The sequence below is a fragment of the Alistipes sp. genome, from assembly GCF_020026455.1.
Classification (GTDB): domain Bacteria; phylum Bacteroidota; class Bacteroidia; order Bacteroidales; family Rikenellaceae; genus Alistipes.
The window spans coordinates 1-57671 of sequence record NZ_JAHHQJ010000010.1 but is presented as its reverse complement, the minus strand read 5'-3'; the positions used below and the strand labels follow the sequence as shown (position 1 = coordinate 57671).

Sequence of the window (57671 nt, the reverse complement as noted above, 5' to 3'; positions counted from 1 at the left end):
CCGGGCGACTACAACCAATTTACGGCCGCGGAGATCGAACAGCTGGCCCGCGGCTCCGTCTCTGGACGCATCGCGCGCTAACCGTCCGCCCGAAAGGCAACGCCCGAACCGTCCACCCGGAAGGTTGCACGTACGCAAAATGCGATCGAAGCCCGGAGAGAGCCCCCGAAGCCCCACGCCCAGCCGGTCATCAGGAAAGTCCGCCCGAACCGCCCGGCCGAAAAGCAATGCCCGGCCGCCCGCCCGAAAAGTCCGCCCGAACCGGTTCGCCCGAAAGATTGCGCGTGCACAAAATGCGGTCGGAGCCCGGAGACCCTACCCCGGAGCCCCGTGCCCGGCCGGTCATCCGGCAGGTCCGCCCGAAAGGCTGCGCGCGCACAAAACGCGATCGGAGCACCGGAGCCCCAAGCCCGAACCGGTCCACCCGAAAGGCAACGCCCGAAAAGTCCGTCCAAGCCGGTCTGCCCGGAAAGCAACGCATACGCAAAATGCGGTCAGAGCACTGAAGACCACACCCCGAAGCCCCACGCCCAGCCGGTCATCAGGAAAGTCCGCCCAAACCGCCCGGCCGAAAAGCAACGCCCGAACCGTCCACCCGGAAGGCAACGCCCGAACATCCGCCCGAACCGGTCCACCCGGAAAGCCCGAAAGCCCCGAAAGCCCCGAAAAGCCCGGATTCAGGCTGCAAGGCGTTGTCCAAACGCCGGTTAGATCCGTCCATTCACCAAACAAGCCCGGCTTTCCAGCCGGGCTTGTTTTCATAACCGCTGCCGAACGGGCGGCAGCACAACTTCCGTTCAAAAAGCGGGCGCGACGACCACCGCCGCCGAATCCCGCCCCTCAAGCGGCTATTCGATACCTTTCACCTGCTTGTAGAGGGCATTGTAGGTGTTGTACTTCTCCATGATGTCGGCCTCGTCGCGCAGACGGAAGCAGATGGATTTGAGGAACTCCAGCGTATCGCCGTCCTCGGGTTTGATCTGGTGCGCCTTCTCGAACCAGGGCACAGCCTGCTTGTAGACCTCATTGACAACCTTCAGATCGGCGTCGTAAACAGCCTGGCTGCTGTACTGCTTCTCGTTCATCTCCTTGTTGAGCTCGTCACCCTTGATCGTGTAGAACACACCCAGGTAGTAGTTACCCTCAAACAGGTCGGGCTTCAGCTCCACAACCTTCTTGAACGACTCGATGCTCTGATCGTAGTCCTTCAGGGCGTAGAATATACGGCCGCGGCCGAACCAGAGGTCCATGTTCGACGGATTCTCCTCGATAGCCTTGTCGATCAGCGAGATCAGATCGGCCGGATCGCCCACGCCTTCCTCAGCCGTATAAAGCTGCATCAGACCGTCGAGAATGCGCTCGTTCTTCGGGAACTTGCCGATACCCGTCAGCAACACGTCCTTTGCCTTCATGACATTTGCCTTGTCGAGGTCCTTCTGTCCGTAGAGGCAGTGGAAGAGGTAGTAATAGATATTACCCTCCTCGTCGGCATAGCCCATGTCGACGGCCTTGGTCAGGTACTCACTGCCATTGACAAACGACTTGGGGTTGTTCGAACCGTCGACGGTCATCATGTAACCTGCATAGTAGAGCAGCGCGGGGTCAGCCTCCCCGTAAGCCGGGCTGGACTGCGCCTCGAAAGCCGTCACATAGGCGTCCGAAGCCTCGAGGTAGTTGCCCGAGTCGATGCCGACGTTGCCCACCTGCGAGCAGAAGTCGCTGATCTGCTTCAGACCGTCCTTGATCTTGCCTGCCGCCTTGGGATCGAGCTCATAGGCCTTGTTGTAAGCCTCGATAGCCTTTCTGGGGGCATCCTTCATCACCCAATCGCTCTGCTTCCAGGTCACGACCTTGTTGTCCTTGATGTAAGCCGTGAAATAGGGATAGACCCATGCCTCGAACTCGATGTCGTTGAGCGTCTCGGTCGTCGTCGACGTAGGATCGCCCACAGCCAGTTTCAGCATCGCCGGCTCCATATTGGCGAAGAGACTCTTCGTAGGCTCCACCGCCACCTCATAGAAAGCCTTGCCGCGGGCGATCCACGTCGAGGCCTTCACCGCCTTCTTCTCGTTGGCGATGTCGGCATCGCTCTTTTCGATCTTGGAGAGAAGGGCTTCCTTGTTCACTTTCTGGGCTTTCACGGCGGGAACTGCCACGAGCAGCGCCGCAAGAGCCGTCAAAATCGTTTTCTTCATGGTAAACTGAATTTTTAAAGTTTTTGTTTTTTCTTTTTCCTATTCCTCCGCGGGAGCGTCTGCGGGCTTCTCGGCTCCGGTCTCGACATCTTCCGCGGGTTGCACTTCTTCCTCTTCCCCCGCAGCCGGCACGGCCATCACCGAAGCAATGGCGTCGCCCTCACGAAGGTTGATGATACGCACGCCCTGCGTAGCGCGACCCGCAAGCCGGATCTGCCCGACGGCAGTGCGTATGGTGAGTCCCGAACGATTGATGATCATCAGGTCGTTGTCGTCGGTCACGGCCTGGATCGATATGAGTTTGCCTGTTTTTTCCGTAATGTTGATGGTCTTCACACCCTTTCCGCCGCGGTTGGTGATGCGGTATTCGTCCAGATCGGTACGCTTGCCGTAGCCGTTCTCGCTCAATACCAGCACATCCTGCTTCGAATCGGGTTCCACGCAGATCATGCCCACCACCTCGTCGCCGTCCTCGATCGAGATGCCGCGCACTCCGGCACCCACACGCCCGATCGGACGCACCGTGGACTCGTTGAAACGAATGGCCTTGCCGTCGCGGGCGGCGATCATCACCTCGGCGTTGCCGCTGGTGAGCTTGGCCTCGATCAGCTGGTCGCCCTCGCGGATGACGATGGCGTTCACACCGTTCTGGCGCGGACGCGAGTAGGCCTCCAGACGGGTCTTCTTGATCGTGCCGTCCTTGGTGCACATGATGATGTAGTTGCTGTTCACATACTCGGCATCGGCCAGGCTCTTGACGTTGATGTAGGCGCGGACCTTGTCGTCCGGCTCGATCTGGATGACGTTCTGGATGGCGCGGCCCTTCGACGAACGCGTGCCTTCCGGAATCTCGTAGACCTTGAGCCAATAACAACGGCCCTTCTCCGTGAAGAAGAGCATCGTATTGTGCATCGAAGCCACGTAGATGTGCTCGATGAAGTCCTCGTCGCGCGTGGCGCTGCCCTTGGCCCCCACTCCGCCGCGGTTCTGCGTGCGGTATTCGGCCAGCGGCGTGCGCTTGATGTAGCCCATGTGCGAGATGGTGATCACCATGTCGTCGTCGGCGTAGAAATCCTCGGGATTGAACTCCTCCGAGGCATAGACGATCTCCGAGCGGCGTTCGTCGCCATACTTCTCCTTGATCTCCAGCAGTTCGTCCTTGATGATCTGCATCTGCAGGCCGACGTTCGCAAGCACGTCCGTCAGGTGTGCGATCAGCTTCTCCAGCTCGTCGCGTTCGGCGAGCAGCTTGCCTCGTTCGAGTCCCGTCAGGGCACGCAGGCGCATTTCGATGATGGCCGAAGCCTGGATCTCCGACAGGTCGAAACGCTCGATCATCGTCTGCTTGGCGGCGTCGGGCGTCTGCGAGGAGCGGATGATGCGCACGATCTCGTCGATGTTGTCCTGCGCGATGAGCAGCCCCTGCACGATATGCAGCCGCTCCTCGGCCTTGCGCTTGTCGAAGCGCGTGCGGCGCACGACGACATCGTGGCGGTGCTCGATGAAGTATTTGATCAGGTCGCGCATGGGCAGCATCTGCGGCCGGCCGTTGACCAACGCGATGTTGTTCACGGCAAACGACGTCTGCAGCGGCGTATTCTTGAACAGCGTGTTCAGCACCACGCTCGCAACGGCGTCGTGCTTCAGGATGATGATGATCCGCAGACCGTTGCGGTCCGACTCGTCGTTGATGTAGGAGATGCCGTCGATCTTCTTGTCGTTGATCATGTCGGCGATCTTCTTGATCATCTCGGCCTTGTTGATCATGTAGGGAATCTCCGTGATGACGATGCACTCCCGGCCGCTGGGCGTATGCTCGATGTCGGTCTTGGCGCGCATCATCACGCGGCCGCGGCCCGTCAGCATCGCCTCCTTCACACCCTCGTAGCCGTAGATGATACCGCCCGTGGGGAAGTCGGGGCCCTTGACATACTGCAGCAGCTCCTCGCCCGTGATCTCCGGATTGTCGACATAGGCGCAGCAGGCGTCCACCACCTCCGAAAGGTTGTGCGGGGCCATGTTCGTGGCCATACCCACGGCGATACCGCTGGCGCCGTTGACGATCAGCAGCGGGATTTTCGTGGGCAGGACCGTGGGTTCGGGAATCGTGTCGTCGAAGTTCAGCGTCCAGTCGACCGTCTCCTTGTCGATGTCGGCCATCACTTCGTCGGTGATTTTCTTCATGCGGGCCTCGGTGTAACGCATGGCAGCGGGAGAGTCGCCGTCCATCGAACCGAAGTTACCCTGTCCGTCGACCAGCGGGTAGCGCATCGACCAGTCCTGCGCCAGGCGGACCATCGCGTCGTAGACCGACGTGTCGCCGTGGGGGTGGAACTTACCGAGCACGTCGCCGACGATACGGGCGGACTTACGTGTGGGTTTGTCGGAGTAGAGGTTGAGCTCCGCGCTCATATCATAGAGGATGCGGCGGTGCACGGGCTTCATGCCGTCGCGCACGTCAGGCAGTGCTCGCGACACGATGACCGACATCGAGTAGTCGATGTACGCCGACTTCATCTGCTCTTCGATATTGATGGGGATGATACGCCCCACCAAACCGGCATTCTTTTCTTCTTCAGTTAGCATTATTTAGCGTTTAAATATTTGCACCGATACCACGATCCGCCGAACACTTCGGCCGCCCACGGCGGCTTTTGCACTCTGTCCGTCCCGACCACCCTCCCCCCAAAGGGAGTCGATGCCGCCTTGCGGCAAAATCGGGATTCCCGAAGCTGTGGATTAGGATATTATCATCCGATCCTCGGCTCCGTTCCTGCAGAGACAGTCCGGCCCGGTCGTCAATACCTTCAAATTTACCACTCTTTTAACGAACAAAAATACGTTTTATTTCCGATTTGAGCAACTTTAGGGAAACAAATCTGCGTCACGCGAGCGATATTTTCGGCGGATCATCCCGTTTTCGGCACTTTTCAGGCGATTTGAGCGCATCGGACGGTCTTCCCGACAGGGGGTCGGACAAAAAAAGAAGTGACGGCGACCTTCTATCGGTCGCCGTCACTTTTACCGTCGGGCAGAGGCAGCCGCCCCCACATTGCCGGACTATCTGAAATCGATGATTTCGTAGTCCCTGTACTTCTTCGCCCTGTAGGTTTTGAAACCCTCGTCGCCGGCGGCAACCCGCAGCAGACGGACACGAATGCTTTCGTCGCCCTCCGACTCGTAAAGCATCTCACGGGGGATCAGCTCCTTGTCGAGGGTCAGCGTCACCACATACCACTGCATCGAGTGGGGACCCTCCGAGGGGTGGAGTTTCACCACCGTCTCCTCCTCATTCTCCGACACCAGTTCGGGACGGTAGTCCTTGTCGACGTAGTCAAACGCACGGACGGGGTTCTCCAGCATCACATGGCTCTGCGGCATCACCACATCCACCACCACCTCGCGGCGCACGTTGTCCACCTCGCGGCGCAACTTCGTGTCGCCGTAGGCCTCCGCCGTGCCGAGGGTCATATAATAGCGGCCGTTGCTGACCACGAAGCGCCCCTTCGAGGTCTGGTCACCGATTTTAATCTCAAAGTCGGCCCCGTAGCTCTTCATGGCACGAAACTTCGCTGCAAGACGGCCGACAATCTCGTCGGCGCGCCGGTCGCCCGCCCATGCCGCAGCGGTGAGCAGCGTAAGGATGATGACAAATACCTTCCTCATAATCAGAATACTCCTAATGACTGTAACTTTGCTTTCAGCGAAAGCAGATCCTGGAACAAGACATCACGCGGCCTGGCTCCCTGCCGGCGGCCGACGATGCCGGCCCTTACGGGCGTCACTCCGCTTCGGGCAGGGCGATCCGGAGCTGCGAATGGCGGAAATCGAAGATCACGCGGAAGCGCTCGAAGAAGCCGAGGCCCAGAAATCCGTGCCCCGGAAGCCGCATCCGGTTTTCAAGCAGCAGGACGGGGCGGCCGCGGAAAGTATAGGTATCCAGAAACGTGACGCCATCCGGCTGCAGTACCGGCAGCCGTTTGCCGGCGGGAGTTCGTCCCTCCAGCTGCGGAATGCGCGCCCGGGAGACGAACCGGCTCACCTCGGGCTTGTAGGTAAAGAGGGCCAGCAGCATGGCGTTGCCCAGATCCACGACCAGTTCCGCCTCTTCGGCGGTGCTGCGGCCGCAATCGTCGGCGAGAGCCAGCGAACCCCGGAGGCAGTACATCCCCGACCGTTCGTCGCGCGTCATGGGATGGGAAGCCCAGCCGTCGTCGGGCAGTTCCTCCTCGGCGAAGGGCTCCAGCCACCCCCGGGCGATGTCGAGCCCGAAGATGCCGGGCGCCTCAGAACGGTCGGTCGTGAAGCGGTTCAAGGGCCAGAGCAGATCGCCCTTATGGCCGCTCATATCCACCACATACGTGTCGCACAGACTCCGGGAACCGCTCACCGAAAGCCCGGGAGCCAGCTTGTAACGCGCCACATAGTTCGCCCCGGCAGCCATGCGAAAACGGACCACGGAGTCGAGTTTTTCAGGTCGGAAAAGTTCGGGATGCGACCACACGAGTGCACTGTCGATCAGCGGAAAGGCAATTCCCGATTCGAGCATGGCCCGCGCCGCTACCGAATCCTGCAGCAGGACTTCGGCATAGAGATGCCCACCGTCGCGTGTCAGCGTCAGCGGCCGATGCGCCCGGGCGGAAAACACCACCGGGAGCAGCAGCGCGCAGCATACCGCCCTGCCGAGAGCCCAACGCCCCCGGCGGCCGCGGTCAACGGAAGTCGATGAATTCATAGCCGTCATAATTTTTCGGATCGAACCGCCGGACATGCCCCGCAAAGGGCGCGACCTCCAGCACGCTCACCAGCACCTGTTCGCCGTCGTAGTCGTACGAAAGCGAGCGGGGGCGCATCGTGGCGGTGTCGACCGTCAGCGTGACATCGCCGGCCGGGGATTCGCTCCCGGCGGCGGGCTTCAGCCGCACGACGGCGCGGCCGTCGGCCTCGGAGACGAGCGACGGCACATATTCGCTGCCCAGGAAATCGAAGGCCCGGACCGGATTGTTCAGGATGTTGCGGCTCGCCGTGTCGACCTCCATAACGGTCACCTCGCGGCGACGGTTGTCGACCTCGCGGCGCACCGTTGCGTCGGCGAAAACCTCCGCGTCGCCCAGCACGAGGTAATAGCTGTCGCCTTCGACGACATAGCTCCCGCGGGCTTCGTAGTCGCCCGAGAGGACCCCGAACTTCACGCCGTAGCCCGCCATCGCACGGAATTCCGCAGCGAGTTTTTCGAGGATTTCCCTTGCACGGCCGCCATCGGCGGCTTTGCCCGGAAGCACTCCGCACAGCATCGCCGCAACGAGCAGCAAACAACGGGCAATGAATCGTTTTTCAGCCATAATTCAACTAATTATCGTCTATGCGGAGCGACCCGGCAGCACACACGCGGATCGACTCCGCCGGACGCCCCGGACGCCCCGGGATCCCCATTGCGAGCGGATCAGAACACACCCAGCTCCTGCAGCTTCGCCTCCAGCGAAGGCATGTCGTGGAAGAGGATGTCGCGCGGCTTGGCTCCCTGCTGGCGGCCGACAATGCCGGCCCTTTCGAGCTGCATCATGATGCGGCCCGCGCGGTTGAATCCCACCTCGTAATTGCGCTGGATCATCGAGGTCGAGATCTGCCCGCCTGACACGGCGTCGCGGGCGATCTCGGCAAAGAGCGAGTCGTATTTCACGGGGGCCGAGGACTCCTCGCTCCCCATCTGCCCGCCATCGCCGCCGTCGGGCGTATAGTCGGGCAGCGTGTAGGCCTCAGTGTAGCCCTGCTGTTTGGAGATGTATTCGCAGATGCGCTCGACCTCGCGGGTCTCGACCAGCGCACACTGGATGCGCGTCAGGTCGCCATCCTTCGAGAAGAGCATGTCGCCCCGGCCGATGAGCTGGTTGGCCCCCGGCTGGTCGATGATCGTGCGCGAGTCGATCATCTGCATCACGCGGAAGGCGATGCGGGCCGGGAAATTGGCCTTGATGCCGCCCGTGATGACCTTCACATCGGGGCGCTGCGTGGCGATGATCAGGTGGATGCCGATGGCGCGGGCCTTCTGCGCCAGACGCATGACCGGTCCCTCGACCTCGCGGGCCGTCATGATCAGGTCGGCGAACTCGTCGACCACCACCACGATATACGGCAGGTAGCGATGCCCGTTCATCGGATTCAGCCGCCGCGAGGTGAATTTCCCGTTGTACTCGGCGATGTTGCGCGCCCCGGCTTTCTTACACAGCTCCAGTCGGTTGTCCATCTCCGTACAGAGCGAGTTGAGCGTATAGACGGCCTTCTTGGGATCGGTGATGATCGCATCGTCCTCCGACTCCATCTTGGCCAGGAAATGGCGTTCGATCTTGGCGTAGAGCGAGAACTCGACCATCTTGGGGTCGATCATCACGAACTTCAGCTGCGCGGGATGCTTGCGGTAGAGGAGCGAGGTGATGATGGCGTTCAGTCCCACGGACTTACCCTGTCCCGTGGCTCCGGCGACCAGCAGGTGCGGCATCTTGGCCAGGTCGAAGACGTAATTCTCGTTCTGGATCGTGCGCCCGATCACCACCGGCAACTCGGCCTTCGACTCCTGGAAACGCAGCGAACGCACGGCCGAATACATCGACACCACCTGCTTGTCGCGGTTGGGAACCTCGATACCGATGGTTCCCTTGCCCGGAATCGGCGCGATGATACGGATACCCAATGCCTTGAGGCTCTGGGCAATATCGTTTTCGAGGCCCTGCACCTTCGAGATCTTGATTCCCTGCGCCTGCACGATCTCGTAGAGCGTCACCGTGGGGCCCACCGTGGCCTTGATGCGCTGGATGGGGATGCCGAAGTTCTTGAGCGTCTCCTCGATCTTGGTCTTGTTCTCGAAAATCTCCTCGTCCGAGACCTCCGAATCGGAAATATAGTCCTCCAGCAGCGTCACGGGCGGCTTGCGGTAGTTCACCAGGTCCTTCAGCGGGTCGTAACTCTCCGTGGGGATCGCCTTCTCGTCGACGAGTTTTGCCTCGTTGGCCTCGACCGTCACCACGACACCCTCCGGCCCGGCGGCGGGAGCATCGTCGAGCACGGTGATCTCGGTAAAGGGTGCATCGGGGTCAGGCTCTGCGACAGCCTCCGGCTCCGGGAGCTCCTGCGCAGTCCGCTCCGCGGGCACGACATCGCGTACCGCAGGGCGTTCCAGCTCGACCAGCCCGCTGCGGCCGATCACCACACGGCCCTCCGAACGCGAAAGGTCCACCTCGACAAACTCCCCGTCCTCCGCGGGAGGGGGCGTCTGCTCCGCGGCCGTCTCCCCGGTGACGGGTTCCCCGTCGGGCGTCAGTTCGAGGAAGGGATTTTCGTCCTCCTCCGCCACCGATTTGCGGACCGCAACGGGCTCCGCCGCACGCTCCACACGGATCGGGACGGAATTGTGCGCCACAGGATCCGCCGCTTTCGGCGCCGGGGCTGCCTTCGGGGTGGGTTTCGGAGCCGGATTCGGAGCCGATTCGGGGACCGCCTCCGTCGTCTCCTCCTCCCCGGTCGCACGGACATGCGGCACGACTTTGTGTCTGAGGATCTCGACGACCTTCCCGCTCTTGTCGACCATGACGTTACCCGCCTCGTTGACCTTGTTGATGAAATTGCGGTTGATGAAAACGCCCGTCAGGATCCACCCGCCGACGAGCAGGATCAGCGTCCCGAAAACGCCGATATGCGTACGCAGCAGGGCCGAAGAGGCGATGCCGAAAGCGCCGCCCCAGCCCGTCGAGCAGCAGAGGCTCCAGCGGTCGGCAAAGGCGAATCCCAGCGTCAGCGACCCCAGGATCATGATCAGGAAGAGCGAAAGGATCGAATGGTTGAACAGCAGCGGCCGCTGGCGGATGATCCGCACGCCAACCAGCACGATCATCACGGGAATCAGAATGCCGAAAAGGCCGAACGAATGGTCGACCAGCACCATCCCCAGCCGCGCCCCGGCCCAGCCGCAGAGATTTTCCGGCTCGATGCCGAGCGTCACCCGCTCCTCGACCGATTTTTGCAGCCCGCTCTGGTCGGCGGCCCAGCTGAAAAACGAAAAGAACACCGCCGCGGCGGCAAACAGACCGATGAACAGCAGGAGCAGTCCGGCGATCCAGCGCGCACTGTCGCTGTTGGAACGCTGAACGGCCTGCCGGCTGTTGGTGGATGTATTTTTAGATGCCATTCCCGAATGTCGCTATTATCGAACAAAGGTACGAATTTTTTCCGACACTTCCGGACCCGGCACGAACTTTATCGACCGTCCCGAGCGATTCCGGTCGGAAACCGCCCCGCCCGCCGACGGGCCGTCACACCGGAAGCAGCCTACCGCCTACCGGCACGCCGCAGCCTTCCGCTCGAGCCGCAGCCGGTAGCGTTCGTCGGCGAAGGTGCAGAACGTCAGTTCGGGACGGTTATCCACCAAGGCACGCAGGCCGTAGCGGTCGAGCAGCTGCCCGACGCGGCGGGCGACGGCGGGCGACGGGTCGACGATCTCGGCGCGCCCGCCGACGACGCGTTCCAGCACGGGCAGCAGAAAAGGATAGTGCGTACACCCCAGCACGATCTGGTCGGCGCCCCGCAGCAGCATCGGCTCCACGGCGGCGCGCACCGTGGCTTCGGCCTCGGGCGTATCCTCGCGGTCCCCCTCGACCAGCTCCACAAAGCCCCGCCCCGGGTAGGTCAGGACTTCGATGCCGCGGCCGTAGCGTGCGGCCGTGCGGCGGAAGAGCTCGCCGTCGAGGCTCCGCTCGGTGGCCAGCACCCCCACCACCCCGCTGCGGGTCGCCAGGCAGGCTGGCTTCACGGCCGGCTCCATGCCGACGATGGGCATGTCGGCGTATTTCCCGCGCAGGAAGTCGATGGCCGCAGCCGTGGCGGTGTTGCAGGCCACGACGACCATCTTGCAGCCCAGCGCCACGAGCCGCGCCACGGCAGCATCGGCCAGCTTCTCGACCTCTTCGCGGGGCCGCGAACCATAGGGGCAGTTGGCGCCGTCGCCGAGGTAGACGAGCGACTCGCCGGGCAGAGCACGCCGGACTTCACGCCAGACGGTCAGTCCGCCCAGCCCCGAGTCGTAAATGCCTATGGGTCTGTTGTCAGTCACGGTCGAAAAAGGTTTGTACGATGTGCTCGACCAGCTGGTCGTCGGACAGCGCAGCGCAGTCGACGACCAGCGAAGCCTGCGCGTAGAAGGGTTCGCGGACCGCCATGTCGTCGCGCATGAAGGCCACCAGCTCTTCGTCGTTCAGCCCCCGCAGCCGGGGCCGCTTGCGGCGCCCGTAGGGGCTCAACCGCCGGGCGATCTGCTCCGGCGAACGGCGCAGGTAGACCGTATGTCCGACGGCATTCATACACGGCATGTTATCGCGCCACGTGGGCAGCCCGCCCCCCGTGGAGACCACGGCAGCGGATGCTCCGGCGATCACCTCGTCGAGGACCCGGCGCTCCGCCTCGCGGAAATGCTCCTCGCCCTCGTAGCGGAAGACGTCGGCCACGGAGGCGCCTTCACTCGCCTCGACCATCGCGTCGGTATCGATGAAGTCGACGCCCAGGCGCCGCGCCAGCTTGCGCCCGAGGGTGCTCTTGCCGCAACCCATATATCCGACCAGAAAGAGAGGTTTCATCGCTGCCGGCCGGTTAAAACAGATTCAGCTGTTCGGGGTCGATCATCTCGCCGGCGTCGCCCGCCGGACGCTCCACCTCGAACTCCACGCCTCCGACGATCGTTCCGACCGAAGGCTGTCCCGCCGAAGTCTTTCCCGGGGCGGGTTTGGCGCCAAGGGGCTCTTTCAAGGCGGATTTTGCGGAGGTTTTAACCTCATTCACACTGCGTTGTGCCGCGTCATCTGAAGCAGCCGTCAGCTGATCGTCGTCAAGATCCTCATCCTCCAAAGGTTCCGGCTCGGGAGGAAGCTCGGGTTCGATCATCCGCAGTTGGTTCACATCGTAGGTCGTCAGGCGTTTGCCCTTGGCGCGGTGGCTCTTGACGCCCACAAACTCGTCGACGTCGATCAGATCCGCGGGTCGCGAGGCGTGCGCCCCCTTGTAGGTGATCTCCAGTTGGGCCCCGGCGCGGTCCGTCATGCAGATGAAATCGGCATCGGTGTCGAGGAAATCCTGGATCTTGTCCGACATCTCGGCCGTGAAACGCTTCATGTAGTAATACTTCTGCCCGCGGTCGTAGTAGCACAGGCTATAAACCCGGTTGGACTCGTAGCGCGCCACGAGGACCGTCTCGTCGGGGAAGTGCTGCATCAGGTCGTAGCCGGTGATGTAGTACTGATTCTTCGAGGTCCAGACAATCAGGCGGTCGTCGCCCTTGAACTCGCCCAGCAGCCTGCCCCGCCCGTCGGCATTCAGCCGGCGGACATCTTCGTCGAACCAGATGTCCTGCGCCCCGAGTGTCGAGCTGCCGCGCTCCTTCAGCACGATCTTGTGGATGCCGTAGCGCGAGAACAGGTTGCCCTGGCTCTGGCGGCCCTTGATGGCGAGGGTCGAGAAATCGAGGTCGACGATCACCTTCTTCAGGCGCGGGCGAGGCTTAAAGTAAACCTTTAACACCTCGGCCTCACCGTTCGGATTGACAGACATATACAACACCTCACTCTTGGCGGTTCCCTTGGTGATGTCGTACTCCTTGTCGCGCGTGATGCCCTTGATGGCGCAACGCTTCATCATGATCGCACCGTTCTTCCCGTCGCGGTAGAGGACGTTGTAGATCGTGCGGTCGTCGTTGCGCTTGAAAACCCCGATGTAGTAGATGTTTTTATCGAAGAAGGCCTTGTCCGAAACCTTCGTGATCACGTAACGCCCGTCCTTCGTGAAGACGATCACATCGTCGATATCCGAGCAGTCGCAGACAAACTCCGCATCCTTCATCGACTTGCCGATGCCGAAGAACCCTTCGGCACGGTCCACGTACAATTTGGCATTCGTGACGGCCACCTTCGTCGCCTCGATCGAATCGAACTCGCGGAGCTCGGTGCGGCGCTCGCGTCCCTTGCCGTACTTGTCGCGGATGCGCTCGTAGTAGGCCACGGTATATTCGGTCAGGTGGTCCAAGTTGTACTGCGTCGCCTTGAGATCCTCCTCGATCTGGCGGATCTCGTTGTCGGCCTTCTCGCTGTCGTAGCGCGAAATACGGATAAATTTCAGCTCGGTGAGCTTCTGCACATCTTCAAGCGTTACTTCACGTCGCAGCTGCATCTTGAAGGGAGCCAGGCCATTATCCACGGCAGCATAGGCCTCCTCGCGGCTCTTGCATCCCTCGATCAGCTGGTAGAGCTTGTTCTCGATGAAGATGCGCTCGAGCGAGGCGGCATGCCATGCCTCGTTCAACTCGCCCAGCCGGATTTTCAACTCCAGACCCAGCAGCGACTTGGTGTGCTCGGCCGAGCGGCGCAGGATCTCCGAAACCCCGAGGAAGTGCGGCTTCTCGTCACAGATGACACACGAGTTCGGGGCGATCGAAACCTCGCAGTCGGTGAAGGCGTAGAGCGCGTCGATGGTCTTGTCGGAGGATTCGTCGGGCGAGACCTGGATGACGATTTCGACCTTGTCGGCCGTATTGTCGTCAACCTTGCGGATCTTGATCTTGCCCTTGTCGTTGGCCTTGATGATCGAGTCCTTGATCGACTCGGTGGTTGTGGTATAGGGAATCTCGGTGATGGCGAGCGTCCGTTTGTCGATCTTCGAAATCTTGGCACGCACCTTCACCGTGCCCCCGCGAAGTCCGTCGTTATAGCGGCTCACATCGGCCATGCCCCCCGTCGGGAAGTCGGGGTAAAGCTGGAAATCACGCCCTTCGAGGTGGGCAATGGCGGCGTTGATCAGCTCCACGAAGTTGTGGGGCAGGATCTTCGACGCCAGTCCCACGGCGATGCCGTCGGACCCCTGGGCCAGCAGCAGCGGGAACTTGATGGGCAGCGTCACGGGCTCCTCCTTGCGGCCGTCGTACGACAGCATCCACTCCGTGGTCTTCTTGTTGAAGACCACGTCGAGGGCGAATTTCGACAGGCGCGCCTCGATATAACGGCCCGCGGCCGCCTCGTCGCCCGTGAGGATGTTGCCCCAGTTGCCCTGGCAGTCGATCAGCAGGTCCTTCTGTCCCAGCTGCACCAGCGCGTCCTTGATCGACGCATCGCCGTGCGGGTGGTACTGCATGGTCTGGCCCACGAGGTTGGCGACCTTGTTGTAACGGCCGTCATCGACGACCTTCATCGCATGGAGAATACGTCGCTGGACAGGTTTCAGTCCGTCCTCGACATGAGGCACGGCGCGTTCGAGGATCACGTACGAGGCGTAGTCCAGGAACCAGTTCTTATACATGCCCGTGAGCTTGCGGACGCCGCCCTCCTCCTGCGTCAGGCGGTCGAATTTGCCCGCCTTGGCCGGAACCGCCGCAACAGGCGTTTCGGGCGTCGCCTCGTCCCCGGTTTCAGGCATCGCGCCGTCCCCGGTTTCGGGCATCGGGGCTTCCTCGTTGCGAATCTCCTCGCGCCCGATATTGTCTTTTTCTTCCGACATGGGAAATGCTTGGTTTTTAATTCTCAATTGATCAAAAGGTCCTGCTCGACGATGTCCTCCTCGATGCGCAGGTTATCGATAATAAAGCCCTGGCGCTCGTAGGTATTCTTACCCATATAAAACTCCAGCAGGTCGTGGATCGGGTCGTCCTTCGTGATGCGGACCTTGTCCAGGCGCATATTCTCGCCGATGAACTCCTTGAACTCGTCGGGAGAAATCTCGCCCAGACCCTTGAAGCGCGTGATCTCGGCATTCGATCCGCAGCGGCCCACGGCCTTCAGCCGCTCCTCCTCCGAATAGCAGTAGAAGGTCTCCTTCTTGTTGCGGACCCGGAACAGAGGGGTTTGCAGCACGAAAAGGTGTCCCTGGCGGATCACCTCGGGGAAGAACTGCAGGAAGAAGGTCATCATCAAGAGGCGGATGTGCATGCCGTCGACATCGGCATCGGTGGCGATGACGACCTTGTTGTAGCGCAGGTTGTCCATGTCCTCCTCGATGTTCAGCGCCGCCTGGAGCAGGTTGAACTCCTCGTTCTCGTAGACTACCTTCTTCGTCAGCCCGTAGCAGTTCAGCGGCTTGCCCCGCAGCGAGAAGACCGCCTGTGTACGCACGTCGCGGCTCTTGGTGATGGAGCCCGACGCCGAGTTACCCTCCGTGATGAAGATCATCGACTGTTCGGCCAGCTCGTTGCGGTCCGTGCGGTGGATCTTGCAGTCGCGCAGCTTCTTGTTGTTCAGGCTCACCTTGCGCGCCGTCTCGCGGGCCTTCTTCTGGATGCCCGAGATCGCCTTGCGCTCCTTCTCGTTCTCGACGATCTTCTTCTGGAGAATCTGGGCCGTCTCGGCGTGCTTGTGCAGGTAGTCGTCGAGGTGTTTGGTAAGGAAGTCGGCCACGAAGTTGTTGACCGAGACGCCCGGTTCGACCTCCTTCGAGCCGTACTTGGTCTTCATCTGGTTCTCGAAAAGAGGGTCAGTGACCTTGATCGAAATGGCCGCGATGACCGACGTGCGGATGTCCGAAGGGTCGTAGTCCTTGCGGTAGAACTCCTTGATCGTCTTGGCAATGGCGGCGCGAAGGGCCGTCTGGTGCGTACCGCCCTGGGTGGTATGCTGTCCGTTGACGAACGAGTCATAGCTCTCGCCGTAGCCCGTGCCGTGGGTGATCACCACCTCGATGTCCTCGCCCGTGAGGTGGATCGGCGGATAGAGCGGAGCCTCGGTCATGTTGTCGTTCACAAGATCCAGCAGTCCGTGTTTCGAAACGTAGCTCTTGCCGTTGAAGTTGAGCGTAAGACCCAGATTCAGGTAGCTGTAATTGCGGATCTTCTGCTCGACGTATTCGAGGTTGTAGGCATAGTCGCCGAAAATCTCCTGGTCGACACGGTAGGAGATGAACGTGCCGTTCTTCTCGCCAACACCGCTCTCCCACTTGTCGCTCACCTCGAGCCCCTTGGCGAAGGTCACCGTACGGGCTTCACCGTCGCGGACCGAACGGGCCGTAAACTCTTCGGAAAGCATGTTCACGGCCTTGACGCCCACTCCGTTCAGACCGACCGTCTTCTTAAAGGCGTCGCCCCCGTACTTGCCGCCCGTATTCATCTGTCCGACGGCTGCCGCGAGCGACTTGAGGGGAATGCCACGGCCGTAGTCGCGCACCGTGACCACGTTGTCAACAAGCGTGATGTCGATCTGCCGGCCCGCTCCCATGATAAATTCGTCGATCGAGTTGTCCACGACCTCCTTGATCAGCACGTAGAGCGCCTCGTCGGGTTGCGAACCGTCGCCCACCACGCCGACGTACATGCCGGGGCGCAGGCGGATGTGCTCCCTCGGAGAGAGGGTCACGATGGCGTCGTCGCCGTAATTGTTTGCGTTCGAGTTGGTATTGAGTAAATCTGCCATAATGCGTTATTTTCGGATCTCGGCCAGGGCGGCACACATGCTCTCACGGACGCGCGCCATCAGTTCGTGCGTCTCCAGGGCCGCAACCTCCGCGGCCGGAACGGGCGGAAGCACGCGGACGGTGATCCGGTTGCCCCAGTTGAATGCCAGGTTCTTTTTGATCAGCGTTTTGGTTCCGTCCAGCACCACGGGGAGGATCTCAACGCCGGCCTCCCTGGCCAGGGTGAAGGCCCCGGCCTTGAAGCGGTGGATCTCGCCGTCCTTCGAGCGCGTGCCCTCGGGGAAAACTGCCACCGAAGCCCCGCGCGAAATCCACTTTTTGCCGTCACGGACCATTTGTTCCAGGGCCTCGGCGGCGTGGCCGCGGTTGATGCAGATGTCGCCGTGGAGCAGGAGAAACTGACCGAAGAAGGGCGTTTTGAACACCTCGCGCTTCGACACCCAGCGGAAATTGAGCGGAAGGTAGTAGAGCGCCGGGATGTCGATCACCGTAGCGTGGTTGATGACGATGACGTAGGACTTCGTCCGGTCGATCAGCTCGCGGCCGATGACCCGATGCCGCCAGAAGGGAGGCAGAAAGAAGAAAATCCGGACCAGGATGCGCGACAGCTCGTGCACCGTGCGGCGTCCCCGGTCGAAGGGATAGCAGACAACCAGCGCAAGGGCCGACAGGATCATGAAAAACGTGCACAGAAGCACCAGAACAAGGTAGTATAAAGCACTCAACATACGCTTATCGTTCCATTAAAGCATTTACAAAACAGAGCGTCCGAACCCGTGGCCGCGGGTTGCGTCCACAAATCCGGCCCGCTCCGAATCCCCGCCGTCGGGAGGGATCCGGCAAAGGACGCATCCGGGTGAAAAGCCTGCATCAGGCATCCGGAGACAATTAGCCACATTAATTCAAATTGCAAATTTAGCAATTATTTCCCGGGATTCCTACCCTGCCAGTCGGCGAATTTTCAAAAAAATATTCACGGCACCCGTTTTCCGGAGGAGAAAATACCCCGTCGCGAAAAAAAATGGCGGGAAAAAATCGGTCGCAGCCGGAAGGCCGGGCCACCGCCACCCCACGAAAAATAACGGAGCCCGATCGGATAACTGCGGCGCTATTAAATATAAGTATCAAAAAATTTCCGAAATTTTAGTACTATGTGTTACAGAGTATAAATATTTTTACATATATTTGCAGTAACAGATAAACCAAACCGCCGAATATCATGAAAAAATTAATTCTCCTCATCGCAATACTCGCAATGGTCGCAAGCCGGCTTCTGGCCGCGCAGCTCTGCCCCTCGACGGGCCGCGTGGTCGACGAGCAGGGAAAAGCCGTCGAATATGCAACGGTTGTCCTGCTGAAAGGAGCCGAACAGGTGGCCGGCATGGTCACCGATGCCGAAGGGCGTTTCGTGCTGAAAGCCGCTCCCGGCGAGTACACCCTCCAGATTCAGTATCTCGGATGCGACCCCGTGAAAAAGACCGTGAGCGTGGAGCAGGAGAACTTTTTAGGCGACTTCGTGATGCATGCCGCGGCAACCGGAATCGAGCGGGTGGAGGTAAAGGCCCGGCTCGTGCGGCGCGAGGCCGATCGCTTTGTCGTCGACGTGGCGAACGCTCCGGCTGCCATCGGAAAGGACGGCATCGAGCTGCTGGAACACGCCCCCGGCGTATGGATCGACGGGGAGAAAGTATCGATCAACGGCAAGAGCGGCCCGAAGGTATATGTCAACGACCGCGAACTGCACATGGAGCCGGAACAGTTGCTGACCTACCTGCGGTCGCTCCGGGCTGAGGAGATTCAGAAAATAGAGGTCGTGCCCACGTCGGGAGCCGACTACGACGCCGACTCGTCGGGAGGCATCATCCGCATCACGCTCAGAAAACGCCGCGAGAACGGCATCGACGGCTCGGTGTCGTTCAACACCACGCAGGGAGATATCGTGCATCGCTACAATCCGGCCGCAAACATCAACCTGCATTCGGGACGCGTGGACTTTTACGCCTCGGCATGGGGTTCGTTCGAAAAGGAAAAGACAGTCTCCCGCGAACAGACTCGCTACGAGGCTACAGACAAGGAGCTGAATGCTCACTCGACGATAAAAAACCGCACCGACAACTTCGGAATCAACGCCGGAACCGTGGTCGAAATCGACGGCAAGAACAGCATCGGCGCCGAATTCGAATACTGGCACACCAGCGTCGAAGGACCGACCAAAACCTACTCGGAGTTGCGGAATGCCGGCACGACAGCGCACACGGACAGCAAATTCGACCAACTCAACACCCCCGACAACTACTCGGCGACGTTCAACTACATCCGCAAGATCGACACGCTCGGCTCGACGCTCAAACTGCTCTTCGACTACACACGCCGCGAAAGCGACTCCGGGAACGAGAACTTCAGCCGCACAACGACCCCGAAAGCAACGACCGACTCGATCTACCGCAACAACACCGAGGGCATCTATAACATCGCCACGGCGACACTGGCCCTCGAAAAGAAATACACCCCCCGTTTCACGATGAAAGCCGGCGCCAAATACACCTACAACGACATGCACAACGAGGCGCTCTATGAATACCGCCGGAACGATGCATGGATGCGCAACGACAACCAGAGCTTCACGATCGACTATACGGAGAACATCGCGGCGGCCTACGCCATCGCCTCGGCACAGCTCGGCCGCTGGGGACTCGTGGCGGGTCTGCGCGGCGAGTACACCCACACGGAGGGAAAAGGGGTCGGACAGGATTATTTCTCACTCTTTCCCAACGCCAACCTCTCCTTCGCCCTCTCGAAGGAGAAGGGATGGCTGCTGATCGCCCAATACGCCCGGACCATCGAACGCCCCAACTTCCGGAGCCTCAACCCGCAGCGGACACAGATTTCGGACTACACCTACCAGACGGGAAACCCGTCGCTCGACCCGGCATTCAAGCAGGACGTGAACCTCACGCTGGTGGCCGCCCACAAATACACCCTCACGGCCGGCATGCAGTTCGTCAGCGACGAGATTCAGGAGATAATACGGGCCGACACGGAGAAACCCGACATGCTGCAACTGACTCATGTCAACTTCGACGCCACGAAAAACTATTACGTATCGGTCAACCTGCCGTTCCAACCCACGAAATGGTGGCAGCTGAACGCCAACATCACCTACATGCGCCGCGGACAGCGCATAGAGCAGCACGGAGCCGAGCAGTTTTTCAACTGGGGATTCGTCCACCTCGCGACGACCTTCACGCTCCCGGCCAAATGCTACATCGACTTCTCGTACAACTATCAGAGCCGTATCAGCCTAGGCAACTGTTGGGTGGAGCCCAACCACCGGGTGCAGATCGGTGTGAAGAAGCGCTTCGGCGACCGGTTCACCGCCTCGTTCTCGGTGCAGAACCTCCTGAATCGGGAACATAAGTTCGGAGCGCAGGGCGACGGATTCGTCCGCGCGATGAACATCCGGCAGCCCTGGAGCAACCGCTCGTTCCGAATCGGGCTGACCTACAACTTCAAGTCGGGGAAGGCCTTCAAGCGCAAGGCCGTCGAGGCGGGATCGGCCGACGAAAAGAGACGGCTGTAACCATCCGAAGACAAACGAACGGCGCCGGAGGGATTTTCCCGCTCCGGCGCCGTTCGTTGCGGCAAAGTCCGTCAGCGCGTACGGCGGATGCGCGGCAGCGGCAGCCGGCGGGCCCAGCGCACGGCCCAGCGCGGAAGGTGGGGACGGCCCATCCACCGGGCAAGGTGTGTGACGGAGGTGGGGATGCGGATCGACTTGCCGGCGATGATGAGCGTCACGGCGGTAAGGATCAGCAAAACACCGATTCCGATGCGCAGGGTGAACCGTTCGCCAAAGACCGCGACGCCGAAAAACAACGCCGTGACGGGTTCCAGCGCCCCGAGGATCGCCGTGGGTGTGGAGCCGATGCGGCGGATGGATCCGGCCATCGTGACCAGCGAAATGATCGTCGGGAAAAGAGCCAGCGCAATGGCGTTGACCCACATCGCAAACGAAGGCATGGGTTGCAGATCGACACAGCCCCGCAGTCGGACGATGTAGATCAGCGAGCCGAAAATCAGGCAGTAGAACGTCAGTTTCTCGGTCGGAAGTTCCTTGAGCGACGAGCGGTTGACAGCAACGATCCAGATCGCATAGGAGAGCGCCGAAAGGAAGACCAGCATGACGCCCATCAGGTCGAGAGTGGCGCCGTCGTCCCCCTTGTAGAGCAGCGAGATGCCCCCACAGGCCAGAGTGATCGAAAAAACCGTGACGGCCGTGACCCGCTCGCGGAAACCGACGGCCATGATGACGGCGACCATCACCGGGTAGACAAACAGGATTGTCGAGGCGATGCCGGCGTCCATGAGGTTGTAGCTCTCGAAAAGCAGCAGCGACGAAAGCGAGAAGAGCAAGCCCACGGCCGCAAGCGGCAGGACATCGCGCCGCCGCAGGGCGAACGACTGACGCCGGAAAAGCATCAGCGCCCCCAGCATCAACACGGCCAGCACATAGCGGTAGAACAGCACGGAATCCACCCTCAGGCCCGCGCCGTAAAGCGGCAGTGCAAAGAGCGGATTCAATCCGTAGCTGGCCGCGGCTATGGCACCCAGCACATAACCGCGGGAACGTTCCGAGATCATTTAGAAGGCAACCTGCGGAGCGGCGTCAGTCCCTTCGGCCGACTCGAAATAGGGTTTCTGCTCGAAGCCGAACATCCGCGCAACGAGGTTGGCCGGGAAACGACGCACCGAAACGTTGTACTGCTGTGCTGCGGCGTTGAAGTCCTTGCGCGCTACGGCGATGCGGTTCTCGGTACCTTCGAGCTGGGCCTGCAGTTCGAGGAAATTCCGGTTGGCCTTCAGGTCGGGATAGCTCTCCGACACGGCGATCAGGCGCCCCAAAGCGGAACGAACCTCGGCCTGCGCCTGCTGGAACTGCGCAAGCCGCTCGGGAGTCAGCCCGTCGGCCGAAAGGTTGATCGACGTGGCCCGGGCACGCGCCTCGGTGACCTCGGTCAAGGTCTGCGTTTCGTGGGCCGCGTAGCCCTTCACGGTGTTGACCAGGTTGGGAATCAGGTCCGCACGGCGCTGGTACTGCGTCTCGACGTTGGACCAGGCGCTCTTAAGGCCCTCCTCCCGGTTGACGAAACCGTTGTAAGTCGCATAAAAGAAAATCGCAACCACGGCGACAACGCCGATCCAAATCCATTTTTTCATAACAGAAGCCATTTAAATTATTTAAACTTATTTCGTATCAAACCGTCGCAGTCGGGGCCGGTTGCAAGCCCGCCCCTATTCCAGGCCCGTCCCTGAGGGAAGGGGTTGTCGCAATGCAACCGAATTGCAGACGCTTTTCAGCCCGACATGCAACGCAGCGGAACTTCGTAGCTTCAACTACCAGCGCGAACCCGAGCCGCCGCCGCCAAAGGAGCCGCCGCCGAAGGAGCCACCCCCGAAACCGCCGCCCATGCCGCGTCCGAAATCGCCGCCGAGGATCGTTCCGCCCCCGGCACCGCCGCCGAAGTTGTCGTCGCGAAGGTTGCGCGAGCGTCGTGTAACGACTTCGCCGCAATGTGGGCAAATATAGGTATATTCGACCAGCCGGGAGTTGCGCGTGACGCTCAACACCCGCTGCGAGTGCTGTTTCAGAGCCAGCTTCCGGCACTTCGGGCAACGGCGCGAGAAATAGTAGTTGGCCAGCACCCCGCCCAGCGGAAAGACCACAAAGCCGAAGACGATCGTGAAGATCATCCACGCCGGGAGCCCCTCGTCGTTGGCCAGAGTGACCTCGCCGCCTTCGAGGACCGTGGCGGCGGCCTCCACTCCGGCGACCATGCCCGCGCTGTAGTCCCCCTTGCGGAAGGCGGGAAGCATCCGGTCGAGCTGGATGCGTTTGCAGAGTGCGTCGGGGAGGATGCCCTCGAGACCGCCGCCCGTGACGAAGCGGATCTCCCGCAGATCCTTCACCAGCAGGATGCCCAGACCGTTGTCGCTCGCCGAGCTGCCCACGCCCCAGCGGCGGAACAGATCAATGGCAAACGAAAACGGATCGCCGCCCGCAATGTCGTCGACGGCGACGACGGCAACCTGCGCCAGGCCCCGATCGCGCAGCGAGGCGCAGACGGAGTCGATATGCGCCACGGCGGCGGAAGAGAGGATGCCGTCGGGATCGGAGACATAGCGTCGCCGGTCCGTCAGCTGGACATTGGGAATCTGCTCCGAGCGGTATGTACCCGCAAAGGCGGGCAACACGCAGGCGAGCAGCAAGCATAGGATCGTAATTTTTCTCATAACCTCGTCGGCAAAGATAACAAAAAGTCGCGCCGTTGCAAAACCGGGGCGCAGAAGATCGCGCAGGCATGCCATCCTCCAGAAAGTGTCGTTACGGCAAAAGGTCTGGCACCGGGGGGGGGCGAGGATGGCGGGACTATCCGGGCCGGAGCCGGCGGGGGTTGCGGGGCCATCGGGGCCGGAGTTGGCGGAGTTGGCGGAGTTGGCGGAGTTGGCGGAGTTGGCGGGGATGTCAAGGCCGGGAGCGCCTGAACCGGAGACGGGGACGGAGCCAATGCCGGAGATGACGGGGGCGTCGGGACCTTCTGAACCGAAGCCGTCGGGGCCGGGAGCACCTGAACCGGAGACGGGGCCAATGCCGGGGATGGCGAGGGCGTCGGGAGTGTCAAGGCCGGGAGCGCCTGAACCGGAGCCGTCGGAGCCAGGGCCGAAGCCGAAGCCGTCAATGTCACCGCCACCGTCAATGCCACTGCCAATACCACCGTCAATGCCGGGGGTGTTTCGGGGTACGAAACGGGCGGAAAACGACGCGGGCGGATTCATCGCGTCAGGATCCGGTAGCTCCAAGGGGCCATATCCTCCTCAACGCGTCCGCGCAGTTCGTAAGAATCGCCCGTCATGGCATCGGTATACATTCCGGCGTAGATGCCCGTATAGTAATCGGCATGGATGGCGTAGGGCGAGAGGTTCATCACAGCGACGACACGGTTGTCCTCCGTCTCGCGGACCAGCGTCATCAGGCAATCCTCAGCGTTGTTGCGGATCTCGATCATCGCACCACCCCGCTCCCCCGCCGCCAGAGCCGGATTGTTGTGCCGAAGCGCCGCGAGCCGGCGGTAGAACTCCGTGAAGGTGTTGGCCCCGTAGGTCGGGATCGGGTCGCGGTCGAAGAAGGCGAACGAATGGTCGTAGCCGATCTCCTGACCGGTATAGATCAGCGGCAGGCCGCGCGGCACGACGAACGTGAAGACCGCCATGATCTCACGCGCATCGCCCAGACGGGAAAATTCGGAGCCGTTCCACGAATTCTCGTCGTGGTTCGACGTGAAGGCAAGGCGCATGGCCGAGTCGGGATAGGCTGTGCGGTCGGCATAGATATAGTCGCGCAGGGCCGTGACGCGGGTATGCTGCCGGGCAACGTCGTTCATCAGGTGGTGCATCCGCCAGGCATAGCAGGCGTTGAAGGCCCCCTCTTCGAAGAGATCAGGCTCCTCGGCCTCGGCCAGCATGAACAGATCGGGTTTCACCCCCCGCAGGTAACGCGAGGTTTCGTTCCAGAAACCAATGGGAACCAGCATCGCCATGTCGCAGCGGAAGCCGTCGACTCCGTGCTGCGTAAGCCAGAATTCCATGGCCTCAGCCTGCGCCCGCCACACGCCGCGATCGGCATAGTTGAGTTTGGCCGTGTCGGACCAGTCCCACGGCACGGCAGGCTGGCCCGCGGCGTCGCGCTCGTACCAAGAGGCGGGTTTTTCGGCGATCCACCGCGCATCGCGCGCCGTATGGTTGGCGACCCAGTCGAGCAGAACCCGCAGGCCCAGGCGGTGGGCTTCGGCGACAAAGGCGTCGAAATCGGCCATCGTACCCAGCTCGGGATTCACGGCGCAGTAGTCGCGGATCGAATAGTAGGAGCCCAGCGAACCTTTGCGCCCGGCCTCCCCGATCGGATGGATCGGCATGAGCCACACGGCATCGATGCCGAGGTCCTTGAGGAAGGGCAGTTTCGAGGCAGCGGCACGCAGCGTGCCTTCGGGCGTGAGCTGGCGCACGTTCATTTCATACAGGACGGCCTGATAGCTCCATTCGGGATGCAGATTCATCGGATATTCGCAGTTAGACGGATGACAGGGATCAACAGGATCAGGTGCGCCGCAGACGGAGATGACGGCAGGTACACCCCGAAGGGCAGGGTTTGCGGGTCGTATCCGGACAGGCGGCAATCTTTCATTTTTTTGAATTTAGGATATCAAAGATACATCTTTTTTCGAAAAATCCATCCGAAACGCCACCAAAAGCAGCCAATCACCTCACGGTCGGGAGTAGCAACGGCATTCGGGAGCCGGCGGTCGACGGCAGCGGGAATCCAGGTCCGGATTGCAGCCGCATGGCTGCAGGCTGCGTATGGTCTACGGATTACGCATGGGGGGGGGCATGAAGGATACGGCAGAAGGACGGATGAAATCCCCGGGTCGGAGGAATCGGTCGGCCCGGGGATTGAAATGCAAAGTCGATGAGAGGGGGATCAGATGTCGTAACGGGTGATTTCGTATGCGATGAGGCCCTGGTCGGTGGTCAGCATATAGGCCTGGACCGAATTGCCGTCGGCACTACGCCCAAAGACAATATCGCCCGAACCGTTGGGATTGCTGCCCAAAACAACCGTTCCGGGTTGGAAGGGCGCCGAAGAGGTCATTCCCGTGGGCGAGAAACCCGCTCCGGGGATCTCGGCGGTTCCGAAAGAAAGGTCGCCTTCGCGCGAGTCGAAAATAAATCCCGAGGTCAGCGAAGTCGGCGTCGGATTGGTGATGTCGGCAACATACATGCGGCAGTTGCGGACGTTATCCGACATTCCGCCGTTCTGCATGGCGATGAGCCGCAGCCCATTGAAGTCAATGCAGTCGATTCCCGTGGTGCGGTCGTTGGTCCAGAAGCGGGACTTCGGCGTGTCGAGAACAACGGCTTTGCCATGATTCTCGGGAACATAGGTCACTTTCAAATGCTGATTGCCCGTTCCATAGAGATAGCTGGGGCTGATATTGTCCTTGCCCATGGAGAAGATGATCGGTTTGGTCGTATAGAACATGGCCTCAAATCCTCCGTCGGGAAAATCGACGATTGCCTGTGCCGTAGAAGGCTTGCCGTCGGTAAGCGGAAGGAAGACGGCGCGGAGTCGCTGTGCGCAGGTGGTCGAAATCATGGCGTTCCCCGAGGTCACATCACCGAAAGCGTAGACCATACGGCCGATGTCATATGCCGCAGCCCATGTGTTGACCTTACGAAGCGGCTCGAAGTAGGTATCATTGGGAAGGCTTTTCGAAAAAATCCGGGTCGGGGCCTTGCCGAGCCCCTCTTTCCAGACCCAGATTTCGAAATCGGGAAGCGAGGTGGCATTCGTATAGGGAACGGCAATCAGGTGGCCTGCGTCGTCACTCGTAATGGCATGGATCGAGCGGGTGATGCCGGTCGTGTTTACCTTCACGTCGGACAATTTACCCGTAAAGCGGTTGAGAACAATCATTTTCGACGCATCGCCGCTGTTGCCTATGATCAGATTGTCGCCGATGATGGCCATCGAGCGGTTGTTGACCGGGACAAACCCGTAGGGATTGTCCTGCATGATCTGAAAACCGAACAGATTAGTAATGTATCCGATCTTGCCCGTGGGAACAAAGGCTGGGGTGTCCACCCGGGTCATGTAGGTCGTACGAACCTTGCCGTCCTGGGAAATGACTTCGATTTGAGGCAGGGTCGTCAGATCGAACGATCCGTCCTGATTCATGGCCGCACTTTCAATCGTGGCCCAGGGCGATATTTCGATGACGGCCGATTTCAGCGCCCCGTCGATGTTCGACGAGGTCTTGTAGACGGTGATTGATCCCAGGGCTCCGGCACGCTCGGGCTCCTTGATCAAAATAACGGCATTGGGCATATCAGCCAATGTCACCCGCGAGACAGATGCCTTGTCCGATTTGACATATTCGGCTCTGATCGTGAAGTGACGGCGCGTTCCATCCACTGCGGAGACCAGCGTCCGCTCGATGCCGGCCACCAGGTCGTGGATACCCGATATTCCCGGCTCGAAGCGGGTCCCATAGGGCAACGATGCGCGAACCTTCATTGCGGTCAAATCCCCCTGGATGGGATCGGTGTCCGAAATATAATAGGGAACCTGGACGGTGATGAGTCCGTCCGCCTGATTCACAACGGCGTCATACTCGACCTTGGGCTCGGATACCAGATGCCCCTTAACGGTCAGGGTCTGCATGTTTTCGCTGCCGGTACTCACCAGATCGTCCGGATCTTCGCATGCCGTAAAGGCAAGCCCGGAGACGAGCAGTATGGTGATTAAATAGTGCATTTTCATAATTATTCCGTATTGAATGATTTATCAAATTATTTCCAAACTTCGTTCTGCTCGCACAACGTATTGTTCTGCAATTCGCTGTAAGGAATGGGGAAGATCGTGTACTTCTCCGGATAATAACGGTCCTGAGTGTCGCACGCCACACGTTCGTAGCTGAAACCGTCGCCGTTCCTGGTCACCCGGACGCCGTGGACTCGCTGGTTGTTGAGCGTCTTGACGGCAATACCCCAGCGAACCAGGTCGAAGTAACGATGGCCCTCGAGGCCCAATTCACAGATACGCTCCTTGCTCAGATCCTTCAGATAATCGTCCCAGCTGCCTTTCCGGGGCAAATTGGGAAGGCCGACACGGTCACGGATGACATCCAAATCATCGTATGCCGGGCCAAATTGGTTCTGACGCGCATGGGCCTCCGAACGGATCAGATAGATTTCGGCCAGACGCATCTCGGTCCAGTAGGTTCCCGAAAGAATATTGGTGAAATTCACATTCCCGCTGTCATCCAGAAATTTACGGAAAATATATCCTGTCGTGGTCTTGTGCACGTAATCTTGCCCGGTGATGGAAAAATCCATGTAGCCGTCGGTGCCTCCCTCGTAGAGCTCCAGCCGGCGGCCCTGCCACGGAGCGTCGTTGTACAGAATGGAAGCATAGAAACGAGGCTCGCGCCGCTCAAAAGGTTTGTTGTCATATCTCGCCAGGTTATTCCACGAAAATGACTCCCAATTTCCGTCGATCAGGATATCGAACGACGAAGCGTATTCATCGGTCGGAGTGGCCGTGGCGCCAACAACCGTCTCCGCCTTGTGGGGCTTGCCGTCGTACGGAGGGCAGAAATGGTTGTTGAAGCTGTGCTGTTTCATGCTGATACCCGACTGGAAATAGACCGGAAGAAGCAGCTCACTGTTGTCGGGTGTAGAGAAAATCTTGTAATACTCCTCGGCACTCTTGCCCGGAAGCAGGGAATATCCCATGCCCAGGACCTGATCGCATGCACTTACGGCCTCGCTCCAGCGTCGGGCGTAAAGAGAGGCGCGCGCAATCATGCCCCATGCGGCTCCTTTGGTCAAACGCCCCTTGTCGGCATCGGGCCATTGATCCGGCAGGTCAGCCTGGGCTTTTTGGTATTCTCCGATGATGAATGTCCAGCAATCCTCCTCGCTCGAACGGGCTTTGGCCCGTTCGTTGGGACCGTCAACGACCGTATCGCTGTTGCGGAGCACGACTCCGCCGTGGCGGATAACCAGTTCCTGATAGGCAAAAGCTCGCAGGAAGCGAACCTCCGCCGTACGGATCTTGACCGACTCGCCGTCGAGCCTGATGAGCCCCTTGTGCAGGTCCTCGAGATATTCGTTGAGTTTGCTGATCCAGCCATACATGCTCGACCAGTTGGAGCGGAAGTTGCTTTGCTCGGTAACGAAATTGGGTTGATAGAAGAATTTGTTCATGGTCCCGCTCTCGACGTTGTACCATGAATACTTGATCAGATCAGTGGCTCCGTCGTCCATCAGACATCGGCTGTCGCAGTTGATGTCCGCATTGGCATAGAGCACGCCATAGAAGGATTTGACGTACAGGTCCAGATTCTTGATGGAAGAGTAAGCCGTGGCATCGCTGTACGAGCGGGAGGGGGCAACATCGAGGACATCGCAGGATGTTGCTGCCAGGCAGAAAAACGCCAGCAACCCAAGTGCGGATTTTATTATCTTGTTCATATCGTTCGCTTGTTTAGAATGAGAGATCAACTCCGAATGTATAGGTACGCTGCTGCGGGTAGTATCCCGTCGGAACGTTCACGCTTTCGGGATCGATCCACTTGAAATCGGTAGCCGTAAGCAGGTTGTTGCCGCTGAAGTAGACCCGCAGGTTCCGGATGCCGACCTTGCGGAGCCAGTGTTTCGGAAGCGTATAACCCACGACGATGTTTTTCAGACGCAGGTATGCTCCGTTGCGTTTCCAGAAGTCGGAGACATGGCCGTTGTTGACCGAGGAGCTCTTGGTGACGGACAGACGAGGATATTCGGCATGCGGTTTGTCGGGCCTCCAGGCGTTTTCCACCAAATAGAGCGGCGCATTGTCATAGTTGGCGTACCAGGGAATGGTCAACGGCGTCTGGTCGGCAACTCCGTTGTTCCAGGTCGCCTGAATCATGCGGTCGCAGAGGGCGGCTCCCTGCAACTGGATGGAAAGATCGAGACCTTTGTATTCGGCATCGAACGAGAAGGAGAACATCATTTCGGGAACACGTCCGCGGGAAATCCGGACACAGTCATCGCTGGTGATGGTTCCGTCGCCGTTGATGTCCACATACTTGATGTCTCCCAGACGGGGCTGTACGCCGATCGGCTTCGGGGCATTGGCCAGCTCTTCCTCGCTCTGATAGAGCCCGTCGGATTTCAGGCCCCAGATGGCCCCTACCGGAGAGCCGAGAATGTTCTTCCACGGCAACGTGTTGTCGGGCTGCTGCTTGCTCAGGATGCGGTTGCGGGCAAACGAAAGATTGCCGGAGATGTTGTAGTTGAATTGGCCGATATGGTGGCGGTGGCGGAGGACCAGCTCAAAGCCTCGGTTGTCGAAGGATCCGTCGTTGATATATGCCGGATAGTGGCCGCCCAGCGAAGGTGGATAGATCCCCCCGATGGATTGGAGGATATTGAAGGTGTATTTGTAAAAATAGTCGAATTCTACGCCCAGCATGCCGTTCCATGCGCTCAGCTCAAAGCCGATGTCGTAGGTGCGCGTACGCTCCCAGGTGAGATCCTCGTAGGGAAACGCCACCTGGTTCGAAAGGGTCCCCTGGGATGTGGGGATCTTTCCGAAGGCCACATCGCTGGTGTTGTATTGGAATTGTTTGCGATAGAGGAATTCGGCCACATTGTCGTTGCCAAGCGTTCCGACAGATCCGCGCAACTTGAAGTATTCGATCTTGGGAAAAGCCGTTTGGAAGAAGTTCTCCTGAGAGAGAACCCATCCGACCGAAACCGAGGGGAAGAAGCCCCAGCGTTGGTCTTCGTGGAAAAGATAGGAACCGTCGCAACGGAACGAGGCCTCGAAGAGGTATTTGTCAGCGTAGGCGTAGTTGATGCGTCCTACGTAACCGGCATAGGCCGATTCGCCCGAAGCCGATCCGTTGGTGGCTGATGCCGGATCTCCGAAGTTGAGTTCCGCGATATCGAATACGGGGAATTTACGCCGGCCGCCGACCATCTTTTCGTTCTTGAGAGTTGTCTGCTCATAGAGGAACAGGGCTCCAACGGTGTGTTTGCCGAAGGTGTTCGAATAGGAGATTTGAGGACGCAGAACGACGCGTTGTTCGTTTCGGTTCTCCAGATATAGATTTCCGTCGGCAGTCAGGTCGGCAGCCTTGACGAGCGAGTATTTGCTCAAGGGATCGGCGCCGATATTCGAACCGCGCTGGAAGGTATAGGCCAGCACATCGTATGCATACGAGAAACTGCGACCCGTATAATGAAGGTAGTCCCAGCTGGTGAACAGACCCAACTTCAATCCTTTGACAAAAGGCAGGGAATATTCGACGTTGGCCGAGGTCTCAAAGCGCAGGTTGCGGGACTTGCTGAATCCCGAGTGCTGCGATCCGTATTCGGGATTGGCGGCGGACCATGCGGCCCGATAGCCCGATACCGGACGTCGCTCGCCGTCTTTTTCCAGCCATTTGGGAACAAACGGAATCGAATACATCATCTGGTGGAAAAGGTTGAGACCCGCCTGATTCTCGTAGGAGTAGCCTCCCGGACAGTAGTTGTCCTGCACCGAACCGGCTACATTGAGGGCCACATGAAGATTCTGGTGCGGGGTGAGGTCGATATTCGACCGCAGGTTGCCGCGAGAATCCTCATGTCCCTTGATGATGCCGTTCTGATTCCGGAATCCGCCGCTGACAAAATAACGGACTTTGTTCGAGCCGCCGCCGATCGAGAGGTTATGCTGGTGCATCAGCGTGAGGCGCCGCATCGGAGACATCCAGTCGGTATTCTCGTATCCGTCCGAGGGATCTCCGTTATGGGTCAGCTCGATCTCTTCGGGGGTAAACTGGAATTCGGGCACATCGTCGCCGCCCTGTTTGTCGAGGGCAAGGCCCATGTTGTAATAGTCCATGTACTGCGTACCGTTCATAAAGTCGGGCATGGTAGTCATCTCCGACATGGTAACGCTCCCCCGATAGTTGATCTCCACGCCCCCTTCGTGGCCGCGTTTGGTCGTTATGAGAATGACTCCGGCGGCAGCCTTCATGCCGTAAACGGCACTGGCCGAAGCATCCTTGAGAATCGTTACCGACTCCACATCGTTGGGGTCGACGGTAGACATGTTGCGCTCCACGCCATCGACCAAAACCAGCGGACTGGACCCGTTGTAGGATGAGGTTCCGCGGACCATCATCGTGACACCATCGGCGCCCGGTGCGCCCGTAGCCTGCTGGGTGATGAGACCGGGCAACTTGCCGACCAAAGCCTGGGAAATGGTACTCACGGTCGACTTCTTGATCTCCTTGTCGACAACGGCGGCAACGGCTCCGGTAAGGTGCACCTTCTTCTGTGTACCGTAACCTACGATGACGACCTCGTCCATGCGTGCGGCATCTTCTTCCAGACGGACGTCAATCAGGCTGCGGCTGTTCAGATTGACATCCTGCGTTTTCATGCCGATAAAAGAGAATCGCAGGCTCTGGGCCCCGGCCGGAAGATCCAGGCTATATGCTCCGTTGCTCAAGGTGGTGGTTCCGACGGAAGTCCCCAGCACAACGACATTGACTCCAGCCAACGGATTACCTTGGGAGTCGGTTACCGTCCCCTGCACACGCGATTGTCCGAATGCCGAAGCAGACCCTCCCGCAAACAACAGCAACAAGGCGTATACGACAAAACGTCGTATCCAGGAACCGGGTTCTCGCATTGAAAAATGTTCCTTCATAGATTCATTGAATTAGGTTGGTGGTTTAATTGAAAAAAAGTTTTTATTCCGAAAGCTTGGACGTTCATCCGAAAATAAAAAACAACTCCAAGGTGACCCGATAAAACAACAAGCAGATTTCTACATCATAAAAGTAAAAGAATTAAAGGTTGGATTTTAATAAAATAAATTCGCGCTACAGCCTACAACTCATTAATTATTGAGTTACAACACAAATATAAACAAATAGATTTATAAATCTACACAAAAAAACAAAATAATCACTTAAAGAGAGAGATGCAATATCAAATTTTACACATCCCGCTCCCATAAATATTATTTTTTATAAAGGAAATCGAGTTATTCCCAAGCCCTTGGTATGATTCCGGATTCGATAACTATATAGCGACAGATGAACCGCGTTGGGATTAATCGCGGCCGGCAACGAAGGCGAAAAACGGAGCGCACGAAGAGCACGCAATCTGCCGGCATAAGGGGCCAATGTTGCGCCGCGGCAAAGGTTTGTGCTGCGGCTCTCGATTCGTGATGGCAGAGGCATTGATCCGGCGGCGGGGTGAAACGATTCGGGGAAGGGGTTGTCCTGCGAAAAAAAATGCGTATCCGACAACGCATGACCTGCCAGGACCGGAAAATATAGCCCCGAAAAAGTGTCTGTTTTTCTGAATTATTTATATCTTTGCACACGTAATTACAATCAATGCATTATTAAAAATGAAGCAACTCTGCCTTCTCATCGGAACTGCCCTCCTCGGCATACTGCTCGTTTCGTGCTCCGCGCAGAAACGCATCTGGTATCTGCAGGACGCACAGCCATTCACACCCGAACAAATCGCCGAAAACGGACAGATACGCATCAAGCCGCTCGACCGACTGACGATCGTCGTCAACAGCAAGGATCCCGAGCTGGCAGTGCCGTTCAACTCGGCAACCTCCTACAATTCGCTCACGGGGAACAACATCTCCGGTGCCGCAACCTCGCAGGCTCTGCAGACTCGAACCGTCGACGAGAAAGGCATGCTCGACATGCCCGTGATCGGCAAGGTCGAATGCAAGGGCAAGACCCGCGGAGAACTGGCTCAGGCTATCGCCGAAAAGATCATCGAAGGCGGATACATCAACGACCCCACGGTCAACGTACAGTTTGCCGACATGAAGATTTCGGTCATCGGCGAAGTGGCACGTCCCGGATTCTACGATGTCACGCGCGACAAGATTTCGATTTTAGACGCCCTGGCAATGGCCGGAGACATGACCGTATACGGCGTGCGGTCGGAGGTGGCCGTGACACGCGAGGTAGACGGCGTGCGCACGATCGAATACCTCGACCTCACATCGGCCGACATATTCAACTCCCCGGTTTTCTACCTCCAGCAGAACGACGTGGTCTACGTGAAACCCAACAAATACAAAGCTCAGACCGGTGAGATCAACCAAAACCGGACGTTCTACCTTTCGCTCATCAGCACGGCCGTTTCCGTGGCAACTCTTCTCACTGTAACCATAAAGTAGTCCGAAGACATGGCAGAACAACAGATCAATCCGCAGATGCAGACCAACAACGAAGAGTTGGCGAACACGATCACCCTGCACGACATCATTCACATGGTGATCGCCAACTGGTATTGGTTCGTGCTTTCGGCCGTATGCTGCCTCTGCGCGGCCTATTTATATCTGGCCAGCACCCCGGAGATTTACAGCCGAACGGCAACCATTCTGGTAAAGGACAGCCACAAGGGCGGAGACGTGGACCTGATGGCATTCAGCGATCTGACGGGATTCCAGAACCGCCGCAACGTCGACAACGAAGTGTTCATCCTCCAGTCGCGGCGCCTGATGACCGAAGTGGTCAAGCGGCTCAACCTGACGGTAAACTACTCGGTGAGCGAACGACTCCGCCGGCGCGACCTATACGGGCAGGCGCCGATCGACGTGAAGTTCATCAACGACAACGACAACCAGTCGCTCTCGATGGAGATCACGCCCCTCGACGAGGACAAAATCCAATTGAGCCGATTCGAAGACAAGTTCGTCACCAAATCCGAGAGCCGCAGCGTCATAACGGCCGCTTACGGTGACACGATACCGACCCCCGTGGGGCAGATCGTGGTGCACAAGTCGCTCTACATGAACCCCGAATACCTCGGGGTGCCGATCCGGGTGAACAAGAGTTCGCTGGGACGGACAACCAGCACCTATCGAACCAGCGTGAAAAGCGACGTGGTCAACAAGCAGGCTTCGGTGGTGACCGTCACGATGAACAACTCCGTTCCCCGGCGCGCAGAGGATGTGATCAACACGCTCATAGAAGCCTACAACGAAGACGCCATCGAGGACAAGCGCCGGGTGTCGGTCGCGACGGGCGAGTTCATCGAGGCCCGTCTGAAGGTTATCGGACGCGAACTGGGCGACGTGGACCGCAACATCGAGAACATCAAGCGCGACAACCAGATGGTCGACATCACCTCGGAGGCCGCACGCAGTGTGTCGGAAAGTTCGCACTACAAGACCGAAGGTCTTTCCCTCGAAAACCAGATCAACGTGGCGGAGTACATCCGCACCTATCTGAACGATCCGAAAAACGTCGGAGAGCTGATTCCGGCGGTTGCGGCAGCCGGAATCAACACGGCCATCGCCTCGCAGATCGAAGATTACAACGCGGCGATCCTGCGCCGCGAGAAACTGCTGGAGAACAGTTCGGATCGCAGCCCCGTCATTCAGGACCTCGACAACCTGCTGGCAGCCGTGAGGCGTTCGATCATCTCGTCGCTCGACTCCAACATCTCGACGCTCGAGATCCAGCGCGACGCCATGCGCAAGGAGGAGACACAGGCCAACCTCCGCATCTCGACCATGCCTTCGCAGGAAAAGGTCATTCTCGGCATCACGCGTCAGCAGAAGATCAAGGAAGAGCTGTTCCTTTACCTGCTGAGCAAGCAGGAGGAAAACCAGCTCAACTACGCCGTGGCTGAGAGCAACTCGCGGTCGATCGACTTCGCCTACGGCAGCAACACGCCCGTGTCGCCCCGACCCATCATGATCCTGGGCATCGCTCTGATCGTGGGGCTGGCCATCCCCTTCGCCCTGCTCTATCTGATCGGCATGCTCGACACGACTATTCGCGGGCGCAAGGACATTGAGGACAACATCAGCGCCCCGTTCTTGGGCGACATACCCTTCCACGAGGGCGGCGCCGACAAGTCCGGAATCGTGGTACGCGAAACGGGCCGCGACCCCCTGTCGGAGGCGTTCCGCATTCTGCGCTCAAACATGACATTCATGGGCGTATCGGTCGGAACCAACGTTCACACCATCCTCTTCACCTCGTCGAACCCGCATGCAGGAAAAACCTTCGTGGCCACAAACCTCGCCATGACCATCGCCATGGCCGGGAAGCGGGTGCTGCTGATCGACCTCGACCTGCGCCGTCACGCCCTGTCGACCCAGTTAGGTCACGGAAACAGCAAAAACGGAATCACGGGATATCTCGCAGGGACGGTTCCCAATGTGGACAAGATGATACAGAACTCCGGATTCCACGAGAATCTCGACGTGATATACGCCGGAGTACAGCCGCCCAACCCCGCGGAGATGCTCCTTTCGGACAAACTCGACAAGCTCATCGCCGAAATGCGCGACAGATACGATTATGTCATCCTTGACAGTACGCCCGCCATGTCGGTGGCCGACGCGATCATCACCGACCGGCTTGCGGACCTCTGCATATATGTCGTACGCGAGGGTGTGCTCGACCGTCGCCAACTGCCCGACATCGAACGCCTCTACCGCGAGAAGAAGCTCCACAACATGTGCATCGTATTGAACGGTGCCCGCGCCCGCCATCACGGATACGGATACGGGTATGGATACGGTTATGGGTACGGATATGGATACGGATATGGAGACGATTACCAGGAGGTAAGTTACCGCAAGCGCATCAAGCATTTCTTCCGGTCTCTGACACATAAAATAAAACGCTAACAATGGCCATTCACGACGCAATAATAGCTATAGACTTTGACGGTACGGTCGTAACGCATGCCTATCCGGAGATCGGTGAGGATGCGGGAGCCGTACCCGTACTGAAAGAATTGACAAACAACGGTTGTCGGCTGATTCTACACTCAATGCGGCACGGAAAACTGCTGGACCGTGCGGTGGAGTGGTTTCGCATGCGGGGTATTCCGCTCTATGCCGTGAACGAAAACCCGTCGCAGAAGCGCTGGACCTCGTCGCCGAAGGTTCATGCGGATCTCTATATCGATGACTGCAATTTGGGTTGTCCGTTGCGGTTCATCGACGGAGAGAAGCATCCCGTAGCCGATTGGATCAAGATCCGCGAGCAACTCGTCCGGGAGGGATTTCTGGATTAAGTTGCGGCAGGGCCGGGCGGGATTTTCAGCTTGAGATGCAGCAGGGTCGGGATTTCGGGCGAAATGCTGACAGACAACAAGATAGCAAGACCATTCAACAAAAAAGCGAAACTTCCTAAAGTTTCGCTTTTTTGTTTGCGGCCGGCAGGAGCGGGATATCCGCTTCGTCGCACATCATGGAAAATGGGGCAGCGGAAGGTACTCTTGGGTACAGCGATACCCGACACAATTCCCTGCGAGAGTGCAGCAACCGACATCCTGCGGAAGAGCTAATGATGCCCTACGCGAGACCCTGCAGAAGAGCAGCAATGCCCTGCGGGTGTACAACGGATGCTATGCCCGATACCCGACACAATGCCCTGCGGGAGTGCGGCGGTGCCGTCTGTGGACCGGGAGCTACGCCCAAAGATTGCGGGGATACTTGCCCTCGGCAATCATCTTCTCGATGGCGGCCATCAGCGCGGGCTTGTCCTCCTTGTAGGTGACGCCGTGCCACTGGGCTACGGAACGCAGCACGCGGAGCGTTGCCGTGCCATCGCCGATCAGTCGGTTGACCATCGTCGGGATGTAGAACTCCGACTTGATATTCTCCTTGTTGGCCGCGAACCAGTCTTTAAAGAACTCCTGCGAGTAGGTGAAGTAGTCGGGCGTGAAGCCGAAGAGGTTCATCGAAACGGGCGTATCCTCGGCAAGAGGTGCGTCGGCTCCGCCATCGTGGAAGACAATCTGACCGTCGGGCATCCGCTCGATCTGCGTACGCTCGACCATCGATGTCAGGTCACCTTTCGAATCGACGCCGCAGACGCCGCGCGAAACCGTACCGTTGGCCGAAAGCGTCCTGTTCAGGTCGTAGGCAACCATGCAGTAGCTGTTGCGGCTGTCACCGAGCTGGGACAGGTACTCTCCGATGGTCTTATAGGCCTCGGCTCCGTAGAAATCGTCGGCGTTGATCACGGCGAAGGGTTCGTGAACCGCATCGGCAGCCATCATCACCGCGTGGTTCGTACCCCACGGCTTGACTCGGCCCTCGGGAACCGAAAGGCCTTCGGGCAGGCAGTCGAGTTCCTGGAAAACAAAATCAACGGCAATGCGCCCGCCGAAACGCTCGGCCGAGAAGACCTCGCGGAATTCCTTAGCAAAGGAGTGACGGATGACGAAAACAACCTTGCCGAAACCGGCCCGGATGGCATCGTAGACCGAATAATCGATGATGGCCTCGTTGTTGGGACCGACTCCGTCCATCTGTTTGAGAGACCCGTAGCGGGAACCCATGCCCGCGGCGAGTACCAGTAATGTGGGTTTTACCATGTTATTTGATCTGTTTATGACATTGGTTCAAAACAGTCACAAATGTAAAAAATTAAGCGCGCTCCGCAAAGGATTTATGCAAATTTGCCTATCTTTGTAGGACCAACAAAGTGAAATCGTACCCGGAGAGATGAAATTTCTGAAATCCATAAGGGCATGGTGGCAAGGCTTGTTCCGCAAACGCCGGTTCAACATGCTCAACGCAACGGACAACACCGAAGAGTGGCACATGCACCTCTCGCCGGCAAGCATCATAGCCGGTCTGGTGGCGTTCCTGCTCCTGCTCTTCATCCTCACGCTGTCGCTGGTGGCCTACTCCCCCATTCTCGAATTCCTGCCCGGATACCGCACCGAAACCGACCGCGCGCGCGAAAGCCTCGTGCAAAACATCATCCGACTCGACTCGATGGAGCGCATGATGAACGACATGATGACCTACAACGAGAACATTGCCCTGATCATGGAGGGACGGACCCCCGTGGCACGCGTGCTCGCCTCGTCGGATTCGGCCCGCATCAGCAAGGTCCTCGTTATGCCCTCGCACGAAGACTCGCTCCTGAGGGCCCAGATGGAGGGAGACGGACAATATGCCATCGCCGGGCGGAACGCCTCGCGGCGCAAGGTGCGCGAAGCCATCGAACTGGCGACACCCATCGAGGGAATCATCACCGAAAAATTCGACATCCGGCAGGGAAATTTCGGCGTGAAGATCGCCGCAACCGCTGCAAGCCGCATCACGGCCATAGACAACGGATCGGTTGTTCAGAGCCTCTGGACCCCGGAGACGGGCTACATCGTGATCCTGCAGCACGCCGGAAATATGATCTCGGTCTACAAGAACCTCTCGCAGCCGCTCGTCACGACGGGACAGACCATCCGCTCGGGCGAACAGATCGGATACAACGCCGAAGCCGAGGAGGGAGAGGTCCGACTCTTCGAATTCGAACTCTGGAACAACGGGAAACCCGTGGATCCCGAGGGGTATATCGTCTTCTGACAAACGCATGAAACAAAGACTCGCAATACTGGGTTCGACCGGCTCGATCGGCGTGCAGACGCTCGACATCGCCCGCGAGAACCCCGGCCGATTCGAGGTCCGCGTCCTCACGGCCAACCGCAACTGGGAACAACTGGCCCGGCAGGCCCGGGAATTCGACGCCGACGCGACGGTGATCGCCGACAAACAATACTACGCGCAGCTGCGCGACGCGCTCGCCGGAACCGACATCAAAGTGTATGCCGGGGAGGAGGCCGTGGCGCAGGTCGCGGCTGGAGGAGGCACAGATGTGGTGGTGAACGCCCTGGTGGGATATGCCGGGCTGGCACCCACGGTGGCTGCCATCGAGGCGGGCAAGAAACTCGCTCTGGCCAACAAGGAGTCGCTCGTGGTGGCCGGCGCCCGTGTGATGCCGCTGGCCCGGGAGCGCAAGGCTCCGGTGATTCCGATCGACTCGGAGCATTCGGCCATCTTCCAGTGTCTCGTGGGCGAGCGCGCTCCGGTCAGAAGACTGATCATCACGTGCAGCGGCGGCGCATTCCGCGACTTCCGGGCCGAAGAACTGGCGAACGTGACCGTAGAGCAGGCGCTGCGCCACCCCCAGTGGGACATGGGCGCGAAAATCACGATCGACTCGTCGACGCTCGTGAACAAGGGATTCGAGGTGATCGAGGCACACTGGCTGTTCGGGACTCCGGCAGACCGGATTTCGGTGCTGCTCCACCCGCAGTCGATCATCCATTCGATGGTCGAATTCGAGGACGGGGCGATCAAGGCTCAGTTAGGGACGCCCGACATGCGGCTGCCGATCAGTTTCGCGCTGCTGTATCCCGACCGGGCGAACCGTCCCGGCGAGCGGTTCAACTTCCTGAACCATCCGCAGCTGACCTTCGCCGAGGTAGACCGTGTGAAATACCCGGCGCTCGACATCGCCTACGACTGTCTGCGGCGCGGCGGCACGGCGGCCTGCACAATGAACGGAGCCAACGAGGTGGCTGTGGCGGCATTTCTGGCCCGTCGGTGTGCATGGCTCGACATCGTGCGCGCCATAGGCTACGCCTTGGAGCACGCCGCATTCGTCCCCTCGCCCACCCTGGCCGATTATGCCGAAGCGAATGCCGAAGCCCGTGCGCTGGCAGCCGAATTCCTGAAACTGTAAACTCATTCCGACATGGACATTATCGTAAAAATCATTCAGTTCTTCCTCTGTTTCACCATCCTCATCGGCATTCACGAGATGGGGCACTTCATTATGGCGCGGGTGTTCAAAATCCGCGTCGAGAAATTCTACATCTTCTTCGACCCGTGGTTCTCGCTCTTCAAATTCAAGCGCAAAAACACCGAGTACGGTCTGGGATGGCTGCCGCTGGGAGGCTATGTCAAGATCGCAGGAATGATCGACGAGTCGATGGACAAGGAGTATCAGAAACACACACCGCAGCCCTGGGAATTCCGGTCGAAACCCGCCTGGCAGCGGTTTCTGGTGATGATCGCCGGCGTGGTGATGAACGTCGTGCTGGCGGTGGCCGTCTACATCGGCATCTGCTACACGTGGGGAGAAACCTATTTCTCGAACGCTGATGCCAAGATCGGCTACAGTTTCAACGAAGCCGGGCACCGCCTCGGATTTCAGGACGGAGACCGTTTCGTGACGATTGACGGCGAAGAGGTGGACAATGTCAACAAGATCATCAACTCGCTGCTGATCACCGAGTGCGACCGCAGCGTCGTGGTCGAGCGCAACGGACAACAGGTCGAACTGATCCTCCCGCTCGACGAGCTGATCGCCATGCGCCAGCAGAAGGGATACGAAAACCTCCTCATGCCCCGCATCCCCTTTCTCATCGACAGCGCCGTGGCTCCGAGCGTCGCCCAGCTGCGGCGGGGCGACGAGATCGTAGGCATCGACAACGTCTCGGGTCTCGATTTTGCGGGCTACGCCCAATACCTGAAGGCCCATGCCGGGGATTCGGTCCTGCTGAAGGTCCTGCGCGAAGGGGGCATGCGCTTTGAATTCAAGGCGCCCGTCCAGGAGCAGGGAACGATCGGGGTAATCCGCAAGGGACTCACGCTGCGCACGCAGAAATATACGCTTCTGGAGGCGATTCCGGCCGGTATTCACCAGACGGGCAAGATGATCTCCTCCTATTGGGACCAGCTGAAGATGATCGTGCAGCCCAGGACCAAGATGTATGAGGAGCTGGGCGGATTCATCTCCATCGGCAGCATCTTCCCCTCGACGTGGAACTGGCAGGACTTCTGGATGAAGACCGCCTTCCTGTCGATCATCCTCGCGGTGATGAACATCCTGCCGATTCCGGGACTCGACGGCGGGCACGCGATCTTCACCTTCTGGGAGATGATTTCGGGCCGCAAGGTGAGCGACAAGGTGTTGGAAGCCGCGCAGTATGTCGGGTTGATCATCATCCTGTTCCTGCTGCTCTACGCCAACGGAAACGACGTGTACCGCTTCTTCATCAAATAAGGGAGGAGCCGATGGCAAACCGAACTGCGGAAAAAACGGAGGCCTGCGCCGCGGCACTGCGGAGGAACCATTTCGAGGTCGAAGTGGTGAGGGATGCCGAAGCGGCCGGCGCCCTGATGAAGGCTGTCGTGGAGGCCGAAAATCCGCAACTCATGGCGTTCGGCGACTCGATGACGATGCGCGAAACAGGGATTGTCGAGTGGCTGCGGAGCAACGGAAGGCTGACGCTGCTCGACGGATTCGACGCCTCGAAACCCTACGACGAACGGCTGGAGATACGCCGCCGCGCGCTGTTGTCGGACCTTTTCATCACGGGCGTGAACGCCCTGACGGAGCAGGGAACGCTCCATTGGCTGGACAAGGTGGGCAACCGCATCGCACCGGTGGCATTCGGACCCCGGAAGGTGATCATCGTGGCGGGACGCAACAAAATAGTGGCCGACCGCAACGGGGCCGAGGAGCGCATACGTCGGATCGCGGCACCGCAGAACGTAGCACGACACCCCGGATCCCGCACTCCCTGTGCCAAAACGGGCATCTGTGCGGACTGCAACTCGCAGGACCGCATCTGCAACACCCGGATGGAGATGCTGCGGTGCTGGCCCGACAAGCGGGTGCTGGTAATACTGATTGACGAAGATTTGGGATTATGACGAAAAAACTGAAATACGGCGCGGTCGGCCTGCTGTTGCTGGCGGCCGCCTGCGGAGACGATTCCGACGCTTTTTACACGACGGTCTATCCCGTCGTGCGCGTCGAGGCCGAAATAACCCTCCCGGGGCCCGACCCGGATCCGACAGACCCGACGGACCCTTCGAAGCCGGAGGGGCCGGAAAAGCCGGAAGGACCGGAGAAGCCAGAGGGGCCCTCGGGGCCGGAGACGAAGGGCGGGGAGGTCGAAACGAACCCCGCAATCGAGCGGATCAAGGCCGAGATCGAGGCGGCGGCTCCCGTGAAGGCGGGCGGAAGCTACATGCTGGAATTCACCAAATACAACGGCGGGCGTCTGTGGATCAGGCAGACTGCGGAGGCGGAGCCGCTGCGGAGCATTTTCTTCAAGAACCCGGGCACGGCCGACATCCTCGTCATCTGTCCGGAACCGGCGATGGAATACACCTGCACCCTCTCGGCCTACAAGGCCGAGGACGGCACGAGCAAGGCCCTTCTGACGGTCGACCTGACCGAAGAGTACAAGGCCCGCTATCCCGAGGTCGGAATCACGAAGGCCGTGCGCCGAGAGTACACCTCGGCAAACGCAAAATAGGAGGACTATGGCAAAGGTCAAGAAGGCTTTTTTCTGCAAAAACTGCGGGTTCGAGGCCCCGAAATGGCTGGGGCGATGCCCCTCGTGCGGCGAATGGAACACGTTTACGGAGGAGATCATAGCCCGTGAAAGCGGTTCGGTACCGGCCACTGCGGCGGGTCCCCTGCCCGCGGCGAAGCCTCAGAAGGTGAAGGATATACGCGAAAGTGAGCACATCCGTCTCGACTTGGGAAATGCCGAGGTAAACCGCGTATTGGGCGGCGGCATGGTCCCGGGGTCGCTGGTCCTCGTGGGCGGCGAACCGGGAATCGGCAAATCGACGCTCTCGCTGCAGATCGCACTGGCGGCAAACGGTCTGAAAACCCTCTACGTCTCGGGCGAGGAGTCGGCCGAGCAGATCAAAATGCGCGCCGCACGCATCGGAATCGGCAACGACGAGTGTCTGATCTATCCCGAAACCCTGCTGGAGAACATCGTCACGCAAATCGCCGAGCACCGTCCCGATCTGGTGGTGATCGACTCGATACAGACGATCTACACCGATCTGCTGGACTCATCGGCAGGCAGCGTGTCGCAGATCCGCGAATGTGCGGCGACACTGCTGAAGTATGCCAAATCGACCGGAACCTCCATCTTCATCATCGGCCACATCACCAAGGACGGGTCGATAGCCGGCCCCAAGATCCTCGAACACATCGTCGACGTCGTCCTGCAGTTCGAGGGCGATAGCAACAACGTCTACCGCATCCTGCGGGGCATCAAGAACCGGTTCGGGGCAACGTTCGAAATCGGGGTTTTCGAGATGCTCGACGCCGGACTGCGGGGCGTCGACAATCCGTCGGAAATCCTGCTGACACACTATGAGGAGCCGCTGAGCGGCATCGCCGTGGGCGCATCGGCCGACGGAGTGAGGCCCTATCTGATCGAGGTGCAGGCGCTGGTGAGCGCCGCGGCGTACGGAACACCCCAGCGATCGACGACCGGATACGACGCCCGGCGCATGAACATGCTCCTGGCCGTACTGGAGAAACGAGTGGGAATGAAGATGTTCCAAAAGGACGTTTTCCTGAATTTCGCGGGCGGATTCAAGGTCGCGGATCCGGGGCTGGACCTCGCGGTTGTGGCGGCGGTGATCTCGTCCTACTACGACCGTCCCGTGGCCGAGGGCGTATGCTGTGCCGGAGAGATAGGTCTCTCGGGCGAAGTGCGCCCCGCACCCCGGACCGAACAGCGCATCAGCGAAGCCGCAAGGCTGGGCTTTCGGCGCATCATCGTGTCGGGATACATGCCCAAAGGAGGCAAGCGCCCCAAGGGAATCGAAATCGTACCGATAAACAGCGTAGACCAACTCCCGAAAGCCCTGTTCATCGCCTGACGGGAGCAAGCCTTGGACCGCAGCACAGCCGAAATTCCGGCCTGACGGGAACAAGTCTTGATCTGCGGGACAGCCGGAATTCCGGCCAGAGGAGAGCAACGAAAAGCCTCCGCGGCCGGATTTTTCGTGTTGTGGAACAAAAATTGCTCTCCTTCCCCGAAAAAAGGAAGAAGATGCAAAAGAGAATAGTCGTACTGGGCGGCGTGGGATTCATCGGCTCCCACCTGTGTCTGCGTCTGTTGAACGACGGGCACGAAGTCTTCTGCGTGGACATCCGAGATGCCGCCGATTCGCCGCTGCTGCGCGACATGCCGCAGCATCCGGAATTCCGATACGTCCGCCACAACATCGTCAACGCATTCGGCATCCGATGTGACGAAATCTACAACCTCGCAGCTCCCTCGCGCGTGCGCTACAACAAAGCGCTGCCCGTCGAGTCGCTCAAGGTCAGTATTCTGGGTTCGATCAACGCCCTCGACACGGCACGCGCGGAGCATGCCCGCATCCTCTACGCATCGAGCGGGGACATCTACGGAACCGGGCACGGCGACACCCCGGGCACGGCCGCAAGCGGATGCGCGACACACCGCATCCTCGCCGAAGGCAAACGGGCCGGCGAGGCCCTCCACCGCGCCTATCAGTATGAATTCGGAGTCGACACCCGCATCGCACGCATATTCAACACCTATGGCAGCGGCGCCAACCTGATGGACCAGCGCGTGGTGATGAAGATGATCGTGGCGGCATTGCAGAACCGCGACATTCCGATAAACGGCAGCGGCGAGCAGCTGCGGACCTTCAGTTGGGTGGAAGACGTCGTCGACGGACTGGTGCGGCTGATGGAGGCCCCGCCCGCGGAGATGACACGCACGGTGAATTTCGGCAGCAGCCACGAGGTGACGATCCGATCGCTGGCCGAAAAGATCATAGCCCTGACGGGCAGCCGATCGCGCATCGTCCACACTCAGGCACGCATCGACGACATGCGCCGCCACATGCCCGACATCTCGGCGACACGGCGCGACCTGGACTGGGCTCCCCGCACACCGCTCGTCGAAGGGCTGAGGCGCACGATCAGCTACGTCGAAAAGGAACTTGCGGACAAGAACTACGCGGGAATATCGTGGGTCGAAATGAACTGATCGGAAGAGATGACCACAACGGACTTTGACAAGATCATCTGGCGGGAGGCGCTGACTCTCGTGGAGTTCTTCGCCTCCTGGTGCGGGCCGTGCCGGATGATGGTGCCGGTCATCGACCGGTTTCGGGTGCGGATGAACGGCCGGGTCGACATTTACAAAGCCGACATCGACGACCCCGCGATGCGGGAGATCATACGCCGCTACAACATCATGTCGGTACCCACGCTGATGTTCTTCTGCCGCGGAGAGGTATTGTGGCGCGAGAGCAGCCGCCTGGACTACGAACAGCTGACCAACGTGCTGGACGAACTCGAAAAACGCCGACAGGTGATGCAGCCCTAAACCTCCAGTCGCCAGGCCAGCTCCTCGTGGACGCAGTCTTCGGCAGGGAGCTGACCCAGAGAGCCGGCCGCGCGGAGAACCGCCTGCCGGCTCTCTTCATCCTGCGTCCCGACGGCCGTGAACAGCGCCACGGCTCCATGAGCCAGCAGGTGCGCTTCCGGGATGCAGGCCGCAGCGGCCTCGTGCACGGCGGCAGCAGCCGGAACGGCCCACGTCAGGGAAGGGTGCGGAACACGGGCTGCAGCCATCAGGACCGCATACTGCCGCAGCCATCCGGCATCGGGCGCAATCCACGCTGCAAACAATTCGGGGAATGCCCCGATGCGGCTCAGCAGCGCGAAGGCGGCCTCCGCGGCGATCTCGGAATTGAGAAGCCCGTCGCCCCAGAAGGCGAACTCACCGGGTGTAAGGCGTGCCGGATCGGCGATGTGCAGCGCGGCAAGGCGCAGGCAGCGGACATCCTGCAGCCAGAGGTATTTGGCGAAATCGTGGTCGGTGCCCTCGGCACGGGCCAGAGTACGGAGTGTCGGCAGGCTCACGCCGAAATTCAGGCCGCAGGATGCGCCGTAGAAGCGCATCGAGTCGGCAACGGCGCCGTTGCGCTCGCGGCGGAAGGCCCCGAGCAGCGCCGACATGCGGGAGGTGAAATCCATCGGCGGGTTATTTGCGCCGCGGCAGGGCGACGTTGATCGTACGGCCGAATTCGAAGACCGGGAGCACGGCACGGGCATACTCGCGGTTACCCGAGACGACGATGCAGGTCGAGGGATCGGCCACGCGGCACGTAACGACCGAACTCTCCCTGGGAGCGGCTTCGAGGTCGCTCTTTGCGGCTCCCGAAGGTTCGATCAGCAGCAGCACGATGTCGCCCGAAAGGTCTGTATCGGGAAGAAGTCCGGCTTCCCGGCTGAAGCGGCAGACGATATATTGTTTCTTATCGGCCTGCGGGTAGACCACATAGCGGCGGGTCTCGGTCGAGACGACTCGCTTGCCGAGAAACAGCTCCAGGTAGTTCTGCTCCAGGCGGTCGATCTCCTCCAGCGCAGCCTTCAGCCCTTCGCCAAAGACATTCTCGCCGGCTTCGCCCGTGACCAGCTCGATGCGGTGGCGGCGCAGGGCGAAGATCTGTGTGGCAGCAGCACGCGCGGCGTCCTCCAGTGCGGGGGTCGTCATGTCGGTCTTGTCCGCCTGCAGGCGCGCGAACTCCTCTTCGGAGGCGATGTGCGACTGCACACGGGTCGAGGCCGCAGCCGGAGCCGTGGCATTGAGGTAGGTGTCGCCGTCGAGCAGGGCGATCTGCGCCCCGGTGACGTTCCACGTGTTCTTGTCGGTCAGCGGAGCTCGCACCCCGAGGTATTTCTGCGCATAACGCGCATAGGGACCGCTCAAGGTGACGTCGTGCTCGACGGTGACGTCGACGGCGAGGATCGTGCGGGGCTGGGTGACCGTAAGGCCTCCGGCCGTTTCGTTGACTCCCTGAAGGGCGATGTATGGGTTCTGGGCCGAGATGCCGCCCGAAAGCAGCAGGGCAAATGCCAAAAGTCTGAATTTCATGGTCCGAAAATTTTATTGCGGTTTCACAAATGTAACTTATTTTCGCGTGCCGTCAAAATTTCAGGTAAAAATCGCGGGTCAGGGCGCGGTATTCGGGTGTATAGCACTCGTGCTCTCCCGTGCCGACGATCAGTTGCGAGACCTCGGACGCCGCGGCGGCAAGATCGGCGCGGACGAACTCCATCAGCGCCCGTTTGGCCGGGTGACGGGGCGTGGTGCACACGTCGGTGCGGCGCACGAGGGCCAGGCGGCCGGCACAGAGGGCCCGAAAGCGCTCCGCCTCGGCTGTGGGAAGGATGACGGCAAAGCGACCTTCGGGAGCCAGCAGGCGAAGAACGGCGTCGCGGAGGTCGCCGAAGGGCAGGTGCACGGCATGGCGGGCCGCCGTGCGTCCCCGGTCGGGGCAAGTGAGCGAGTCGACGAAAAACGGCGGGTTGGAGACGATCAGATCGAACGGATCGGGCGACACGAACTCCTGAACGGGGCATTGTGCGAATGTGACCCGCCCGCCCCAGGGCGAAGCGTCGGCATTCTCGCGGGCCTGACCGACATCGTCGATGTCGACGCCCGTGACACGGGCCTCCGGGGCCCGCTGGGCCAGCATCAGGGCGATCAGTCCCGTGCCGGTGCCGATGTCGAGCAGCCGCCGTTCCTGCGGCCGCACGGTGGCCCATGCACCCAGCAGGACACCATCGGTACCGACCTTCATCGGGCAGCGGTCCTGGCGGATGGCGAATTGTTTGAAGCAAAACATCTTTTCACGAACAGGTTCAAAGGCTAAAAGCCGGTTGTCAGCCGTCCGTCCATGCCTGCGCCGAACAGCGAAAAATCATAGCGCGCGGGGTCCTCCGCATCGAACGTGCGCAGGGTCGCCGTCAGTTCCTCGACGGCTCGCCAGTCGTTTTGCCGGCGGCCGAGCAGTCCCAGGGCGCGCGCCATCTCGCCGACATGCACGTCCAGCGGCAGGTAGAGGGCCGACATCGGAATACGCCGCCAGAGCCCGAAGTCGACGCCCCGGTCGTCGCGCCGCACCATCCACCGCAGATACATGCACAGCCGCTTGCAGGCCGCGCCGCGCTCGACGGACGAGAGGTGTTTCTCGCAGTGCGGAGCGTGATCCCCGGCAAAAAACTCGCTTCGGAAATCGGCCAGCACGGCGGGAATGCTCCGCGTGGCCTCATAGCGTGTCTCGAAGAAAGGACCGATGCCCCCGTAGCGTTCGCCGAGGCGCCGCAGCGCCAGCACGAAATCGCGCAGGTCCCCGCCGTTGAATGTGCGGTGGACGTAGGAGGAGAGCTGGGCCAGTTCGCGCTCCGAGGCGTTGCGCACGAAATCCGCCGGTGCGTCGTCCAGGAAGTGCATCAGGCGGAAGCCGTTGCGGACAATGGCCTTACGGTTGCCCCAGGCGATGGTGGCGGAGAAAAATCCCGAGATCTCGCGGTCGGCAGGGTCCGTATAGCGGTGCGGGACCGAAATCGGATCGTCGGCAATGAAGTCGGGGCTGTTGTATTTGTCGTGGAGCGCATCGAGCAGCTCCTTCAGATCGGAGGGGGTCATGGTATGCGGAATATTCGGAGCAGGGAATCGGAATTCGAGAAGGACGGGGATCGGCTGGCCGGCTGAGGCTGCGGTCGGCATGCCGGAAGCGGGTTATCCGCATCAGCAGTGCGGTTGGCCGGCGGAGGTTGCAGTTGGCATGCCGGAAGCAGGTTGTCCGCGTCAGCGGGCCGGTTGGCCGGAGAGGATCAGGCCGTCGGACATGGTGATCTTCCGGTCGGCCATTGCGGCGAGGTTTTCGTCGTGGGTTACGATTACGACGGTCTGACCGAGCCGGTCGCGCAGGTCGAAGAACAGGCGGTGGATCTCGTCGCGGTTGTGCGAGTCGAGGTTGCCCGAGGGTTCGTCAGCCAGCAGCACGGCGGGGGAATTGACCAGCGCACGGGCGATGGCCACGCGTTGCTGCTCGCCGCCCGAGAGTTGGCCGGGTTTGTGGTCGCGACGCGCTGCAAGGCCCATCATATCGAGCAGCTCCGCGGCCCGGCGTTCGACATCGGCACGCGGACGGCGGCCGATCAGTCCCGGGATGCAGACATTCTCGAAGGCAGTGAACTCCGCAAGCAGGTGGTGGAACTGGAACACGAAACCGATGCGCTCGTTGCGGAACTGCGACAAGGCCCGATCGCCCAACGACGAGACGGCGCACCCGTCGATCTCCACAAGCCCGCCGTCGGGGCGCGACAGCGTGCCGATGATCTGCAAAAGCGTGGTCTTGCCAGCGCCGCTGGCCCCCACAATGGAGACAACCTCGCCCCGGGCCACGTCGAGCGAAACGCCTTTCAGCACCTCCAGGCTGCCGAAACGCTTGTGTATGTCGACAACATGTATCATTGGCGGAAGAAATTGAACAGTTTGACCGTATCGACCGCTTCCCGCACATCGTGGACGCGGAGAATCGACGCTCCCTGGCGTAGGCTCTCCCAGTTCAACGCAACGGTGCCGGCGAGCGACTCGGCCGGAGTGGCATTGAGGACCTTATAGATCATCGACTTGCGCGAAAGACCCGCCAACACCGGGTAGCCCAGTGCGCAGAGGCGGTGCAGACCCGCAAGAAGGGAATAGTTCTGCTCGGTGGTCTTGGCGAAGCCGAAGCCCGGGTCGAGGATGATGTTTTCACGCCGGATGCCCGCGGACAACATCGCCCCGGTGCGGCAGCGGAAATAGTCGACGACCTCGGTGACGATATCCCGCCGGTAGTCGGTCTGCGACTGCATGGTTTGCGGTGTGCCCTTCATGTGCATGGCGATATAGGGCACGTCGAGGTCCGCGACGACGGAAAGCATCGCAGGGTCGAGTTCCCCGGCCGAAATGTCGTTGATGACAAGCGGCCCGAACATGGCGACAGCCTTAGCCGCGACCTCGCTGCGGAACGTATCGACCGAGACGGGCAGGTCGGGAGCCAGACGACGCACCGCCCCGATGCCCAGCTGCACGCGCCGCCACTCCTCGTCGGCAGGGACTTCGTCGGCCCCCGGACGCGAGGAGTAGCCCCCGACGTCGATCAGCTGCGCCCCTTCGGCCACGGCTTCACGGACGCGGCATTCGATGGCCGCGGCATCCGGCGTGCGGCTACCGGCATAGAAAGAATCGGGGGTGACGTTGAGAACAGCCATCACCCGGGGCGAGGAAAAATCAATGATCATGGCCTTCGTGGTTGAAAATCCGGTGCAACTCCGCAACTGCGGGGTCGAGATCGGACTCGAGAATATTGACAAGGGTATAGTCGGCTCTGGCGCTCAGGGTATCGTCGTCCATCTGGGCGGCGATGCGGAGGCGGACCTCCCCCGGGGTACGCCCGTCGCGGCGGCAGGTGCGCTCGATGCGCAGCTCCTCGGGGGCGAGGACGGCAACCGTACGGTCGACGCAGGCATCGAAGCCCGCATCGAAGAGAAGGGCGCTTTCGAGAATCACATAGGAGCCAGCCTGACGCGCGAACCACGCCGCGAAATCGGCCCGGACGGCCGGGTGGACGATGGCATTCAGGTCGGCCAGGGCCCGGTCATCGGAGAAGACCCGCCCGGCAAGGTAGGAGCGGTTCAGGATTCCCTCCGCATAGGATTCGGCTCCGAAACGCTCCGTGATGCGTCTGCGTAACTCCGCATCCTCCGTCATCAGCCGCTTGGCCGCGGCGTCGGAGTCATAGACCGCAACGCCCAAACGGGCGAAAAGACGGCAAACCGTGCTTTTGCCGCTGCCGATACCGCCTGTGATGCCGACCTTGATCATGAGTTGCGGGGAACGTCGATTTCGGGAATATCCCCGATGGAAATGATCTTGATGTCGCTGAAGCGCGGAGCAAGGGCGTTTTGAAGCGACTGGGGGTCGATGATGAGTTTTCCCTCGTGCCCCACTTCATACGAACGCACTGTCTTGAGTTCCGAAAGCGGAATGCGCAGCGTCTTGTTCATATAGACCCGGTAGCCGAAAAGATTCGTACCGACGCCCTCGACCACACAGGTGACCTCGAAAGGCTGTCCGTCGACACTCACCTTCACGGTCTGCTCGGTGGTGTACGTATAGCTCAACTTCGCGATATACCACAGGATGAACGACGCGACGAGCAGAGCCAGAAAAACCGGCGATACGTAGCGGTGCATCCATTTCAACCAATTCTCCATCATGGGAACCTATAATAATATCTGTATGACAAAGATAGTGCAAGGCAAGTGCAATATCAAATTTATTTTGCCCATTGCCCGGCCGCGGCCTGCGCAGGCAGGTCCCGGTGCGTCCGCAAAGATAGTGCAACCCGGGCGCAATGCCAAATTTATTTACAAAAACGGACCGCCCCCGGAGGTGCGGTCCGTTTTTGTCGGATCGGAAGCCGGTCCGTTACTTCTCAGCGTCGGTCTTGGCGCGCTTCGTCATCAGATCGTAAGCGATCGGCGTCGCGAGGAAGATCGTGGCGGCCGTACCTACGACCACTCCGATGATCAGCGCGAAGATGAAGCCGCGGATCGTCTCGCCGCCGAAGAAGAAGATCGCCAGAAGCGTCACGAGCGTCGTGCCCGAAGTGTTGATCGTACGCGACAGCGTCGAGTTGATGGCGTTGTTCACGTTCTCCTTCAGGTTGCGCTTCGGGTAGAGACCCAGGTACTCGCGGATACGGTCGAAGACAACCACCGTATCGTTGATGGCATAACCGATGATCGTCAGGATCGCGGCGATGAACGCCTGGTTGACCTCAAGGTTGAAGGGCAGCAGACCGTAGAACATCGAGAAGATACCGATGATCAGCAGGGCGTTGAAGGCCAGGGCTGCCGTGGCACCCGAAGCCCACTGCCAGCGCTTGAAGCGGAACGTGATGTAGAGACCTATGGCGATGAGCGAGAAGAGCACCGAATAGATGGCATTCCACGTCATGTCCTTGGCGATCGAGGGACCGATCTTGTCGGCCGTCAGGATACCATTGGCGTCGGTCTGCGTATTGCGGAACTGCTCGAAGGTGATGTCGTAGGAGTAGAGCGGCTTCAGAGCATCGTAGATGATCTGCTCAACCTCCGAAGTAGCCTCGTCCGACGTGTCGTCGTAGCGGTACTGGGTCACGATGCGCATCTGGTTCTCCTTGCCGTACTGCTTCACCTCGGAACTGATCGACGAGGCATCGGCATCGGCAAACTGCGAGAAGGCTTTCTCCACATTATGACGGACCTCTTCGGCCGAAACGGGCTTGTCGAAGCGGATCACATAGGCACGACCGCCGGTGAACTCGGCACCGAGGTTCAGACCGCGGGCGAAGAACGACACGCACGACAGAACCATCAGGCCTGCGGCGATGTAGTAGGCCATTTTACGCTTGGCGATGAAGTCGACGCGCGTGTTATTGAGGAAGTTCTCCGACCAGCGGCGCGAGAAGGAGATGTGGCCCCATTTGCCGACGATCCACTCGATCAGCAGACGCGTGATGAAGATGGCGCAGAAGAACGAGGTGATGATACCGATGATCAGCGTCGTGGCGAAGCCCTGGACCGGACCGTTACCGAAGATGAACAGCACGATACCCGTGATGATGGTCGTCAGGTTACCGTCAATGATGGCCGAGTAGGCCTTCGAGAAACCGTCCTTGATGGCCAGCGAAAGACCCTTGCCGCCGCGAAGCTCCTCCTTGATGCGTTCGTAGATGATCACATTCGCATCGACGGCCATACCCATCGTCAGCACGATACCCGCGATACCCGGAAGGGTCAGCACGGCACCGAACGATACCAGAACGCCCATCAGCAGGAAGACGTTGGTCAACAGCGCAACGTCGGACATCCAGCCCGCCGTCTTGTAGAACAGACCCATGTAGAGCAGCACGAGGATGAAGGCGATCACGAACGAGATCATACCGGCGTTGATCGACTCCTGGCCCAGCGAAGGACCTACGACCGTATCCTGGATGATCTTGGCCGGAGCGGGAACCTTACCCGAGTTGAGCACGTTGGCAAGGTCCTTGGCCTCCTGGATGGTGAAATCACCGGTGATCTGCGACTGTCCCTTGTCGATCTTCGAATTGACGCGGGGAGCCGAATAGACATATCCGTCGAGAACGATGGCGATGCACTTGCCGATATTCTCGCCCGTCATGCGCGCCCACTCCTGCGTACCTTCGGCGTTCATGGTCATCGAAACCTCGGCCGTAGCGCCGCGCTGGGCGTACTGCTCGATGGCTTCCGTGACGACCGAGCCGTCGAGCGGAGCCTTGCCGTCGGGCGTCGAAACCTTGATGGCATAGAGGTAGAAGCGACCGTCGATCTTGTCGTCGCCCTTGACGCCCCACTTGAACAGGATGTCGGCGGGGAACAGCTCGCGGATGGCCGGACGGGAGAGGTACTCGTCGACGGCGGCCATGTCGGCCTTATAGGCGGCTCCGATCGAGGCGCCGCCGGCAAAACGGGGATTGAGAACAGCAAAGAGCGGGTTCTGGGCCTGATCGAAGTTGCCTTCCTGAACGGTCGTCTCGGCCGTGGCTGCCGAATCGGCGGCGCCGACCTCGGCGATCAGGCCCTCGGCCCCGCCGGCAGGAGTCTCACCGGCAGCGGCCTCAGTTGCGGCTTCAGTTGCGGCTTCGGGGGTAACGACGGGCGTCTGCGCCAGTTCGTTCTTGAGGAGTTTGTCGGCTGCGGAAAGCGCGGGGAAGATCTCGTTGGCGTCGTAGGTCGTCCAGAACTCCAACGAAGCGGTTCCCTGCAACAGGTCGCGGACACGCTGCGGCTCCTTCACGCCCGGAAGCTCGACCAGAATGCGGTGCGAGTTCGGAAGGCGCAGGATGTTGGGCTGCGTAACGCCGAAGTGGTCGATACGGCTGCGCAGCACGTTGAACGACGCGCCGATGGCTGCCTCGGTCTCCTTCTTGAGGATCTTCTCGACATCGGCATCCGAACTTTCGAGCGTGATGTCCTTACGGTCGGGGCTGACGAAAAGCTCGGCAATGGGACGACCGTTCGAAAGACGCGAATAGGCCTTGACGAAGTCGGAAATATAGTCGGTCGAAGAGCCTTGTTTCATCGCCTCGTTGGCCACGCCGATCGCCTCGATGAAGGCCGGGTCGTTCTGGCTGTCGCCGGCAAGGGCCTTCACCACATCCTCGACCTGGACCTCCAGCATGACGTTCATACCGCCCTTGAGGTCCAGACCCAGGTTCAGCTCCTTCTCCTTACATTCCTTGTAGGTGAACTTGCGGAAGCCCAGGTTGTAAACCGGCAGGTTCTGCACCGAATCGAGGTAATGCTGTTCGGCCTCGTCCTGCTGGTCGAGGGGGAACTGAGCGGCATAAGCGGCCGCCTTCTTCTCTACGCCACGCGTCTTGAACGTAAACGAGAGCTGATAAACACACGCGAGAGCCAACAGGACCGCAATGAGTTTAATAAAACCTTTACTTTGCATTTGAGTGAAAAATAGTTATTGTTATTTAGTTGTAATTATTGTCATTACACACAATAGCATGCAAAGATAGAAAAAAGAATTAAATAATGCGGTCCCGGAGGGGGGGAAATTGCCATTTATCTGTCAATTCAAGTCATACGAGGCCCTTAAGGGTCGCATCGCGACGCCCGAAAGAGGCTACGCATGGACGGATCGCCCGCCCGTTTTTTCGACCCGGACAGGCGCAACGGCGGAACCGAATGGCAAAAAAATCCGTACTTTTGGAGCCGAATGCTGAAATACACCCAATACAAATACCATCTCGCGGCGCTCTTCACGGTGACCGTATGGGGCACGACGTTCGTCTCGACGAAGGTCCTGATCGCCAACTCGCTCACTCCGGCGGAAATTTTCCTGATCCGCTTCGCGCTGGCCTATCTCTGCATACTGCCCTTCGCGGGAGGGCGCATGAAGGCCGCAAATCTGCGCGACGAACTGCTGCTGGCCGCCGCCGGACTGAGCGGAGGTTCGCTCTACTTCCTGACCGAAAACATGGCTCTGGAGTACGCTCCGGCATCGAACGTTTCGCTGATCGTCTGCACGGCACCCGTATGGACCGCCGTGGCGATGAGTCTCTGCTACCACGGCGAGCGGATGTCGCGGCGGCAGATCGCAGGCTCGGCGCTGGCATTCGCGGGGATGATACTCGTGGTGCTCAACGGCCATTTCGTGCTCCGCCTCTCGCCGCGGGGCGACATGCTGGCTCTCGCGGCAGCGATGCTATGGATGGTTTATTCGCTGGTGATCAAACGCATCGGAGACCGCTACCTCGCGATCTTCATCACCCGGAAAGTCTTTTTCTACGGTCTCGTGACGATCCTCCCGATCTTCGCCTTCCGGCCTTTCGATGCAGGCTGGGAAGTGTTATCGCGGCCCGTCGTATGGGGCAATCTGCTCTTTCTGGGCGTCATAGCTTCGATGCTCTGCTACGTGCTCTGGAACGCCGCGATGCTCCGGCTGGGAGCCGTCAGGACGACCAACTACATCTATTTCAACCCGCTGGTGACGATCGTCGCGGCGGCGCTCTGCATCGGCGAGCGGATCACACCCGCCGCTTTGACCGGAGCGGCGCTGATTCTCTACGGGATGTGGCGGGCGGAGAAGGAGCCGGAAAGAAAACGGTAACGCCGCAGCGGTTTGCCGCCCGGAAGATCGCCCCGGGCAAAAAAAGAGCGCGGATCCTTGCCGGATCCGCGCTCTTCACGTTATGACGGGCAGGGGTCTCCCCCACCCCGGGGTTTTATTTCACCTCCTCGAACTCCACATCCTCGGGCTGCTCGCTGCCGCCCTGCTGGCCGCCGGCGGTCGACTGCGACTGCTGGCCGGCATCGGCTCCGGGCTGCGCGCCCTGCTGTGCCTGCTGCTGCGCGTAGATGTCCTGCGAAGCGGCCTGCCATGCGGCGTTAAGCTCGGCCATAGCCGTATCGATGGCGGCCACATCGGCGTTCTTGTGCGCCTCCTTCAGTTTGCCCAGGGCGCTTTCGATGGCGGCCTTCTTGTCGGCGGGGAGTTTCTCGCCGTACTCCTTGAGCTGCTTCTCGGTCGTGAAGATGTTCGAGTCGGCGGCGTTGATCTTGTCGATACGCTCCTTCTCGGCCTTGTCCTTCTCCTCGTTGGCCTTGGCCTCGTCGCGCATGCGCTGGATCTCCTGCTCGGTAAGTCCCGAAGAAGCCTCGATGCGGATCTTCTGCTCCTTGCCCGTGCCCTTGTCCTTGGCCGAAACGTTCAGGATACCGTTGGCGTCGATGTCGAACGTGACCTCGATCTGCGGCACACCGCGCGGTGCGGCGGGAATGCCGTCGAGGTGGAAGCGGCCGATCGACTTGTTGTCGCGGGCCAGCGGACGCTCACCCTGGCAGACGTTGATTTCGACCGAAGGCTGGTTGTCGGCAGCCGTCGAGAAGGTCTCCGACTTGCGCGTCGGGATCGTCGTGTTGGCGTCGATGAGCTTCGTCATCACTCCGCCCAGCGTCTCGATACCCAGCGACAGCGGCGTGACGTCGAGCAGCAGCACATCCTTCACCTCGCCCGTGAGCACGCCGCCCTGGATGGCGGCACCGATGGCTACAACCTCGTCGGGGTTGACCGAACGGTTCGGGGTCTTGCCGAAGAACTCCTCGACGATCTTCTGGATCGCAGGAATACGCGTCGATCCGCCCACGAGGATCACCTCGTCAATCTGCGAAGCGTCCAGACCCGCATCACGAAGCGCCAGTTTGCAGGGCTCGATGGTCTTGCGGATCAGGTGGTCGCACAGCTGCTCGAACTTGGCACGCGTGAGCGTCATCACCAGGTGCTGCGGAATGCCGTTGACGGGCATGATATACGGCAGGTTGATCTCCGTGGTGGTCGAGGACGACAGCTCGATCTTCGCCTTCTCGGCGGCCTCCTTCAGGCGCTGCAGGGCCATCGGGTCCTGACGCAGGTCGATCTGGTGCTCGGCCTTGAACGACTCGGCCATGTAGTCGATCAGCACGTGGTCGAAGTCATCACCGCCCAGGTGCGTATCACCGTTCGTCGACTTCACTTCGAAGACTCCGTCGCCCAGCTCGAGGATCGAAATATCGAACGTTCCGCCACCCAGGTCATACACGGCGATCTTCTGGTCGCTCGACTTCTTGTCGAGACCGTAGGCCAGGGCGGCCGCCGTCGGCTCGTTGATGATGCGGCGGACCTTCAGACCGGCGATCTCGCCCGCCTCCTTCGTAGCCTGACGCTGCGAGTCGGAGAAGTAGGCCGGAACCGTGATCACGGCCTCCGTAACCTCCTGGCCCAGGTAGTCCTCGGCCGTCTTCTTCATCTTCTGCAGGATGATGGCCGAAATCTCCTGAGGCGTGTACTGGCGTCCGTCGATGTCCACGCGCGGGGTGTTGTTGTCGCCCTTGACGATGGCATAGGGGGCACGGACAATGTCGGACGAAACCTTGTCGTAGGTCTCACCCATGAAACGCTTGATCGAGAAGACCGTGCGCTTGGGATTGGTGATCGCCTGACGCTTCGCAGGGTCGCCGACCTTACGCTCGCCCTCGGCCGTAAAAGCCACGACCGAAGGGGTCGTGCGGTGTCCCTCGGAGTTGGGGATTACAACAGGCTCGTTGCCCTCCATCACTGCCACGCAGGAGTTCGTGGTTCCTAAATCAATACCGATGATCTTTGCCATAATAGTACTATAGTTTTAATTGTTTCTTTTTCGGGTTCGTATCCGCCGGTCCGGGATTTTGCCGACTCCGGCCGCCGGTTACGCCCTCGAACCAAACAAAGGTCGTGCCGATCGGCAATCCCTGCCAAATTGTCAGCCCGATGGCAGAAAAATGCCATACATCGGGCGGTTGTACGCCCTTTTGTCACCCGACAAGGGCCTCCCGCCACCCACAAAGGGACAGGCGGGCGGCATCCGATCAGGGGAAGGGCGGCATTTCGGGGTTTGAGCGGAGAGGGGTTCGGGGG

The 57671-nt window shown here is 59.9% G+C and carries 43 protein-coding genes (1 of these 43 running past the window's edge); 14 read left to right on the top strand and 29 right to left on the bottom strand.

Annotated features, from left to right (window positions below; all coding sequences use genetic code 11):
- Positions 1-81, top strand: partial view of a sugar kinase gene (locus QZ460_RS07065; RefSeq protein WP_290540873.1) — the 3' portion only. Its footprint begins 966 nt before the window's first position; 81 of the gene's 1047 nt are visible here — the last part of the coding sequence; its start codon lies beyond the left edge, outside the window; its stop codon occupies positions 79-81.
- A gap of 767 nt (positions 82-848) precedes the next feature.
- Here the strand turns inward: QZ460_RS07065 and QZ460_RS07060 are convergent.
- The 11 genes from QZ460_RS07060 to QZ460_RS07010 all read right to left on the bottom strand — a co-directional run bounded on the left by QZ460_RS07060 (position 849) and on the right by QZ460_RS07010 (position 17347).
- Entirely contained in the window at positions 849-2195 is a 1347-nt protein-coding gene (locus tag QZ460_RS07060; protein ID WP_290540872.1) for a tetratricopeptide repeat protein, read from the bottom strand.
- Positions 2196-2234: 39 nt separating this feature from the next.
- Complete coding sequence (gene gyrA, locus QZ460_RS07055; protein WP_290540871.1) at positions 2235-4781, bottom strand: DNA gyrase subunit A; 2547 nt, start codon at positions 4779-4781, stop codon at positions 2235-2237.
- Between the two features lie 474 nt (positions 4782-5255).
- The gene (locus QZ460_RS07050; RefSeq protein ID WP_290540870.1) at positions 5256-5861 is read right to left on the bottom strand and encodes a hypothetical protein; all 606 of its coding nucleotides are present in this window, start codon (positions 5859-5861) and stop codon (positions 5256-5258) included.
- Between the two features lie 115 nt (positions 5862-5976).
- The gene (locus QZ460_RS07045) at positions 5977-6930 is read right to left on the bottom strand and encodes a hypothetical protein (protein ID WP_290540869.1); all 954 of its coding nucleotides are present in this window, start codon (positions 6928-6930) and stop codon (positions 5977-5979) included.
- Complete coding sequence (locus tag QZ460_RS07040; RefSeq protein ID WP_290540868.1) at positions 6908-7537, bottom strand: hypothetical protein; 630 nt, start codon at positions 7535-7537, stop codon at positions 6908-6910. The genes QZ460_RS07045 and QZ460_RS07040 overlap by 23 nt, the downstream gene beginning before the upstream one ends.
- 101 nt (positions 7538-7638) lie before the next feature.
- Positions 7639-10374, bottom strand: a complete 2736-nt coding sequence (locus QZ460_RS07035) for a DNA translocase FtsK (protein WP_290540867.1) — start codon at positions 10372-10374, stop codon at positions 7639-7641.
- Between the two features lie 147 nt (positions 10375-10521).
- A complete protein-coding gene (murI, locus tag QZ460_RS07030) occupies positions 10522-11295 on the bottom strand; it encodes a glutamate racemase (RefSeq protein WP_290540866.1) in 774 nt (257 codons plus the stop codon).
- A complete protein-coding gene (locus QZ460_RS07025) occupies positions 11288-11815 on the bottom strand; it encodes a shikimate kinase (protein WP_290540865.1) in 528 nt (175 codons plus the stop codon). The genes murI and QZ460_RS07025 overlap by 8 nt, the downstream gene beginning before the upstream one ends.
- A 13-nt stretch (positions 11816-11828) precedes the next feature.
- Complete coding sequence (locus QZ460_RS07020) at positions 11829-14717, bottom strand: DNA gyrase/topoisomerase IV subunit A (RefSeq protein ID WP_290540864.1); 2889 nt, start codon at positions 14715-14717, stop codon at positions 11829-11831.
- A 23-nt stretch (positions 14718-14740) separates the two neighbouring features.
- Positions 14741-16618, bottom strand: a complete 1878-nt coding sequence (locus tag QZ460_RS07015; protein ID WP_290540863.1) for a DNA topoisomerase IV subunit B — start codon at positions 16616-16618, stop codon at positions 14741-14743.
- A 6-nt stretch (positions 16619-16624) separates the two neighbouring features.
- Positions 16625-17347 (bottom strand): 1-acyl-sn-glycerol-3-phosphate acyltransferase, encoded by a 723-nt coding sequence (locus QZ460_RS07010; protein ID WP_290540862.1) that lies wholly within the window; start codon positions 17345-17347, stop codon positions 16625-16627.
- Between the two features lie 491 nt (positions 17348-17838).
- Between QZ460_RS07010 and QZ460_RS07005 the strand changes: the two genes are divergently transcribed.
- Entirely contained in the window at positions 17839-20199 is a 2361-nt protein-coding gene (locus QZ460_RS07005; RefSeq protein ID WP_290540861.1) for an outer membrane beta-barrel family protein, read from the top strand.
- A 71-nt stretch (positions 20200-20270) separates the two neighbouring features.
- Here the strand turns inward: QZ460_RS07005 and QZ460_RS07000 are convergent, their stop codons facing one another.
- The 7 genes from QZ460_RS07000 to QZ460_RS06970 form a co-directional block, all read right to left on the bottom strand.
- Entirely contained in the window at positions 20271-21260 is a 990-nt protein-coding gene (locus tag QZ460_RS07000; RefSeq protein WP_290540860.1) for a DMT family transporter, read from the bottom strand.
- Complete coding sequence (locus QZ460_RS06995) at positions 21261-21836, bottom strand: LemA family protein (protein WP_290540859.1); 576 nt, start codon at positions 21834-21836, stop codon at positions 21261-21263. It lies immediately after the preceding gene.
- Positions 21837-22013: 177 nt separating this feature from the next.
- Positions 22014-22910: a YgcG family protein gene (locus tag QZ460_RS06990; RefSeq protein ID WP_290540858.1), complete on the bottom strand. Its 897-nt coding sequence runs from the start codon at positions 22908-22910 to the stop codon at positions 22014-22016.
- Between the two features lie 539 nt (positions 22911-23449).
- Positions 23450-24730 carry an alpha-amylase family glycosyl hydrolase gene (locus QZ460_RS06985; protein WP_290540857.1) on the bottom strand — a complete coding sequence of 427 codons (1281 nt, stop codon included), beginning with the start codon at positions 24728-24730 and terminating at the stop codon, positions 23450-23452.
- Between the two features lie 422 nt (positions 24731-25152).
- The gene (locus QZ460_RS06980; RefSeq protein WP_290540856.1) at positions 25153-26994 is read right to left on the bottom strand and encodes a DUF5018 domain-containing protein; all 1842 of its coding nucleotides are present in this window, start codon (positions 26992-26994) and stop codon (positions 25153-25155) included.
- Between the two features lie 29 nt (positions 26995-27023).
- The gene (locus tag QZ460_RS06975) at positions 27024-28709 is read right to left on the bottom strand and encodes a RagB/SusD family nutrient uptake outer membrane protein (protein WP_290540855.1); all 1686 of its coding nucleotides are present in this window, start codon (positions 28707-28709) and stop codon (positions 27024-27026) included.
- 13 nt (positions 28710-28722) lie between these two features.
- On the bottom strand, positions 28723-31905 hold the full coding sequence (locus QZ460_RS06970; protein WP_290540910.1) for a TonB-dependent receptor: 3183 nt from the start codon (positions 31903-31905) through the stop codon (positions 28723-28725).
- Between the two features lie 729 nt (positions 31906-32634).
- On the opposite strand from QZ460_RS06970, the gene QZ460_RS06965 reads away from it, so the two are divergent.
- Genes QZ460_RS06965 through QZ460_RS06955 form a run of 3 tightly spaced genes read left to right on the top strand, consistent with a single transcriptional unit; the run spans position 32635 to position 36293 of the window.
- On the top strand, positions 32635-33432 hold the full coding sequence (locus tag QZ460_RS06965; protein ID WP_290540854.1) for a polysaccharide biosynthesis/export family protein: 798 nt from the start codon (positions 32635-32637) through the stop codon (positions 33430-33432).
- Between the two features lie 9 nt (positions 33433-33441).
- Entirely contained in the window at positions 33442-35901 is a 2460-nt protein-coding gene (locus QZ460_RS06960; protein ID WP_290540853.1) for a polysaccharide biosynthesis tyrosine autokinase, read from the top strand.
- 2 nt (positions 35902-35903) lie between these two features.
- A complete protein-coding gene (locus QZ460_RS06955) occupies positions 35904-36293 on the top strand; it encodes a hypothetical protein (protein WP_290540852.1) in 390 nt (129 codons plus the stop codon).
- A gap of 396 nt (positions 36294-36689) precedes the next feature.
- On the opposite strand, the gene QZ460_RS06950 is transcribed toward QZ460_RS06955, so the two are convergent.
- Positions 36690-37601: a sugar phosphate nucleotidyltransferase gene (locus tag QZ460_RS06950; RefSeq protein ID WP_290540851.1), complete on the bottom strand. Its 912-nt coding sequence runs from the start codon at positions 37599-37601 to the stop codon at positions 36690-36692.
- Positions 37602-37731: 130 nt separating this feature from the next.
- On the opposite strand from QZ460_RS06950, the gene QZ460_RS06945 reads away from it, so the two are divergent.
- From QZ460_RS06945 to QZ460_RS06910, 8 genes are all read left to right on the top strand, one after another.
- Positions 37732-38598, top strand: coding sequence for a M23 family metallopeptidase (locus QZ460_RS06945; RefSeq protein WP_290540850.1), 867 nt, complete (start codon positions 37732-37734; stop codon positions 38596-38598).
- Between the two features lie 7 nt (positions 38599-38605).
- Entirely contained in the window at positions 38606-39757 is a 1152-nt protein-coding gene (locus tag QZ460_RS06940) for a 1-deoxy-D-xylulose-5-phosphate reductoisomerase (RefSeq protein WP_290540849.1), read from the top strand.
- Positions 39758-39769: 12 nt separating this feature from the next.
- Positions 39770-41083 (top strand): RIP metalloprotease RseP, encoded by a 1314-nt coding sequence (rseP, locus tag QZ460_RS06935; RefSeq protein ID WP_290540848.1) that lies wholly within the window; start codon positions 39770-39772, stop codon positions 41081-41083.
- Between the two features lie 11 nt (positions 41084-41094).
- Complete coding sequence (locus tag QZ460_RS06930) at positions 41095-41736, top strand: lactate utilization protein (protein ID WP_290540847.1); 642 nt, start codon at positions 41095-41097, stop codon at positions 41734-41736.
- Positions 41733-42347: a hypothetical protein gene (locus tag QZ460_RS06925; protein ID WP_290540846.1), complete on the top strand. Its 615-nt coding sequence runs from the start codon at positions 41733-41735 to the stop codon at positions 42345-42347. Before QZ460_RS06930 ends, QZ460_RS06925 begins: the two co-directional genes overlap by 4 nt.
- A gap of 7 nt (positions 42348-42354) precedes the next feature.
- Positions 42355-43722: a DNA repair protein RadA gene (gene radA / locus QZ460_RS06920; protein ID WP_290540845.1), complete on the top strand. Its 1368-nt coding sequence runs from the start codon at positions 42355-42357 to the stop codon at positions 43720-43722.
- 173 nt (positions 43723-43895) lie between these two features.
- On the top strand, positions 43896-44864 hold the full coding sequence (locus QZ460_RS06915) for an NAD-dependent epimerase/dehydratase family protein (protein WP_290540844.1): 969 nt from the start codon (positions 43896-43898) through the stop codon (positions 44862-44864).
- Between the two features lie 9 nt (positions 44865-44873).
- Positions 44874-45206, top strand: a complete 333-nt coding sequence (locus QZ460_RS06910) for a thioredoxin family protein (protein WP_290540843.1) — start codon at positions 44874-44876, stop codon at positions 45204-45206.
- On the opposite strand, the gene QZ460_RS06905 is transcribed toward QZ460_RS06910, so the two are convergent.
- From QZ460_RS06905 to secDF, 9 genes are all read right to left on the bottom strand, one after another.
- Entirely contained in the window at positions 45203-45859 is a 657-nt protein-coding gene (locus QZ460_RS06905; protein WP_290540842.1) for a DNA alkylation repair protein, read from the bottom strand. The two genes, QZ460_RS06910 and QZ460_RS06905, sit on opposite strands and share 4 nt — an antisense overlap.
- A 7-nt stretch (positions 45860-45866) precedes the next feature.
- Positions 45867-46760 carry a DUF4831 family protein gene (locus QZ460_RS06900; protein ID WP_290540841.1) on the bottom strand — a complete coding sequence of 298 codons (894 nt, stop codon included), beginning with the start codon at positions 46758-46760 and terminating at the stop codon, positions 45867-45869.
- A gap of 52 nt (positions 46761-46812) precedes the next feature.
- Entirely contained in the window at positions 46813-47514 is a 702-nt protein-coding gene (locus tag QZ460_RS06895) for a methyltransferase (protein ID WP_290540840.1), read from the bottom strand.
- Between the two features lie 23 nt (positions 47515-47537).
- The gene (locus QZ460_RS06890) at positions 47538-48317 is read right to left on the bottom strand and encodes a TIGR02757 family protein (protein WP_290540839.1); all 780 of its coding nucleotides are present in this window, start codon (positions 48315-48317) and stop codon (positions 47538-47540) included.
- A gap of 162 nt (positions 48318-48479) precedes the next feature.
- A complete protein-coding gene (locus QZ460_RS06885) occupies positions 48480-49148 on the bottom strand; it encodes an ABC transporter ATP-binding protein (RefSeq protein ID WP_290540838.1) in 669 nt (222 codons plus the stop codon).
- On the bottom strand, positions 49145-49930 hold the full coding sequence (folP, locus tag QZ460_RS06880; protein ID WP_290540909.1) for a dihydropteroate synthase: 786 nt from the start codon (positions 49928-49930) through the stop codon (positions 49145-49147). Before folP ends, QZ460_RS06885 begins: the two co-directional genes overlap by 4 nt.
- A gap of 19 nt (positions 49931-49949) precedes the next feature.
- A complete protein-coding gene (gene coaE, locus QZ460_RS06875; RefSeq protein WP_290540837.1) occupies positions 49950-50543 on the bottom strand; it encodes a dephospho-CoA kinase in 594 nt (197 codons plus the stop codon).
- Positions 50540-50935, bottom strand: coding sequence for a hypothetical protein (locus tag QZ460_RS06870; protein ID WP_290540908.1), 396 nt, complete (start codon positions 50933-50935; stop codon positions 50540-50542). The genes coaE and QZ460_RS06870 overlap by 4 nt, the downstream gene beginning before the upstream one ends.
- 214 nt (positions 50936-51149) lie before the next feature.
- Positions 51150-54185 carry a protein translocase subunit SecDF gene (gene secDF, locus QZ460_RS06865; protein ID WP_290540836.1) on the bottom strand — a complete coding sequence of 1012 codons (3036 nt, stop codon included), beginning with the start codon at positions 54183-54185 and terminating at the stop codon, positions 51150-51152.
- Between the two features lie 270 nt (positions 54186-54455).
- Between secDF and QZ460_RS06860 the strand changes: the two genes are divergently transcribed.
- Positions 54456-55349, top strand: coding sequence for a DMT family transporter (locus QZ460_RS06860; RefSeq protein WP_290540835.1), 894 nt, complete (start codon positions 54456-54458; stop codon positions 55347-55349).
- Positions 55350-55464: 115 nt separating this feature from the next.
- Here the strand turns inward: QZ460_RS06860 and dnaK are convergent, their stop codons facing one another.
- Entirely contained in the window at positions 55465-57384 is a 1920-nt protein-coding gene (gene dnaK, locus QZ460_RS06855) for a molecular chaperone DnaK (protein WP_290540834.1), read from the bottom strand.
- Between the last annotated feature and the right edge of the window lie 287 nt (positions 57385-57671).

Bases quoted from the DNA above. Each gene is read 5' to 3' on its own strand.
- QZ460_RS06900 (WP_290540841.1), bottom strand. From the start codon at position 46,760: ATGAAATTCAGACTTTTGGCATTTGCCCTGCTGCTTTCGGGCGGCATC.
- QZ460_RS06980 (WP_290540856.1), bottom strand. From the start codon at position 26,994: ATGAAAATGCACTATTTAATCACCATACTGCTCGTCTCCGGGCTTGCC.
- QZ460_RS06965 (WP_290540854.1), top strand. From the start codon at position 32,635: ATGAAGCAACTCTGCCTTCTCATCGGAACTGCCCTCCTCGGCATACTG.
- QZ460_RS06885 (WP_290540838.1), bottom strand. From the start codon at position 49,148: ATGATACATGTTGTCGACATACACAAGCGTTTCGGCAGCCTGGAGGTG.
- QZ460_RS06860 (WP_290540835.1), top strand. From the start codon at position 54,456: ATGCTGAAATACACCCAATACAAATACCATCTCGCGGCGCTCTTCACG.
- dnaK (WP_290540834.1), bottom strand. From the start codon at position 57,384: ATGGCAAAGATCATCGGTATTGATTTAGGAACCACGAACTCCTGCGTG.
- QZ460_RS07005 (WP_290540861.1), top strand. From the start codon at position 17,839: ATGAAAAAATTAATTCTCCTCATCGCAATACTCGCAATGGTCGCAAGC.
- QZ460_RS06895 (WP_290540840.1), bottom strand. From the start codon at position 47,514: ATGTTTTGCTTCAAACAATTCGCCATCCGCCAGGACCGCTGCCCGATG.
- QZ460_RS06930 (WP_290540847.1), top strand. From the start codon at position 41,095: ATGGCAAACCGAACTGCGGAAAAAACGGAGGCCTGCGCCGCGGCACTG.
- QZ460_RS07035 (WP_290540867.1), bottom strand. From the start codon at position 10,374: ATGGCATCTAAAAATACATCCACCAACAGCCGGCAGGCCGTTCAGCGT.
- QZ460_RS06960 (WP_290540853.1), top strand. From the start codon at position 33,442: ATGGCAGAACAACAGATCAATCCGCAGATGCAGACCAACAACGAAGAG.
- QZ460_RS07050 (WP_290540870.1), bottom strand. From the start codon at position 5,861: ATGAGGAAGGTATTTGTCATCATCCTTACGCTGCTCACCGCTGCGGCA.
- QZ460_RS06870 (WP_290540908.1), bottom strand. From the start codon at position 50,935: ATGGAGAATTGGTTGAAATGGATGCACCGCTACGTATCGCCGGTTTTT.
- secDF (WP_290540836.1), bottom strand. From the start codon at position 54,185: ATGCAAAGTAAAGGTTTTATTAAACTCATTGCGGTCCTGTTGGCTCTC.
- QZ460_RS06925 (WP_290540846.1), top strand. From the start codon at position 41,733: ATGACGAAAAAACTGAAATACGGCGCGGTCGGCCTGCTGTTGCTGGCG.
- QZ460_RS06995 (WP_290540859.1), bottom strand. From the start codon at position 21,836: ATGAAAAAATGGATTTGGATCGGCGTTGTCGCCGTGGTTGCGATTTTC.
- QZ460_RS06890 (WP_290540839.1), bottom strand. From the start codon at position 48,317: ATGACCCCCTCCGATCTGAAGGAGCTGCTCGATGCGCTCCACGACAAA.
- QZ460_RS07000 (WP_290540860.1), bottom strand. From the start codon at position 21,260: ATGATCTCGGAACGTTCCCGCGGTTATGTGCTGGGTGCCATAGCCGCG.
- radA (WP_290540845.1), top strand. From the start codon at position 42,355: ATGGCAAAGGTCAAGAAGGCTTTTTTCTGCAAAAACTGCGGGTTCGAG.
- QZ460_RS06945 (WP_290540850.1), top strand. From the start codon at position 37,732: ATGAAATTTCTGAAATCCATAAGGGCATGGTGGCAAGGCTTGTTCCGC.
- QZ460_RS06950 (WP_290540851.1), bottom strand. From the start codon at position 37,601: ATGGTAAAACCCACATTACTGGTACTCGCCGCGGGCATGGGTTCCCGC.
- QZ460_RS06975 (WP_290540855.1), bottom strand. From the start codon at position 28,709: ATGAACAAGATAATAAAATCCGCACTTGGGTTGCTGGCGTTTTTCTGC.
- QZ460_RS07045 (WP_290540869.1), bottom strand. From the start codon at position 6,930: ATGAATTCATCGACTTCCGTTGACCGCGGCCGCCGGGGGCGTTGGGCT.
- QZ460_RS07040 (WP_290540868.1), bottom strand. From the start codon at position 7,537: ATGGCTGAAAAACGATTCATTGCCCGTTGTTTGCTGCTCGTTGCGGCG.
- QZ460_RS06990 (WP_290540858.1), bottom strand. From the start codon at position 22,910: ATGAGAAAAATTACGATCCTATGCTTGCTGCTCGCCTGCGTGTTGCCC.
- QZ460_RS06905 (WP_290540842.1), bottom strand. From the start codon at position 45,859: ATGGATTTCACCTCCCGCATGTCGGCGCTGCTCGGGGCCTTCCGCCGC.
- QZ460_RS06910 (WP_290540843.1), top strand. From the start codon at position 44,874: ATGACCACAACGGACTTTGACAAGATCATCTGGCGGGAGGCGCTGACT.
- QZ460_RS06955 (WP_290540852.1), top strand. From the start codon at position 35,904: ATGGCCATTCACGACGCAATAATAGCTATAGACTTTGACGGTACGGTC.
- coaE (WP_290540837.1), bottom strand. From the start codon at position 50,543: ATGATCAAGGTCGGCATCACAGGCGGTATCGGCAGCGGCAAAAGCACG.
- QZ460_RS07010 (WP_290540862.1), bottom strand. From the start codon at position 17,347: ATGTTGAGTGCTTTATACTACCTTGTTCTGGTGCTTCTGTGCACGTTT.
- QZ460_RS06985 (WP_290540857.1), bottom strand. From the start codon at position 24,730: ATGAATCTGCATCCCGAATGGAGCTATCAGGCCGTCCTGTATGAAATG.
- QZ460_RS07060 (WP_290540872.1), bottom strand. From the start codon at position 2,195: ATGAAGAAAACGATTTTGACGGCTCTTGCGGCGCTGCTCGTGGCAGTT.
- folP (WP_290540909.1), bottom strand. From the start codon at position 49,930: ATGGCTGTTCTCAACGTCACCCCCGATTCTTTCTATGCCGGTAGCCGC.
- QZ460_RS06940 (WP_290540849.1), top strand. From the start codon at position 38,606: ATGAAACAAAGACTCGCAATACTGGGTTCGACCGGCTCGATCGGCGTG.
- QZ460_RS06970 (WP_290540910.1), bottom strand. From the start codon at position 31,905: ATGCGAGAACCCGGTTCCTGGATACGACGTTTTGTCGTATACGCCTTG.
- rseP (WP_290540848.1), top strand. From the start codon at position 39,770: ATGGACATTATCGTAAAAATCATTCAGTTCTTCCTCTGTTTCACCATC.
- QZ460_RS07025 (WP_290540865.1), bottom strand. From the start codon at position 11,815: ATGAAACCTCTCTTTCTGGTCGGATATATGGGTTGCGGCAAGAGCACC.
- QZ460_RS07020 (WP_290540864.1), bottom strand. From the start codon at position 14,717: ATGTCGGAAGAAAAAGACAATATCGGGCGCGAGGAGATTCGCAACGAG.
- QZ460_RS06915 (WP_290540844.1), top strand. From the start codon at position 43,896: ATGCAAAAGAGAATAGTCGTACTGGGCGGCGTGGGATTCATCGGCTCC.
- QZ460_RS07015 (WP_290540863.1), bottom strand. From the start codon at position 16,618: ATGGCAGATTTACTCAATACCAACTCGAACGCAAACAATTACGGCGAC.
- gyrA (WP_290540871.1), bottom strand. From the start codon at position 4,781: ATGCTAACTGAAGAAGAAAAGAATGCCGGTTTGGTGGGGCGTATCATC.